Below are 55,309 nucleotides of genomic sequence, written 5' to 3' on the forward strand. Positions count from 1 at the left end.
GAAGCCCTCGCCGCGGTCGCCGAGCGGCGTGCCCGCCCGCGCGGCCGCCCAGGAGACGAAGTAGGCGCACCAGGGGCCGGGCGGCGGATCGCCGGCGACGGCGGCCCGGTAGCCGGCGATCTGGGGCCCGTCGTTCGAGCCCGGCGGCTGCTCGGCGACGCCGACCTGGGTCAGCGCGTCGGCCACGATCGGCGGCGGGCCGCCGGCCGCGGCGGAGGCCTGCTGGAGCGCGGCGGCGAAGGGACCGCCGGCGCCCGCGGTCGTGGTCGTGGTCGTGGTCGGGGCGGCGGCGGTGACCGGCGACGCGGCGGGCGCGGTCGGCGGCAGCGGCCGCAGCAGGGCGTGGAGCTCGCCGACGCGGGCGAGGGCGGTGACCAGGCTCACCTCCCGGTGATCGACGGCAAGCGGCCGCGCTTGAGCGCCCCGGACGACGAAACGCCCCGGCGGTGGGGAGCCGGGGCGTCGCGTCTCGGGGGGAGGTGCTTCGGGGGGGGACTAGCGCAGCAGCGAGAGCACGCCCTGCGAGGCCTGGTTGGCCTGCGCCAGGATCGCGGTGCCCGCCTGCGACAGGATCTGGGTCTTGGTGAAGGTGACCATCTCCTCGGCCATGTCCACGTCGCGGATCCGGCTCTCCGACGCGGTCAGGTTCTCCTGGTAGACCGACAGGTGGTTGAGGGTGTGGTCGAGCCGGTTCTGGACCGCGCCGAAGTCGGCCCGGGCCTGCGAGACGTTGGTGATCGCGGTGTCGATCTGGGCCATCGTCACGCCGGCCAGCGACGTGATCCCGGCGACCGCGCCGAGCTCGGTGGCCAGGTCGATCGCGTCGACCGTCGTGGTCTCCGTGTCGTTGGCGCCGACCTGGAAGGTGATCGTGTTGGTGTTGTCCAGCAGCTTGGTGCCGTTGAACTCCGCCCGCGTGCCGATCGCCGTCAGCTCGGTGGTGAGCTGTGCGACCTCGGTGTCGATCGCCGTCTTGTTGTCGGCGTTGAGGGTGCCGTTGTTGTACTGGACGGCCAGGGTCCGGATGCGCTGGAGCATCGAGTGGACCTCGGTCAGCTGGCCCTCCGCCGTCTGGACCAGCGAGATGCCGTCCTGGGCGTTGCGCCGGGCCTGGTCGAGGCCGCCGATCTGGCCGCGCAGCTTCTCGCTGATCGCCAGGCCGGCCGCGTCGTCGGCGGCGCGGTTGATCCGCAGGCCGGACGACAGCCGCTCCATCGACTTGGCCATCTTGGCCGAGGTCGCCGAGAGGTTGCGGTGGGCGTTGAACGCCTCAACGTTGGTGTTGATCCGCAGGGACATGCTCGATCTCCTTGATCGACGGTGGTGGATGTTCCCCGGGCGACGTCCGTGTCGCCCGCTCCGGTGATCGGCGGCGCCGCGGCGGACTTGAGGCCGCCGCTCAGCCCTCGTCCGGCGCCTGCTCCAGCCGCTCGCGGCGGAGCGCGTCGACCTCGGCCCGGACCACCGCCCGGCCGACCTGGACCGCCGCGGCCCAGCAGACCAGCCAGCCGATCGCGGCCGCCGCCAGCGCCCGCACGCCGACCTCGAACGGCGGCGCCCCGGCCCGTGCCGAGACCAGCGCCACGAGCAGGAAGGCGGCCAGCGCGCCCCAGGCCGTCGCCCGCCGGACCCGCGCCGCGACCCGCGGGTGGTCGGCGACGCAGACGGTCCGTCCGTCGGGCCGCTCCCCCACCCGCCGCGGGCGCCGCGGGCCGCCGCCGACGACCGGGCCGGACGGGCGCCGGTGGGACGCGTCGGGCGTGGCGCGGGCGCTCACGGCAGCAGCAGGCGCGCCAGCCGCGCCGGGTCGGCGAGGGCGATGCCCGCGGGTCGCGAGAGGTAGCCGAAGGGCAGGTCGTGCTCGATCGCCAGCCCGATCGCAGCGCCGGGCCGGCCGTCGGGAGCGACCTCGGTCAGCAGCAGCGCGTCGGGCACCAGCACCTCGAGCGCGTCGACCACCCGCGCGCCGACGGCCGACTCGGCCCGCGCCGGCAGCGCCAGGTGGACCTCGTCGACCTCGGCCTGCTCGAGCGCGATCCGGAGGCCGTCGAGGGCGTCGGGGTCGTCGAGCGCCGGGCCGGTCGCGTCGACCAGGCAGATCGCCGGCCGCTGGGCGGCGACGGCGGTGGCGACCGCGGTGCCGTCGCGGGCGACGACCAGCGGGGTCGCGCCGGCCAGCGCGGTCGCCAGGCCGACGCCGCCGTCGGCCGGCCGCAGCGCGACGGCCAGCGCGTCGGGGCCGGCGGCGCCGTGGGCGCGGGCCAGCTGGGCGACGGCGGTGCCCCCGCCGCTATCGGCGCTGCCGACGACGGCGACGGTGACGACGTCGCGGCGGGGCGCCATCCGCGCCAGCCGCGCGGCCAGCAGCGCCCGCACCGGACGGTCGAGGCGGCCGCCGGGATCGAGCGGCCGCCCCTGGACCTGGGCCTCGGCGACGACGTCGCGGGCCAGCGGGGCGGGCAGCCCGCGGGCGACCAGGGCGTACTCGACGACGTCGGCGTCGACCGTCGGCCGGGCGGTGGCGCGCTCGGGCGCGGGCCGGCGGACCGGGGCGCGGCGGGCGACGGCCGGGCGCCGCGGCTGGTCGAGCGGGGCGGCGTCGGCGGGCGGGGCCGCTTCCGCCGCGACCGCGACCGCCGTCGCCTCCTCCCCCGCCGTCGCCTCCTCCCCCGCCGTCGCCGCCTCCCCCGCCGTCGCCGCCTCCCCCGCCGTTGCCGCGACCGCGTCGCGGGTCTCCGGCGGCGCCAGCGGGCGGGCCCCGCGGGCCGCGGCCAGGTGGGCCAGGAAGGCCAGGCCGTCCTCGGCCGCCAGCCCCCGCGAGCCGCCCGCCTCCGCGGCGGCGGCCGCCACCGGCGGCTCGTCGTAGACGTCGACGGTGGTCCCGGGCGGCGCCGCCTCGACCTCGACGAACCGCTGCTGGAAGAAGCCGCCGACGCCGCCGGCCAGCCCCTCGCGGCGGCGGAGGACGACGGCGTCGTCGCCCAGCTCGCGGCGGATCCGCGGCAGCAGCTCCTCCAGCGACCGCCCGCGGTAGCGGCGGGCGCCGGGGGCCAGCGGCGGGCCGGCGGGTGCGGGCGCGGGCTCGGCCGCCGCCGACGGTGACGGCAGCGGCGACAGGGAGGGCAGGGACAGGCGCTCGGTCACGGGTCGATCACTCCGACGGTCTCGACGTGGATGCCCGGTCCGATCTCGTTGTACGAGCAGACCGGGAGCTGCGGAAGGGCCTGCGCGACCAGCCGCCGCAGGTGGCGGCGGACGCGGGTCGAGCAGAGCAGGACGGGGTGGACGCCGCGGTTGGCGGCCTGGTCGCTCTCGGCCCGCAGCGCCCCGACCAGGGCCTGGGCGCGGGCGGGATCCATCGCCAGGTACTCGCCGTCCGGGGTCTGGACGATCGCGCCGGCGACCTCCTGCTCGACCGTCGGGTCGAGCGCCAGCGCCGGCAGCCGCCGCTCCAGGTCCAGGTGCGGGGCGGTGATCTGGCGGGCGAGGGCCTGGCGGGCGTGCTCGGCCAGCACCTCGGGGTCGCGGGTGACGCGGGCGCGGTCGCCGATCGCCTCGAGGATCGCCCCGAGGTCGCGGATCGAGACGCCCTCGGCCAGCAGCTGCTGGAGCACGCGCTGGATCTCGCCGAGGGTCAGGGCCTCGCCCACCACCTCGTCGACGACGGCGGCGTTGGTCTCCTTCAGGCCGTCGAGCAGCTCGCGGACGTCCTGACGGGTCAGCAGCTCGCCGGCGTGGGCCCGTAGCTGCTCGGTCAGGTGGGTGACGACGACCGACTCGCCGTCGACCACCGTGTAGCCGAGCGCCTCGGCCTCGCCGCGGGCGTCCTCGACGATCCAGGTCGCCGGCAGGCCGAAGGCCGGCTCGGTGGTCGGCACGCCGCCCAGCTCGCCGACCGCGTCGCCCGGATCCATCGCCAGGTGGTGGCCGCCCAGCAGCCGCCCGCGCGCGACCTCGGCCCCGCGCACGCGGATCACGTACTCGTGCGCCTCCAGGCCCGGCTCGTCGTGGACCCGGACCGGCGGGATCACCAGCCCCAGCTCGCCCGCCAGCTGCCGCCGCACGTGCGAGATCCGCGACAGCAGCGAGCCCTGGGCGCGGCGGTCGACCATCGCCACCAGCCCGTAGCCGATCGCCAGCTCGAGCGGGTCGGGCGGCGCGGTCCGGACGCCGGCCTCGGGCGCCGGCAGCGCGGCCGCCGCGGCCTGCTCGTCGGCGGCGGCGCCGGCCCGCTGCTCCTCCTGGGCCCGCCGGCGCAGCACCAGGCCGACGGCCAGCAGCCCGCCGCCGACCAGCAGGAACGGCAGCTTCGGCATCCCCGGCACCAGCGCCAGCACCAGGATCAGCGCCCCGGCCACCAGCGGCGCCTTGCGCTGGCGGAGGATCTGGTGGGCGATGTCGCTGCCGAGGTCGCCGTCCGAGGCCGCGCGGGTGACGATGATGCCGGTCGCGACCGAGATCAGCAGCGCCGGCACCTGGGCGGCCAGGCCGTCGCCGATCGTCAGCAGCGAGAAGCGGTGGGCGGCGTCGCCGAACGACATCCCCATCGAGAGGACGCCGATCGCGAGCCCGCCCAGCAGGTTGATCAGCGTGATCAGGACGGCGGCGATCGCGTCGCCCTTGACGAACTTCGAGGCCCCGTCCATCGCGCCGTAGAAGTCGGCCTCGCGGGCGATGTCGGCCCGCCGCTCGCGCGCCTGGTCCTCGCTGATCTGGCCCGAGTTGAGGTCGGCGTCGATCGCCATCTGCTTGCCCGGCATCGCGTCGAGCGTGAAGCGGGCGGCGACCTCGGCCACGCGGCCGGCGCCGTTGGTGACGACCACGAACTGGATCACGACCAGGATCAGGAAGACGACCAGCCCGACCACCAGGTTGCCGCCGACGACGAAGTCGCCGAAGGCGTGGACCACCTGGCCGGCGTCGCCCCCGGAGAGGATCAGCCGCGTCACCGAGACGTTGATCGCCAGCCGGAAGATCGTGGCCAGCAGCAGCAGGCTGGGGAAGATCGAGAGGTCGAGCGCCCGCCCCAGGTACATCGTCGCGACCACGACCGCGATCGCCAGCGCGATGTCGACCGTGATCGCCAGGTCGAGCAGGATCGGCGGCAGCGGCACGATCAGCATCGCCACCACGACCACGATCCCGACTGCGGCCAGCAGGTCGCTGTGGCGCAGCAGCCGCTCCAGCGATCCCCGATCGCGGCTCACGCGACCCGCCTCCGGCCGACCCGGTAGACGAACGCCAGCACCTCGGCGACCGCCTGGTACAGCTGCTCGGGAATCGCCTGGCCGACCTCGACCTGGCGGTGCAGGGCTCGGGCCAGCGGCGGCTCCTCGACGACCGCGACCCCGTGCTCGCGGGCCCGCTCGCGGATCCGCAGGGCGACCAGGTCGAGGCCCTTGGCGACGACGGTCGGCGCCGACGACCCGGCCACGTAGCGGAGCGCGACGGCGACGTGGGTCGGGTTGGCGATCACCACGTCGGCGGTCGCGACGTCGGCCATCATCCGCCGCCGGGCGGCGTCGGTCTGGCGCTGGCGGAGGGCCATCCGGACCTCCGGCGGCAGGTCCTGCTGGCGCTGCTCCATCCGCACCTCCTGGCGCGTCATCCGGATCTGCTTCTCGTGCCGGCGCCGCTGCCAGACCAGGTCGAGCGCCCCGATCACCAGGTAGGCGGCCGCGGCCCGCAGGGCGATGTCGAGCGCGCCGTCGCCGATCGCCGCCGCCAGCACCTGCGGGCCGACGCCGGTCAGCTCGGCGATCTCGTCGATCCGCGGCACCAGCACCAGCGCCGTCACCACCCCGATCACGAGCATCTTGGCGAACGCCTTCAGCGTCTCGACCAGCGCGTTCTTGCCGAACAGGTTCTTGGCGCCCTGGAGCGGATCGAGCTTGCGGAAGTCCGGCTTCAGCGCCTTCGGCGTCAGCTTCACGTTGACCTGGGCGAGGTTGATCACCACCGCCGCGACCGCCACCGCGGCGGCGACCGGCGCCACCACCCGCACCAGCACCGCGCCGGCGGCCGTGGCCAGGCCCGGCAGCGCCTCGGGCGCGGTCGCGCCGTCGGCGTGGCCGATCAGCGCGAACGAGGCCCGCATCGCGTCCTGGAGCGCCCCGAAGGCGCCCGGCCCGGCGACCGACAGCGCCAGCAGCCCGGCCAGCAGCACCACCGCCCCGGTCAGGTCGGTCGAGCGTGCCACCTGGCCCTTGCCGCGGGTCTCCTCGCGCTTGCGCGGGGTGGCCTTCTCGGTCCGCTCCTCGCCGCTGGCCATCAGCTCGCCACCCGCAGGGTCTGGAGCGCGGCGGCGACGCTCTCGGTCAGGCGGTCGCCGAACCAGCCGGCGGCGAACGGCAGCGTCGCGATCGTCAGCAGCAGCCCGACGACGACCTTGGCCGGGAAGCCGACCGCGAAGACGTTCATCTGCGGGACGACCCGCGAGACCATCCCGAAGGCGGCGTCGGTCAGGACCAGCGCCAGCAGCACCGGGGCGCCGACCTCGAGCGCCGCGACCAGGATCTGGGAGAAGGCGCGGAAGCTGCCGGCGACCATCGTCCGCAGGTCGGGGAAGACGTCGAGCGGCACCAGGTCGTAGGTCCGCGCCAGCCCCTGGACGATGTACTGGTCGCCCCCGATCGCGACCAGGATCGCCACCCCGAGCAGCGTGTAGAGCTGGCTGACGACCGCCCCCTGGGTCCCGGTCAGGGGGTCGACGAGGGCCCCGAACGCGAACCCGATCTGGAGGTCGATCAGCGTCCCCGCCGCCTGCAGCCCGGCCAGCAGCGCGGCCAGCGCGAGCGCGAACGCCAGCCCCACCAGCAGCTCCTTGACCAGCAGCTCGGTGAAGGGCAGCGGCGCCGTCGGCACGCGGCCGCCGGCGAGCGCGACCGGGGCGATCCCGACCGCCAGCCCGACCGCCACGATCCCCCGCACCCGCCGCGGGATCATGCTCGACGAGAACAGCGGCGCCAGCAGGAACAGCGGGCTGATCCGCGCGATCACCAGCAGGATCGCCGCCGGCTGCAGCCCGGTCAGCGCCTCGACCGCCTGCTGCGCGGTCACTCGCCGGCCCCCACGATGATCGGGATCGAGCCGTACAGCTCGGTCGCCCAGCCGACCAGCTGGTCGAGCATCCAAGGGCCGGCGATCAGCAGCACCACCCCGGCCACGATCAGCTTCGGGATGAACTGCAGGCTCTGCTCCTGGATCTGGGTGACGGCCTGGAAGATCGAGATCAGGACCCCGACCACCAACCCGGCTCCGAGCAGCGGCGCCCCGAGCTTGAAGGCCAGCTCCATCGCGTCGGTGGTGATCGAGACCGCCGTGTCCTGGTTCACGTCGCGGCTCCGCTCAGGCGAACGACTGGACCAGCGAGCGGGTGATCAGCGCCCACCCGTCGACCAGCACGAAGAGCAGGATCTTGAAGGGCAGCGAGATGAAGACCGGCGGCAGCATGATCATGCCGAGGCTCATCAGGGTCGCCGAGACGACCAGATCGATGACCAGGAACGGCAGGAAGATCAGGAAGCCGATCTGGAACGCCGTCTTCAGCTCGCTGATCACGAAGGCGGGGATCAGGACCCGGGTCGGGATGTCGGCGCGGGTCCGCGGGCGGCGGACCTTGCCCAGCCGCACGAACAGCCGCAGGTCGCTGGTGCGCGTCTGGCGGAACATGAACTCGCGCAGCGGCCCCTGCCCGCGGTCGATCGCCTCGACGGTCGAGATCTTGCCCGCGATCGCCGGCGCGACGGCGTCCTTGCGGACCTCGTCGAAGGTCGGGCCCATCACGAACAGGGTCAGGAAGAGCGCGATCCCGACCAGCACCTGGTTCGGCGGCGTCGACTGGGTGCCGAGCCCGGCCCGCACGAACCCGAGCACGATCAGGATCCGGGTGAAGCTGGTGACGCAGAAGAGCAGCGCCGGGACCAGCGACAGCGATCCGACGAGCAGCAGCAGCTGGACCGCGTTGCCGCTGTCGGTCATCGCCGCACCGTCCGTGCGCGCAGGCGGTCGAGCAGCTCGTCGAGCGGCGCGCGGCGGCGGACCGCTGGCGGCGGCCCCGCTCCGTCGTCGTCCTCGTCCTCGGGCAGCAGGCCGCGGCGGCGGGCCTCGTCGGCGTCGTAGCGGGCGACGGTCGTCGCGCCACCCGAGCCGGTGGCCAGCAGCAGGTACTCGTCGCCGGCCCGCACCAGGTGCAGCGCGCCGCCGGGGGCCAGCGGCAGCGAGGCGACCGACGTCAGCCCCTGGCCGAGCGGCTGCTCGCGTGAGCGCTTGACCTGGCGCAGGATCCACGAGATCCCGTAGATCACCGCCACCACGACCAGCAGGCCGACGATCGTGCGCGCCAGCCCACCGCCGGAGCCGACGTGGCCGGTGGCCGCGTCGGCGCCGTCGCCGAGGTCGATCGGGGTCCGCTCGCCGCGGTCGTCGGCGGCCCGCGCCAGCGCCGCCGTCAGCAGCGGGGCGCTGGCCGCGGCCAGCGTGGCGCGGCCGAGCGCGCGGCGCGCCCGCGGCGGGCGGCGGGCACGGCGGTGCGGCGGGTGGCGGGGACGGCGGGGCATCGGGATCGCGGGCGCGGCGGCGGCGCCGACGTCCGCGTTGATCGGCCCGCCGAACGGGAACTTGAGGCCGTTTCGCAATGGCCGGCGATCAGGCGCGGGAGGGCGACGACCAGCGGTCGGCGGCGGCCGCCCGCGGCCCCGGTGACGACGGCAGCCGCAGCGCCCGCTCGCGGGCCGGCGGCGCGCTCGCGACGACCGCCGCGGCCGGCGGTGCGGACGCCGCGGCGACCGGACGCGCCCGCTCCCAGTCGATCGCGCCGGCGGGATCGATCCGCGGCCGCAGCCGCGCCTCGACCGCCGGCCAGGCGCCGCAGGCGACCCACTCCCGCAGCCGCCGCCAGCAGGTGACGCCCGACCCGCAGCCCAGCTCCTGCGGCAGGTCGCCCCAGCCGCTGCCGGTCGCGAGGACGTGCAGGACCCCCTCCAGCACTGCCCGGTCGTCGTGGCGGCGCCGGCGGCCGGGGTGGTGCCGACGGCGAGCCGGCGCCGGCAGCAGCGCGGCGACCTCGGCCCAGGTCCGGTCGTCGATCGGGATCGCCGGCGGCACGGCCTCAGCGGGCGGCGAGGGTGAAGCGGTCGACCAGCTGCTCCAGCTCGGTCGCCGTCGAGGCCAGCTCCTGGGCCGAGGCGGCGATCTCCTGGGTCGAGGCGCTGGTCTGCTCGGTCGAGGCCGCGACCTGCTCGGCCGACGCCGAGGATGCCTCGGCGACGGCGCCGATCTCCCCCACCTGGTCGCCGGCGTCGCTGGTGCGGGCGGCGAACTCGACCGCCGAGGCGGCGATCCGGTCGATCCCGTCGGTCATCTCGCGGACCGCGTCGCCGATCCGCAGGAAGGCCGCGCGGGCCTCGGCGACGGTCTCGACGCCCTCGCCGGTGCGGCTGGCGCCGGCCTCGACGACGGCCACGACGCCCTGGGTGTCGGCCTGGATCTGGGCCACCAGCCGGGCGATGTCCTCGGCCGCCTCCTGGCTGCCCTCGGCGAGCTTGCGGACCTCGTCGGCGACGACCGCGAAGCCGCGGCCCTGCTCGCCGGCGCGGGCGGCCTCGATCGCGGCGTTCAGCGCCAGCAGGTTGGTCTGGCCGGCGATCCCGGTGATCGTCTCGACGATCGAGCCGATCTCCTCCGACTTCGCCGAGAGGCCGGCGATCGCGTCGGTGATCCGGGCGCTCGACGCGGCGACCTCCTCGATCGCGGCGGTCGCCCGCTCGGCCGATCCGACGCCCTCCTCGGCGACCCCGCGGGCGCGGCCGGCGGCGTCGCCGGCCTCGCGCGCCTCCTCCGCCATCGCGGCGGCGCTCTCGGCGGCGGCGCTGACCGTGCCGCGGAAGCCGTCGACCATCTGCGACTGGCGCTCGGCGCCCTGGGCGACGTCGCCGACGGCACCGGCGATCTCCGCCACCGCGCGGCCGGCCTCCTCCGAGGTCGCCGCCATCTGCTGCGAGGCGGACGAGACCGAGCCGGCGCTGCTGGAGACCCGGCCGATCATCGCCGCCAGCTCCTCGCGGGCCTGGCCGTAGGCGGCGATCCCGGCCTGGGCGCTGGCCAGCATCTCGTTGAAGGTCGCGGCGACCCGGCCCAGCTCGTCGTCGCCGTGGACCGGGACCGGGGTCGTGACGGCCGTGGTCTCCTGGGTGAGGTCGGCGCGGGCCAGCGCCTCGAGCCCGTTGCGGAGCCCGATCATGCAGTGGTCGGCGAGGCTCCGCATCCGCACCGCCAGCTCGGCGATCGGCCGGGTGACGCTGCGCGTGACCCAGACCGCGGCCGCGACGGCGACCGCGGCGGCGACCAGCGCCAGCACGACCAGCAGCCCGATCGTGCCGCCGGCGCTGTCGGCCGCGGCGTCGGCGCCGGCCGTCCGCAGCTCGTCGCGGGCCCGGGCCAGCTCGATCACGGCGATCCCCGCCACCACCGCCAGCGCCACCACCACGAGGGCGAAGGCGCCACCGAGGCGGACGGCGAGGGGCAGGTTGCGGACGCGGGTCATGCGGGCCTCCGAGGGGGCGGATCCGGGCCGACGGCCCGGGCGGTCGCTCCTACGATCGGCCGCGGGGCGGGCGAGTTGAGCGACGGGCCCGCACGTCCGCGGCCGGCCTCAGGCGAGCGCCTTCTCGACCGCCCCCAGCACCTGCTCGGGGCTGAAGGGCTTGATCACGAAGTCGCGGGCCCCGATCCGGACCGACTCCAGCACCCGCGCCTCCTGGCCGAGCGCCGAGCACATCACCACCCGCGCGCCGGGGTCGATGGCGATGATCTCGCGGAGGGCGTCGAGCCCGTCCTTCTCCGGCATCGTGATGTCGAGCGTCACCAGCTCGGGCCGCAGTTCCTGGTAGGCGGCGACGGCGGCACTGCCGTCGGCCGCCTCGCCGGCCACCTCGTGGCCGCCGCTGGTCAGGACGTCGCCGATCATCTTGCGCATGAAGGCGGCGTCGTCGACGACGAGCACTCGCGCCATCAGGTCTCCGTTCCTCGGGGGTCGTTGATGCCGTGCACGCTCTCGATCCGGATCGCCCACTCGCTGCCGTCGACGACCACCAGCCGGCCGCGGCCGATCCGGGCGCCGCCGGCGTAGAGGTCGACCGGGTCCTCGGCCAGCCGGTCGAGCGGGATCACGCCGCCGTCGGGGACGGCGACCATCCGCCCGGCGGGCATCCGCGTCCGGCCCAGCTCGACCCAGACGTCGACCGCGACGTCGAGCAGCGCGGCCGGGCCGACGCCGTGGCGCTGCTCCACGCCGGGCGCGGCGTCGGCCGCCGGCAGCTCGGCGCCGCGCTCATCGAGCGCGCGGGTCATCCGGACGACGAAGGCGCTCGGCACCAGCTGCACCAGCCGCGCCGGCTCGCCGAGCACCGAGACCGGGACCGCCGTCGCGTGCGGGGCCAGCTCGTAGAGGCCGTCGGCGTCGAGCGCCGCAGCCAGGTCGCGGGTCCGCGGCGGCGAGATCTCGACCGCCGTCGCCAGCACCGCCGCGGTCGCCGCGGCGGCGGCGGCCATCATCTGGTTCATCGCCTCGCCGACCGCCGACCGCTCGAGCTCGTCGAGCGGGCGGTCGGGGACCGCGGCCGCGGCCGCCGCGGGGCCGCCGATCATCGCCTGGGCCAGCCGCCAGGCGCCGGCCGGGGTCATCACGAAGACGTTGCCGCCGGTGACCCCGTCGACGTACTGGACGTCGGTCGCGACCGCCGGGAAGGCGGCCCCGGTCAGCGGGTGGGCGTCGGGCTCCAGCACCGTCGGCCCGCCGACCACGACGTCGTCGGGGGCGAACGCGCGGAGGGCGTTGGCCGCGGCCTCGGCGGTGGTCGCCGCCAGCTCGCGGAGGACGGTCGCGGTGGCGCTCACCGCGGGCCCTCCCAGCGGCCGTCGACCTGGACCGCGCGGCGGGCGGCCAGCCGCCCCGGATCGGCCCGGAAGACCGGGGTGTCGTCGGCGTAGACGAGCACCCCGTCGGCGACCGGCGCGTCGAGCCGCAGCAGGTCGCCGGGCCGCAGCGCCCCGACCCGGCCGAGGTCGAGCCGGATCCGGGCGACCTCGGCCCGGACCTCGACGTCGACCGCCCGCACCGCCGCGTCGGCGTCGCGGGCGTCGTCGGGGTCGTGGCCGGCCCCGTGGTCGCCGCCGGCGAGCGCATCGGCGACGCCGGCGACGGCCAGGTACGGCACCAGCAGCACCAGCGTGCTGGAGCGACGCGCCATCCGGGCCTCGATCGTCAGCGCCAGCGTCGGCTCGCTGACCGGCGCCAGGTGCGAGGTCTCGGTCGTCGGCTCGACCTCGGCCAGCGCCAGGTCGAGCCCGCAGAGGTCCTCCCAGACCGGCGCCAGCTGGGCCACGGCCAGCTCGAACACCAGCCGGCAGAGCGCCCAGTCGATCTCGCCCAGCCGCCGGCCGCCGGCCGCGGCCCGGTCGCCGCCGCCGAGCAGCCGCTCGACCGCGGCCAGCACGAACGGCCGCTCGGCCGCCAGCAGCGCCCGTCGCCCGCCGGTCACCAGCGTGCCGCCGATCGCGTCGCGCGGGAGCGCCCCGTGGGCGCCCGACCAGCCGACCTGGTCGACGTCGATCACCTCCAGCTCGACCGGGGTCCGCAGCTCGGCCGAGAGCCGCGTGGCCCCCGAGCGGCAGAACGCGTCCAGCGCCCGCTGGAGCCGCCGCACCTGGTCGCTGCCGAAGGTCGTCGGGCGGCTGAAGTCGACCCGCCGCGCGCGCCGGCCGCGGCGCCCCGCGGGGCCGTCGTCGCCGACCAGCGCGCCGCTGCGGGCGGCCGCGACCAGGGCGCTGATCGCCTCCTGGGAGAGCACCTCGCTCACGCCCGCGCTCCCGCCGCCGCCCACAGCACCCGCTCCGGCTCGCCCGCGCCGCGGACCGTCACCGGACCGCCGGCCCGGACCCGCAGCGTGCGCCCGCGCCTGCCGCCGACGTCCTCCGCCCGCAGCGGGATCGCCGCCGCGGCCAGCGCGGTCCGGATCGCCGCCACGTTGCGGCCACCGACGTCGAGCCGCGCGCCGCCCGGCCGCAGCGCGAACATCGACGCGCCGCCGACGATCACCGCCTGCAGCGCCCGTCGCCGGCCGCCGGCCTCGGCGACCGCCGCCGCCAGCGCCGGCACCGCCGAGTCGGCGAACTTGCTGGCCGCGCCGGCGTGGCCGGCCGCCGCCGGCAGCACCACGTGGGCGAGCCCGGCGACGGCCCGCCCGGCGTCGAGCAGCACGAGCCCGACGCAGCTGCCGAGCCCGATGCTGCAGAGCACCTCGCCGGGATCGCGGGCCGTCCGCGCCTCGCCCATCCGCACCATCGTCTCCGTCACGCCCCGAGCCCGATCCGGGCCAGCAGCCGGGCGACGTCGGCGCTGCCGCAGAGCAGCACGAAGGCCAGCTCGCACTGCTCGCCGGCGACGGTCAGCTGCGAGTCGAGCACGATCGCCGCGTCGTAGTCGGCCGGGCCGGTGGCGAGCGCCGAGGCGACCAGCGCCGCGCGCATGTCGACCAGGGTCGTCGGCGGGGCCGGCTCGACGTCGCCGCCGGCCAGCGCGGCGATCGCCCGCAGGTAGGTGCTGCCGAGCACGTTGCCGACCTCGCCGATCGCCGAGTCGGCCAGCGCGCGGTCGTCGGCCGGCACCCCGAGCAGGCCGGCGATCCGGTCGGCGTCGGCGGGACCGAAGAGCAGCAGCACGGCGGCGTCGAGCGCCCCGCGGACCGGCAGCACGACCGCGGTCACCTGCTCCTCCCCCGGCCCGAGCGCGTCGACCGCGTCGGCCAGGGCCAGCGCGCGGACCTCGGGGATCGAGATGTCGACCGGCCGGCCGAGCATCGCGGCGAGCGCGGTCGCGGCCTGGCCGGAGCCGATGTTGGCCAGCTCGCCGAGGGCGTCGAGCTGCAGCGCGGTGTAGGTCGGCGGGTGCATCGGGCTCCGTCAGGCGAGGGCGGCGGCGGCCGCCGGATGGGCGTCGGTGGTGAGCGCGTCGGCGTCGACGATCAGCGCGATCTCGCCGCTGGCCAGCACCGCCCCGCCGGCGACGGCCACCCCCTGGGCGGCGGTCGCGGGCAGCGGCCGGGTGACCAGCTCGTGCTGGCCGGCGAGCGCGCCGACGGTCAGCGCGGCGCGGCCGGCGCGACCGTGGACGACGACCGCGAACGGCGCCTCGTCGGCGTCGGGGACGGCGAAGGCGGCGGCCCCGTCGACCAGCGGCAGGGTCGCGTCGCGCTCGACCAGCACCGGCCGGCCGGCGACCGAGCGGACGCTCTCGTCGGCCAGCCGCACGATCCGCTCGACCCGGTCGAGCGGCAGCGCGAACGGGCAACCGCCGATCGTCACCAGCAGCGCGGCGGTGATCGCCAGCGTCAGCGGCAGCCGGATCGCGACCGTCGTCCCGGCGCCGGCGGCGGGGTCGATCGCGACGTCGCCGCCGAGCTCGCCGATCGCGGTCCGGACGGCGTCCATCCCGACCCCGCGACCGGAGATGTCGCTGGTCGCCGCGGCGGTCGAGAAGCCGGGCGCGAACAGCAGCTCGGCGGCGGCCCGGCGGTCGACCCGGTCGCGCTGGTCGGGGGCTAGCAGGCCGCGCTCGACCGCCCGCGCGGCGACCGCGGCGACGTCGATCCCACGGCCGTCGTCGGCGACCTCGATCAGCACCTGGCCGCCCCGGTGGCGGGCGGCGATCGTCAGCCGGCCGGTCTCCGGCTTGCCGGCGGCGCGGCGGGCCGCGGGCGGCTCCAGGCCGTGGTCGAGGGCGTTGCGGACCAGGTGCACGAGCGGGTCGCCGAGCGCGTCGACGACGGTCCGGTCGAGCTCGGTCTCCTGGCCGACCAGCCGCAGGTCGACCCGCTTGCCGAGCCGGCCGGCGAGGTCGCGGACCAGCCGCGGGAAGCGCAGGAAGACCGTCTCCACCGGCACCATCCGGACCTGCATCACCAGCTGCTGGAGGGCGTGCGAGGAGCGCTGGAGGTCCTGCAGCGCGGTCCGCAGCTCGGGCTGCTCGCTGCCGGCCACCAGCGCCTCGACGTGGGTCCGGTGGACGACCAGCTCGCCCATCCGGTGCATCAGCTGGTCGAGCCGCTCGGCGTCGACCCGGACGGTCGCCGCCCGCCGCGGCGCGGTCGCGGTCGGGGTCGGGGTCGGGGTCGGCGGGGCGTCGGCGGCGGGCGCCGGCGCGGGGAGCGGGGCGGCGACCGGCTCGGCGACCGCGGCGACCACGTCGCCGACCGCCCCGACCGTCCGGTCGACCAGCTCGGGGTCGAGCGGGTCGGCGGCCAGCCAGACCTCGACCGTGCCGCCCGCGAAACCGTCGACCGCGTCGGCGGCCGGGGTCGAGCCGAGCACGTCGCCGAGCTCGGCGCAGGCGGCGAGGACCATGAACGCGCGCACGCTCGGCATCGCCGTCGCCGGGTCGAGCGTCGCCCGCAGCCGCCAGAGCGGACGGCCGGCGGCCGCGGCCACGACCGCGGGCGGCGGGCCGTCCTCGGGCACGGTCGCCGGGGCCGTGGCGGCCGCGGTCGGGGCCGGCCCGCCGGCCACCGCCGCCCGCAGGCCGGCGACCAGCGGCGCCGGGTCGAGCCGCTCGACGCCGTCGGCCTCGATCCCGTCGACCGCCCGCTCGAGCGCGTCGAGCGCGGCCAGCAGCGCGTCGACCAGCGGCGCCGGCGCGGTCCGCTCGCCGTCGCGCAGCGGCTCCAGCACGCTCTCCGCCTCGTGGGTCAGGGCGGCGATCGCGGCGAAGCCCATCGTCGCGCTCATCCCCTTCAGCGAGTGGGCGGCGCGGAAGATCTCCTCCAGCGTCGCGCGGTCGCGGGGGTCGGCCTCCAGCCGCACGATCGCCAGGTTCAGCGCCTGCAGGTGCTCGCGGGCCTCGGCGAGGAAGAGCGGGAGGTACTCGGCGGCGTCCATCTCAGCGGCGGCGGTAGAGGAACGGGGCGACCGGCTCGACCCCGGCGGCGGCCGGATCGGCCAGCCGCTCGGTGGCCCCGACCAGCAGGTGGCCACCGGGACGGAGCGCCGTCGCCAGCCGCGCGTGGAGCGCGTCGCGGACCGGGCCGGTGAAGTAGATGACGGTGTTGCGGCAGAGGACCAGGTCGAAGGCGGCCCGCGGCACGGCCATCCGCAGCAGGTCGCCCTGGTCGAAGCGGGCGCCGGCCCGCAGGGCCGGGCCGGCCCGCCAGCCGCCGTCGGCCGTGGGCTCGAAGTGGCGGGCGAGCGCCGCCCGCGGAGCGCTGCGGGCGGCGGTGGCCGGGTAGGCGCCGTGGCGGGCCTGCTCCAGCACCCGCCGGTCGACGTCGGTCCCGCGGACCTCGACCCCCACGTCCGGCGCGGCGTCGCGGCAGACGGCGAGCGCGGTGTAGGCCTCGGCGCCGTTCGAGCAGCCGGCGCTCCAGATCCGGATCCGCCCCGCGCGGGCCAGCTCCGGGACCACGTCGCGGCCGAGCGCCGCCCACTGCTCCGGGTTCCGCCACAGCTCGGAGACGTTGATCGTGATCCGGTCGAGGAAGCCGTCCAGCTCGGCCCCGTCGCGGCGCAGCAGCCGTAGGTAGCCGTCCAGGTCGTCGGCGCCGCGGCGGCGGGCGTGACCGCGGATCCGCCGCTCCATCTGCGCCCGCTTGTACTGGGTCAGGTCGATCCCGCAGAGCCGCGCGACCGCCCGGCAGAAGGCCAGGTAGTCGTCGGGGCGGGCCTCGACGGTGCTCATCGCGCCACCGCCGGCGTCCGCAGGGCGGTGGCGACGGTCGCGGCCAACTCGTCGATCGGCAGCTCGGCGTCGGCCAGCCCCGCCTCGGCGACGGCCCGCGGCATCCCGTGGACGGTGCAGGTGGCGGCGGCCTCGACCAGCACCCGGCCGCCGTGGCGGCGGACCGCGCGGGCGCCGTCGCTGCCGTCGCGGCCCATCCCGGTCAGGACCACCAGCAGCACCCGCTCGCCGTGGCGGCGCGCGACGTCGGCGATCGTCAGGTCGGCCCGTGGCCGCAGCCCGCCGACCGGCGGCTCGTCGTCCAGCCGCAGGGCGTCGCCGTCGAGCCGCAGGTGACGGCCGCCGGGCGCGACCAGCACGGTCGCCGGGTCGAGCCGGTCGCCGTCGGCCGCCTCGCGGACCCGGACGCGGGCGCCGCGGTCCAGCCGCTCGGCCAGCGAGCGGGTGAAGCCGGCCGGCATGTGCTGGACCACCAGCGCGCCGCCGCCGACCCGCGGCGGCAGCGCCGGCACCAGCGTCGCCAGCGCCCGCGGGCCGCCGGTCGAGCAGGCGACGACCAGCACCGGGTCGCGGTCGCCGGCCGTCGTCGGCAGCGACCGGCGGACGGCGGGGACGGTCACCGGCAGCGCCGCCGGGCCGGGACGGTCGTCGCCGGCCGCGGCGGCCCGCACCGTCGCGGCCAGCTCGCGCGCGAAGGCGGCCAGGCCGCCGGCCTCGGGCTTCGGCACCAGGTCGAAGGCGCCCCCGGTCAGCGCGTCGACCGCGCGAGCGCCGTCGGCCGGCGAGAAGGCGGAGACGACCACCACCGGCGTGCCGCCGCCGTCGCCGCCGGCGATCCGCCGCAGCACGTCGAGCCCGCCGAGCCCCGGCATCGCCAGGTCGAGGGTCAGCACGTCGGGCCGCAGCTCGCGGCAGAGGGCCAGCGCCTCGTGGCCGTCGCGGGCGCGGCCGACGACGTCGAAGCCGGCGTCGGCCAGCGCGCGGCCGACCAGCGCCCGCATGAAGCTGGAGTCGTCGGCCAGGACCACCCGCAGCGGCCGGTGCGCGGCCACCGCGCTCAGGCCCCGCCGCCGACGGTCGCGACGACCGCGTCCGCGACCGCGGCCACCGGCTCGTCGGCCGCCTCGGGCTCGGCGAAGAGCGCGACCGCGTCGAGCAGCACCACCAGCCGGTCGTCGATCCGGGCGATCCCGGAGACCGCCGCGCTGCCGGCCGGCGGCGGGTCGATCCGGTCGCCGCCGACGGTCAGCACCTCGGTCACGTCGTCGACCACCACGCCGGCGGCGCCGCGGCCGCCGTCGACCATCACGATCTTCGTCGGCGTGGTCGCGACCGGCGCCAGCCCCAACCGCCGGACCAGGTCGTGGACGGGGACGATCTTGCCCCGCAGCGCGATCACGCCGCGGACCCAGCCGCCGCCGGCCGCGACCGAGCGCGGCGGCGTGTAGCGGATGATCTCCTGGACCTGCGCGATCGGCAGGCCGTACTCCTCGGCCCCGAGGGTGAAGACGACGAGCTGCTGCGCGTCCTGGGCGTCGACCATGGCGCCCTCAGTGATCGGCCGCGGGGGCGTCCGCTTGAGGGTCCGGCGGCGCCGGTTGGGCGGCCGGCGCGAGGTCCGCGAACGGCGGCTCGGCCGGCTCCTCGACGGCCTCCGGGGCGGCGGCCTGGCGCTGGGCCGGGTCGACCACCATCGCGGTGATCCGGAGCCCGAACTCCTCGTCGATCACGACCACCTCGCCGCGCGCGATCGGCTTGCCGCCGGCCAGCAGATCGACCGGCTCGCCGGCCTGGCGGCGCAGCTCGACGATCGAGCCCGGGCCGAGCGTCAGCGCCTGTCCGAGCGTCATCCGGGTGCGGCCGATCTCGACCGACAGCTCGACCGGCACGTCGTGCAGCCGCGCCAGGTCGGCGGGATCGCCGGGCGCCGCCGGCGCGTCGGGGGCGGCCAGCTCGTCGCCGGGGGTCCAGTCGGTGGTCTCCACGGCGCGCTCCTACTGGACGGTCAGGTCGGGGAAGAGGACGGCCGAGAGCGCCACGTCGGTGCGCTTGCGGAGCGCCCGCGCGAGCGCCGCCTTGGCCTTCGCACGGCCGGCGGCGGTGGTCAGCGCGTCGCCGTCCTGGCCGCCCAGCTCGTCGATCACGACGTCGCGCACGACCGCCTCCTCGGGCAGCGCGCCGTAGCCCTCGACCGCCTCGCCCTCCCCCGCCTTCGGCGCCTCGTCGAGCACCAGCGCGACCGACAGCTTCGCGTAGCGGCCGTCGCGGAGGTTGATCAGGAAGTCCTTCGGCAGCACGTAGACGGTGCCGTCGACCTTGCGCGGGCCGGCGTCGCCGCCGTCGGCGAGCAGCAGCTTGTAGGCGGCCCCCGCGGCGAGGGCGAGGACGGCGATGAGGGCGAGGAGCTTCTTGTCGAACGTCACGGGATCCGGCTCGTCGGGCGCTCGAGGCGCAGGAGGGCGATCTCGACCCGGCGGTTGGCGCGGCGGCCGACCGTGGTCGCGTTGGAGGAACGGGGGCGCTCGGCGCCGTAGCCGGTGGCCGAGAAGCGGGCCGGGTCGAGCGCGGCGCCGGCGGCCAGGACGCGGACGACGCTCGACGCCCGGGCTCCGGACAGCTCCCAGTTGCTGGGGTAGCGGTCGGTGCCGATCGGGACGCTGTCGGTGTGGCCGTCGACGGCGATCGGGTGGCGGCGGTCGAGCTGCAGCAGCCGGCCGACGTCGGCCAGCAGCGCGCGGCCGGCGGGCCGCAGCGCGGCGTCGCCGGAGCGGAAGAGGACGTCGTCGGTCAGGACCCGGATCACCAGCCCGCGGCGGTCGACCGCGGTCCGGACCCGGGCGCCGAGGCCGCGGCGGGCGATCCAGGCGTCGATCCGGCGCTTGAGGGCCCGCAGCTCCTGCTCCTCGCGGCGGGCGGCGGCCGCGGCCCGGCGGGCCGGCGGCAGCCGCTCGGCCGGCACCACCTCGGGCGCCAGCGGGGCGATCGCGGCGACCGCCTCGACCGGGGCCCGCTCGGCCTCGCCCGCGGCGCTCGGCTCGGGCCTGATCGACCCGGCCCCGGTCAGCAGCTTGCCGGAGAACGCCTCCCGCAGCGAGCGCGAGACCTCGTCGAACTTGCGCTGGTCGACGACGGAGACGGCGAACATCACGATGAAGAGCGCCATCAGCAGCGTGATCATGTCGGCGTAGGTCAGGAGCCAGCGCTCGCTGCCCCCGCCGCCGTGACCGCCGCCGGCCCGGGCCCGGGCCCGCCGGCGGCTCATGCGGCGCGCCGGCGACGCTCGTCGGAGAGCGAGACCGGCGGCTCGTCGCCGTCGTCGCCGGCCCCGTCGCGGAGGCCGGGCGGGACGTACGCCTCCAGCCGCTCGGCCAGGATCCGCGGGTTCTCGCCGGCCTGGATCGCCAGCACGCCCTCCATCGTCATCTCCTGCAGCTCCTGCTCGTCGAGCGAGAGCGCCTGCAGGCGGTTGCCGACCGGCAGCAGCAGGACGTTGGCCAGCCCGACCCCGAGCAGGGTGGCGACGAAGGCGCTGGCGATCGCCGTCCCCAGCATCCCCGGGCTGTCGAGGTAGCCGAGCGCGTGCATCAGGCCGAGGACGGCGCCCATGATCCCGATCGTCGGGGCGAAGCCGCCGGCCTTCTCGAAGGCGCCGGCGCCGACCTCGTGGCGGCCGGCCATCGCGTCGGTCTCGGCCTCGAGCACCGCCCGCAGCGTCGCCGGCTCGGTGCCGTCGACGACCAGCTGCATGCCCTTGCGGCAGTAGCGGTCCTCGATCCGGCCGACCTCCTCCTCCAGCGAGAGCAGGCCCTCGCGGCGAGCGCGCTCGGCGTAGCCGACCAGCTCGGCGGCGCGGCCGGCGCGGTCGCTGGCGGTGGCGCGGACGGCCCGCCGCAGCAGCGCCGGCATCGCCCGCACCGGCTCCAGGCCGACGGCGGCGATCGTCGCCCCGAGCGTGCCGCCGAGGACGATCACGATCGCGGGCACGTTGATCAGCGTGCCGAGCGAGGTGCCCTCGACGGTCGCGCCGCCGAGGATCGCCACGACCGCGATCGCGATCCCGATGCCGGTGGAGGCCTTCATCGCTCCCGGTGATCGGCCGCCGGCCGCGGTTCTTCAGTCCGGCCGCCGGCGAGGGCCCGCGGCCGCGGGGCGCCGTGGAGCGCGGCGGCCAGCAGCCCGCTGCGCCAGCGGGCGACCGCGTCGCGCACCTGCTCGGGCGACTCGACGACCGGCAGGTGGGCGCCGGTCGTGAGGGTGATCGTGGTGTCGGGGCGTGCCTCGACCACCTGGATCAGGTCCGGGTTGAGGAGGAACGGCTCGGGCTCGCGGGCGAGCCGGTGAAGGCGGATCACGGGCGGGCGCCGGCGGCGGACGCGCTCAGCGCTTCATGTTGACGACGTCCTGGAGCATCTCGTCGGCGACGGTGATCACCCGCGAGTTGGCCTGGAAGCCGCGCTGGGCGGAGATCATCGTCGTGAACTCGCTGGCCAAGTCGACGTTGCTCATCTCCAGCGCGCCGGCCATCAGCGGGCCGTTGCCGGTGGTGCCGGGGGTGCCGGCGATCGGGGCGCCGGAGTTGGCGGTCGCGACCCAGCGGCTGCTGCCGCCGCGCTCCAGGCCGGCCTGGTTGGCGAAGCGGCTGATGGTCAGGTAGCCGGCGGTCTGGCGGGTGCCGTCGAGCGGACCGCCGGAGTGGTCGACGTAGGAGACGGCACCGTCGGCGCCGATCGCGACGTCGGAGGCGCCGGCCGGCAGGGTCAGATAGCTGGGCGCGGCGGCGCTGTCGGGACCGCCGCCGGCGGCGGGCGGGTAGGCCATCACGTAGAGGCCGTCCTGGGTGACGAGGTGGCCCTGCTCGGTGACGGTGAGGGCGCCGGCGCGGGTGTACTCCCAGGTGCCGGCGGCGGGAGCCGGGCCGCCGGGGGTGCCGCGGGCGACGGTGAACCAGCCCTCCCCCTGGATCGCGACGTCGAGCGGGTTGCCGGTCATCTGCGGCGAGCTGCCGCCGGTGAGGTTGTCGATCGAGCCGACCTTGACGCCGAGACCGACCTGGGTGGCGTTGGTGCCGCCGGTGTCGGCGGTGCCGCCCGACGCGCCGCGGACCTGCTGCGAGAGCGAGTCGGCGAAGGTCGTGCGCGCGGCCTTGTAGCCGACGGTGTTGACGTTCGCCAGGTTGTTGGCGGTCACGTCGAGCATCGTCTGATGCGCCTTCAGCCCGCTGATCGAGCTGTACATCCCGCGGATCATCGGATCCCTCCCTCGGGGTCGGAGTCGGTGGTGGTGGCGGTGGGCGTCGTGGCGGGCGGATCGCCGACCGCGGTGACGGCGCCGGGCGAGACGCCCGCGACGCCGCCGATGGTCAGGCGCGGCGCGCCGTCCTCGAAGGTCACGCGCTCGACGACGCCGCTGCGGACGCTGCCGTCGGCGGCGGTGTAGGTGGCGGTGCGGCCGACCAGCGCGAGCGCCTGCGACGAGGCCTGGGCGTTCAGCTGCAGCGCGGCCAGGTCGGCGACGTTGCTGATCTGCTCGAGGGTCGAGAACTGAGCGGTCTGGGCCAGGAAGGCGGAGTCGTCGACCGGGTTCATCGGGTCCTGGCGACGGAGCTGGGTGACCATCAGCTTCAGGAACGCGTCCTTGCCGAGGCCGTCGCCCTTGGGCTTGGTCGCCGCGTTGGTGGTGGCGGTGGTCGTGGCGCCGACGGTGCTGGCGGCGGGTGGGATCGAGGTCATGCGGCGGGGCTCCTCAGGCGAGGACGTCGACGCGGGCGCCGCCGGGCAGCGGCAGCGTCAGGCGCGGTCGGGGGTCGAAGTCGGGGTCGGTGGTCGTGGTCGGGGTGGCGTGGGCCGTGGGGCCGGCGGGGCGGGCGTGGTCGCGGTCGCGGCCGGACGCGCGGTTGCGGGGACCGGAGTCGGGGCCGCTGCCGCCGGGCGCGGCGGCGCCGACGTCGAGCCGGGCGACGTGCAGTCCCTGGGCCTCGAGCTGGCGACGCAGCTCGCCGCTGGCCTGCTGGAGCGCGCGGGCGGCGTCGGGGCTGTCGGCCAGCACGGTCGCCTCCAGGCCCTGGGCGCCGTGCCGCAGCCGCACCTCGACCCCGCCGAGCGCGGCCGGCCGCAGGTGCAGCTGGGCGAGCGTCGCCCGGCGGCCGGCGAGAAGCTGGAGGGCGACGGCGACGGTCGGCACGACGGGGCCGGTGGGGCCGGTCGGGCCGGCGGAGGTGGTGGGGCCGGTCGGACCGGCGGACGCGGTGGTCGTCGCGCTGGTCGCGAGCGGGGGCGACGGGGTGGCGGTCGTGGCGGGGTCGGCGGTGGCCCCCGCGGCGGTCGGCGGGCCGGCAGGCGAGGTCGGGGTCGTCGGGTCGCCGGTCGCGGGGCCGGAGTCGACGGCCGCGCCGGGGAACGGCGAGGCGAGGCCGGAGGCGGACGCGGTCGCGGACGTCGACGAGCCGGCCGCCAGGGTCGAAGCGCCCGCGGTCGCCGGGGCGCCGGCCGATGGTGCGGTGCCCGCGGTCGACGAGCCGGACCCCGACGAAGTGGTGCCGGAGCCCGAAGCGGCGGCGCCCGAGGACGCGGGCCCAGCGGCCGACGAGGCACCCGCCGCCGACGCGGCAGCGGTGGCCGAGGGGGCGGCCGACGACGCGGTCGTCCCGGCCGAGGCGCCGGCCGACGACGCCGTGCCCCCGGCCGACGAGGCCGTCCCGGGGGCCGACGAGGCGGCGCCCGTCGGCGAGGCGGCCATCCCGGCCGCGACGTCGTTCGCAGCGGCACGGGCGACGGCCCCGGCGGCCGGTCCGCCGGCCGGCGGAAGCGTGGCGTCGACCGCCGTCGCTCGTCCGGGCTCGCCGCCGGCGGGCCCGATCGCCGTCGAAGCCGTCCCCGTCGAGCCGGGCACCGTCGGCACGCTCGCGGGACCAGCAGCGGTCGCCCCCGCGGGCCATGCGCCGCCCGATCCCGCCAACGCGGTCCCGGCCGCGCCCGCGGACGGGGCCGGCGTGACCGGGCCGCCGGCGCCGGTCGTCGCGCCCGCCCCGGAGGAGTTCGTGGCGGTCCCGGGGGCCGCTCCGCCGGACGCCGCCGTCGGCGCGGTGGCTCCCGCGCCACCGGGCAGGCGGTCGCCGGCCTCCGAGCCGGCGACCGATGCCGCAAGGTCCGCTCCCGACCCGTGCGCCGTCAACGCGCCGACCGGAGCGGCAGGCGGCGCGCCGCTCCCCGGGTCCGGCCCGTCGCCGCCCGCCTCGCCCTCGCCCCCCAGACGCCGCGAGGCCCCGGAAGCTCGCGAGAGATCGCGCCGCCCCTCCCCATCCCCCCGGTCCAGCGCCCCCGAACGCCCCGCCCGCTCCTCCAGCACCCCGTCGATCCACGCCCCCAGCCCCCCGCCGCCGTCGCCGCGCGCGGGCGACGGGGCGTCGGCCGGTCGCGGGCGTGGCGCGGGCGGGGTCGCGGGCACCCGCAGGGCGCTCACGCGGGGCTCCCGCCGCGGCCGAGGATCGCCTGGACGTAGTGCTGGGTCTCGGCGTAGGGCGGCACGCCGCCGTAGCGCGCGACCGCCCCCGGTCCGGCGTTGTAGGCGGCCAGGGCTTTGACGTAGTCGCCGCCGAAGCGGTCGAGCTGCTGGCGCAGGTAGCGCGCTCCACCGTCGAGCGACTGGGCCGGATCGAGGGGATCCCGCACCCCCAGGCTCGCCGCCGTCGCGGGCATCAGCTGGCACAGGCCCTGCGCTCCCGCGGCACTGCCGGCCCGGGGGTCGAAGCCGGACTCCTGCCGCACCAGGTTCGTGAAGACCTGCGGGTCGATCCCGTGGCGGGTCGCCGCCTCGCGGATCATCGCCGCGTAGGGGCCGCCGTCCGCTCCCGACCCCGACCCCGACGCCGCCGTCACCCCTGCCCCGGGCGCCGTCGCCTGGGCGTTGGCCAGCTCGGCGGCGAAGCTCCCGGCCGCCGTCGCCGCTCCCGGTCCCGCCGTCGCCGGCGGCGCCACGACCCCCGTCGCCTGCTGGAGCAGCGCCTGCAGCTCGGCCACCCGGCCGGCGATCGCGGCGACGCTCACGCCGCCGCCCGTCGCCGGTGCAGGGTCAGCGCCTGCTCGTCGGCCTGCCGCTGCTCGTCGCGCGCGGCCGCCTCCTGGTGCTCCGCCGCCCGCCGGTCGTGCAGCCGGTCGAGCAGTTGACGGTCGCGGCTGGCCGCCGCCAGCAGCCCCCGGCGGGCGTCGGTCGCCGTCCGCCGGCGGTCCAGCTCCAGCCGCGCCGCGTCGCGGCCGGCGGCCGTCCGCTCGCTCCACCGTGCCCGCGCCCGCAGGTCGTCGCCGCTCAGCGGCCCCGTCCACGCCCGCGCCTGGTCGCGCAGCGCGCCCGCCGCCCGCCGCTCGGCGTCGGCCACGGTCCGTCGCGCCTGCTGCTCGTCCCGCAGCGCGGCGGCGAGCGCCCGCTGGGCCTCGTCCTCCCGACTGGCGCGCAGGCGCCGGACCGGTTCGAGGCGGAAGCGGAAGCCGGACGTCACGCCCCGCGTGATCGGCCGCCGGCGACCGCGATCCAGCGCCGCTGGACGGCTGTACGACCGCGATCTCACGCCGCCGCCCCGACCGCGTCCGCACCATCCGACTCGCCCGCCACCAGCGCTCCCGCCCGCGCCGCCAGGTCGCGGACCGCCGCGTCAGCCTCCTCGGCCGTCGAGCGCTCCTCGGCCGGTTGCCGCAGCAGCCGCTCGATCGGCTCGCGCATCGCGATCGCCGCATCGGTTCGGGGATCGCTGCCCGGCTCGTAGGCGCCGATCGCGATCAGGTCCTCGCGCTCGCGGTGGTCGGCCAGCAGCGTCCGCAGCGCGCCCGCCGCCGCCCGCTGCTCGGGCCCCGTCAGCTCGCCGACCAGCCGCGAGACGCTCTGCAGCACGTCGACCGCCGGGTAGTGGTCGCGGTGGGCCAGCGCCCGGCTCAGCACCACGTGGCCGTCGAGGATCGAGCGGACCGCGTCGGCGATCGGCTCGTTGAGGTCGTCGCCGTCGACCAGCACCGTGTAGAGGCCGGTGATCGAGCCGGTCGCCGCGGTCCCGGCCCGCTCCAGCAGCCGCGGCAGCTGGGCGAAGACGCTCGGGGTGTAGCCGCGGGTGGCCGGCGGCTCGCCGATCGCCAGCCCGACCTCGCGCTGGGCCATCGCGAAGCGCGTCACCGAATCCATCATCAGCAGCACGTCGGCGCCGCCGTCGCGGAACTGCTCGGCGATCGCGGTCGCGGTGTAGGCCGCCCGGATCCGGACCAGCGCCGGCTGGTCGCTGGTCGCCACGACCACCACCGACCGCGCCAGCGCGTCGCCGAGGTCGCGCTCGACGAACTCCCGCACCTCGCGGCCGCGCTCGCCGACCAGCGCGATCACGTTGACCTCGGCCGTCGTCGCGCGGGCGATCATCCCCAGCAGCGACGACTTGCCGACCCCGGAGCCGGCGAAGATCCCCAGCCGCTGGCCGCGACCGCAGGGCACGAAGGCGTCGAGCGCCCGCACCCCGAGCCCGATCCGCTGGTCGATCCGCGGCCGCGAGAGCGGATCGGGCGGCGGCGCCTCGGTCGGCCGCCGCGGGCCGTCCGGCGGCGGCCCGCCGTCGAGCGGCGCCCCGAGCCCGTCGAGCACCCGCCCCAGCAGCGCCTCGCCGGTCGCGACCCGGAACCGCTCGCCGGTCGCCGTCACCGCCGTCCCCGGGGCCACCCCGGTCAGCTCGCCGAGCGGCATCAGCAGCGTGCGGCCGTCGCGGAAGCCGACCACCTCGGCCGGCACCGGCGGCCGCGCGCGACCGGTCTGGAGCGTGCACAGCTCGCCGACCTCGGCCCGCAGCCCGGTCGCCTCGACCACCAGCCCGATCACGTCGCGGACGCGGCCGCGGTAGCGGGTCAGGTCGGCGTCGCGCAGCGCCCGCGCCGGACCGGCCAAGCGCCCGCCGACCACCGCCTCCGGCCCCGGGCTCACGCCGCGCCCCGCTGCTCGCGGACGACCGCCGCCGCCCGCGCCAGCCGCTCCTCCAGCCGCGCGTCGACCTCGCCCTCGGCCGTCCGCAGCAGCGCGCCGCCGCGGCCGACCCGGCGCTCGGCCTGCACGTCGAGGTGCTCGATCCCGCCCAGCTCGGCGGCCAGCGACGCGACCGCGCCCCGCACCAGCTCGAGGTCGTCGGGGTGGACCAGGACGGTCACCCGCCGCCGGTCGACCAGCCCCCGCAGCGCCCCGCGGACGACGTCCAGCACCCGCCCGGGCGCCGCGTCGACCGCCGCCGCCACCACCTTCTCGGCCAGCAGCAGCGCCAGCTCGATCGCGTCCCGCTCCAGCGCCTCGGCCAGCGTCCGGCCCTGGTCCTGGACCGTCCGCAGGGCCTCGGCCAGCGCCTCGGCCGCCGGGGCCAGCGCGGCGCGGGCGGCGGCCCGGCCCTCGGCGTGGCCGGCCACCCAGCCGGCCTCGTGGGCGGCGGCGCGGATCCGCTCGGCCTCGTCGTGGGCGGCGGCCAGCTGGTCGGAGAGCTCGCGGGCGGTCGGCGCGGGCGGCGGCGGGGCGAGCGCCGGGAAGGCGAACTCGGTCGGGTCGGTGGTCGCCATCTCAGACCACGTCGTCGGCGTCGCCGCGGCCGATCACCAGCGCGCCCGCGTCCTCCAGCCGCCGCACGACGGCGACGATCCGGCCCTGGGACTCCTCGACCACCCGCTTCAGCTGCGGCGGCTGGAACTCCATCTCCTCGCGCAGCAGCTGGGCGCCGCGCTGCGAGAGGTTGGCCAGGATCCGCTCGTGGACCGCGTCGTCGACCCCGCGCAGGGCCAGCGCCAGGTCGCGCTGCTCGACCTCACGCAGGACCAGCTGGATCGAGCGGTCGTCGAGCCCGGCCAGGTCCTCGAAGACGAACAGCAGCCGCCGGACCTCGTCGGCCAGCGCGGCGTCGGTCTCGGCCAGCCGCTCGAGCACGTTGCGCTCGGTCGGGCGGTCGCTGTGGTTGAGGATCTCGGCCAGCGACTGGACGCCGCCGGCCGCGGTCGGGTCCTGCGATCCGACGCTCGCCAGCTTGCCGCGGACGACGCTCTCGATCCGCCGCACGACCGCCGGGCTGGTCTCGCTCATCGTCGCCACCCGCCAGGCGATGTCGGCCTGCTCGTGCGGCTCCAGCGCGGCCAGCACCTGGGCGGCCAGGCGGGTGTGGAGGTTGGCGATCACCAGCGCCTGGGTCTGCGGCGACTCGGCGCGCAGGAACGCCACCACCTGATCGGGCGGCGTCCGGCGCAGGAACTCGAACGGCCGCATCTCGATCACCGACGCCAGCCGGCCGATGATCTCCTCCGCCCGCTCGGCGCCCAGCGACCGCTCCAGCACGTCGCGGGCGTAGTCGACCCCGCCCTCGGCGTAGGACTGGAGCGCGACCGCCAGCGCCGCCGCCTCGTCGAAGACGCCGTCGACGTGCTCCGGCGGCACCTGGCCGAGCTTGGCCATCTCCAGCGACAGCGCCTCGATCTCGTCCTCGCGCAGGTGCTTGAAGACGTCGGCGGCGCGCTCCGCTCCGAGCGACACGAGCAGGATCGCGGCCTTCCGCCGGCCGGGGATCGCCAGCGGCGGCGGCGGGGGCGGCGGCGCCGGCTCGGCCAGCTCGTCGTCGAAGGCCCAGGGATCGTCCTCGACGACCCGCTGCTGGTGGACGACCTCGCTCACGTCACTCCTCCGCCAGCCAGTGCCGGACCTGCTGCGCCACCCGCGCCGGCTCGCGCTCGGCCAGCTCCTCGATCTGGCGGCGGGCGCCCGAGGCGACCAGCGCCGGCGGCTCCTCGAACGCCGTCGCCTCGGCGACCGGGGTCACGACGGTCGGCTCGGGCACGAAGTCGCGCAGCGGCCGCGGCCCGTCCAGCTCCTGCAGCCAGCCCGGCGCGGCCAGCGCCTCGCGCTCGCGGCGACGCAGGTGGCGGGCGACGAGGACCAGGAAGGCGATCGTGCCGAGCGCCAGCACCAGCCACTTGACCCACGAGAGGATCCCGCCGGGCAGGGTCGCCCCGGCCGGCGGCGCGGGCGGCTTGGCGAACGGCAGCCGCGAGACGACCAGCTGGTCGCCGCGGGCGCGGTCGATCCCGGCGGCGGCCGCGACCGCATCGCGGATCGCCGGCACCTGGGCAGCCGGCACCGCGTCGCTGACCAGCACCGAGACGCTCTGCTTGCGGACGCCGCCGGCGGCCAGCTTGCGGCGGGTGACGGTCTTGTCGACGCCGAACTCGCGCTCGCCCGAGCGGTGGCGGTAGCGCGAGTCGCCGCCGCCGGCGTTGCCGGTCGCCGCGTAGCCGGGCACGTTGGCCGCCGCCCCGCTGGCGCCACCGGCGGTCGCCCCGCCCTCCATCTGCTCGTCGTCGGTCTTCTCCTTCAGCGGCACCCGCCGGCGGCCGTAGCGCAGCTGCTCCTGGGTCGCCTCGTCGGCGTCGACGTCGGCGCTGACCCGCACCCGCGCCTTGTCGGGGCCGACGGTCTGGGCCAGGACGCTGGTCAGGCTCGACTCCATCTGCCGCTGGTAGCGCTGGGCGGCGAGCTGCTTGGCGGTCGCCGCACCCCCGCTCCCGCCGCCGCCGTCCTCGCCGCCGGCGGTCGGCCACAGCAGCCGTCCGCCGCCGTCGGTGATCGCGACGTCGGCCGGCTTCAGCGCCTTGACGCTCGAGGCCACCAGCCGCGCGATCCCGCGGACCGCCGCCGGGTCGGGGTCGCTGGTGCCGGAGAGCAGCACCGCCGCGGTCGGCTTCGGCGCGTCCTCGCTCAGCAGCCGGTCGTTGGCGTCGGGCAGCACCAGCTGGACGGTCGCCCCGCCGACCCCGTCGATCTGCTCGATCGTGCGGCCCAGCTCGCCCTCCAGCGCCCGCTGGTAGGTGACCTGCTGCTGCATCTGGCTGGAGCCGAGCTTCTGGCTGTCGAACAGCTCGAAGCCCTGCTGGGTGCCGCCCGTGACGCCGCCGTTCTCGGCCACGGCGATCCGGGCCTGGGCGACGTCGCGCTTGTCGACGGCCAGCGCGGTGCCGTTGTTGCGGATCTCGTAGCGGACCCCGCGCTCGTCGAGGGCGGCGGTCAGCTTGCCGGTCTGGGCCGGGTCGAGCGCGGTCACCAGCGTCGCCCAGCTGGGGCGGGAGGCCAGCGAGAGCAGCAGCAGCGCCACCACCACGACGCCGAGCACGGCGCCGCCGACGGCCAGCCGGCCGCGGGTCGACAGGTTCGCGAGCAGCTTCGGGAGCGGCACGGGCGGGTCAGACCTGGGTCCGCAGGAGCTCGTTCAGCGCCTCGACCCCGCGGGTCCGCAGGGTCGACGCCAGCTGCATCGAGAGCTTCGCCCGCTCGGCCGCCATCACCACCGACTCGACGTCGGTCGCGGTGCCGGTGGCCAGCGCCATCGCGCCCTCCGAGGCCTCGGCCTGGGTCCGTTCCAGCCCGCCGATCGCGCGCGAGAGCAGGTCGCCGAAGCCGCGGCCGTCGGGGGCCGGGGCGGCCGGGGCGGCGATCGCCGCCTGGGGCCCGAGCACCATGCTCGGGTCGATCGGGGCGATCGTCATCGCAGCAGCTCGAGGGTGCGGGTGAACATCTGCTTGGCGCTCTGGATCGCGGTCACGTTGGCCTCGTAGCCGCGCGAGGCGGCGATCAGGTCGACCATCTCGGCGACCGGATCGACGTTCGGCATCGCCACGTAGCCGTTGGCGTCGGCGTCCGGGTGGCCGGGGTCGTGGACCAGCCGCGGCGCGCCGGGATGGGCGACGATCCCCGCCACCTCGACCCCGGCGGGCGCGGCACCGCGCTCGATCGCGCGGTCGAGGACCGCGCCGAAGCCGCCGCCGGCCGCCTCGCGCAGGACGACGGTCTTGCGCTGGTAGGGCCCGCCGGCCGCGGTCCGGGTGGTCTGGGCGTTGGCCAGGTTCTCGGCCGTGACGTCGAGCCGCAGCCGCTCCGCGGTCAGCGCCGAGGCGCTGACGTCGATCGCGCCGAAGAGCCCCATCAGGCCGCCCCCGCCCCCATCGCGTGAACCAGGACCTCGATCCGGACCCGGGCGACCGAGACCAGCGCCTGCTGCTCGAGCGCGTTCTTGGCCAGCTCGGCCGACTCGCGGTCGACGTCGACCCCGCCGCCGTCGGCGCGGACGACGCCGGTCTCGGTGGCGGTCGCGAAGGCCGGCGGCCGGCCGCGCTCGACCGCCGTCCGCAGGGCGGCGTGGAAGTCGACGTCGCGGCGCTGGTAGCCGGGCGTGTTGACGTTGGCCAGGTTGCCGGCCAGCGCCTGCTGGCGCAGGGCCGCTCCCTGGATGGCGCCTTCCAGCGCCTGCTGCGTCGGGTCGATGAGGCTCACGGCAAGGGTCGTCGAGGGCGATGGTCCGTCCGTGGACCTGCCGAGCCCCGTCCCTGGGACGTCCCGGTTGATCGGCCGCGGCCGCGGTTCCTTGAGGGCGATCGGCGCGGCCGCTCAGGCGCTGCGGTCGAGCCGCCGCCCGGCGCCCGCGCCGGCCCCGTAGCCGCGGGCGGTGCGGCGGCCGCGGGCGGCGTGGTCGAGCGCCAGGCCGAGCGCGGTGCGGGCCTCGTCGAGCAGCGTCGCCGCGGCCGCATGGGCCTCGGCCGCCCGGCGCAGCGCGTCGGCCGCGTCGGCCGGTGGGACGGCCGGCAGCGTCGCCGCCAGCGCGGTCCGGCGGGCGAGCAGCGCGGCGGCGGTCTCCAGGTCGCCGGCGGCCGCGGCGTCGCGCTCGGCCTCGGCCAGCTCCGCCAGCCGCTCGTAGGCGGCGGGGCCGGTCACCGGTCGACCTGGGCGAAGGCCGCGCGCAGCTCGCCGAGCTGGCGGACGATCGGGGCCAGCCGGGCGCCGTCGCGGGTCCGGCGGACGGCGTCGAGCTCGCGCCGCCAGAAGAGGTAGATCGCCGCCAGCCGGTCGGCGACCTCGCCGCCGCGCTCGCGGTCGAGGGTCACCAGCAGCTCGGAGACGATCGCCTCGGCGCGCTGCATGCGGGCGTTCGCCTGGGCCAGGTCGCCGGCGTCGAGGGCGGCGCCAGCCTGGCGCAGGAAGCGGGCGGCGCCGTCGTAGAGCATCACCACCAGCTCGACCGGCGAGGCGGTCAGGACGGCGTTCTGGCGATAGGCCTGGGGAGCGGCGTAGGTCACGTCGGGAACGCCCCCGCTCCTACGCCGACCGCGACCCGAGCTGGGCGATCTGCCCGCTCAGCCACGTGCCCTGGTCCTGGTACTTGGAGATCGTCGCCTCGAGTCGCGCGAACTGGGCCTTGAGGCTCGCCTCGCGGGCGGCCAGCCGGCTGTCGAGATCGTCCATCCGCCGGCCGAGGTCGCTGATCTGGGCGCTGGTGCGCGAGATCCGGTCGCCGAGCACGCCGCTGGTCGAGGCGTAGGCGGTGATCACCCGGTCGAGCTCGCGCAGGACCGAGCCGCTGCCGCCGAGCAGCTCGCGGGCCTCGGCCGGGTCGGCGGTCAGCGCCGACCGCAGCACGGCCGGGTCGAGCTGGAGCTTGCCGAGGACCGCGTCGCGGGAGAAGGTCGCCGTCCCCGACGGGGCGCCGGTGGTCAGGCCGAGCGCCGTCAGCGGCAGCGTCGCGCCGCCGGCCCCGTAGAGCGCGTCGCGCAGCTGGCCGACCGCGGCGATCAGGGTGGCGTCGCCGCCGAGCTGGCCGCGGCTGTTCTTGTCGACGGCGGTCAGCGCACGGAGCGTGTCGCCAGCGGCGTTGTAGGCGCTGACGAACGCCTCGACCGCCTTCTGGACCCCGTCGCCGTCGACGCCGGGGACCGAGACGGTGACGGTGGTCGCGGCGGCGGTGACCCCGCGCAGCCGCAGCTCGACGCCGGGGATCGCGTCGTCGAGGACGTTGGTGGCCGAGGTCCGCTCGACGCCGTCGATCCGGACGACCGCGTCGCGGCCGGCGGTCAGCGCCTCGTCGGAGAGGACGCCGGCGGCGCTGGCGGTGGCGGAGATCGCGCCCGCGGCGCCGGTCGCGCGGTTGGCCAGGTGCAGCCGCTCGACGCCGGCGACGGTCGTCACCGACGCCACCACGTGGAGTCCGGCGTCGCCGTTGATCCGGGTCGCCAGGTCGCGGGCCGAGGTGCCGGCGGCGACCTCGATCTGGTCGTTCCAGCCGCCGCCGGAGACGGTCAGCGTGGTGGCGGCCGCGGGGGCCGCGTAGGCGTAGGAGGCGCCGGCCGCGCGGGCCAGGCCGACGACCTCGAGCGTGAAGCCGCCCGCCGCCGCGCCGCCGCTGATCGTCGCCGTCGCCGCGGCCGGATCGGTCACCTCGACGGTCTGCTTGGCGCCGAAGAGGCCGGGATCGGTCAGCGCCTTGGTCCGCTCCTGCAGCGTTCGCAGGACGTCGACGGCCTTCTGGAGCGCGTCGCGGTTGGCCTTCTCGGCCGTCTGGCTGGCCAGCAGCCGGGTCCGCGGCTGCCGCTCCAGCGCCATCAGGTTCGCGATCAGCGCGGCCGAGTCGAGACCCGACGCGAGACCGCCGAGGCTCAGCCCCATGCCGTACCACCCCGCTCGTCGGCGGCCGGGTCGGCCGCGGGCCGCTCGGCCAGCGCCTCCGGGTCGAGCGCCTCGCCGGGCGGGATCCGGCGCACGACCTGGCCCTCGCCGTCGACCAGCTCGATCCGCACGCGGTGGGCGTCGCGGACGTCGTAGCGCAGCTCCAGCCCCTGCTCGGCCAGCGCGTCGGCCGCGGCGGCCGCGGCCTCGACCTCGGCCAGGACGTCGGGCGGCGGGACGGCGCCGACCAGCTCGTCGTCGGCGGCGGCCCGCGGGACGGCCGCCGGCGCCGGCCGCGCGGCGCCCTCGGCGGCCGGGCCCGTCAGCGGACGGGCCGCCGCGGCGGGCGTCGCCGGGGCGATGGAACCGATCGTTCGTGCGTCACTGGTCATGGCGGGTGCTCCGGGCCCCGGCGGGGCGGTCGTTGCTGGTCCCATGATCGGCAGCGGTCCCCGGAACTTGACCCCCGGCCGGCGAACCGTCGCCGTCGGGGCCGCCGATCGCCCGGTGGACGGTGGACGCATCCCCAGCGGGACGGGGTTTCCGTCCGCTCGTCCGTTCGTCCACCGCGACCCGCGCGGCGACCGCGTCGGCCCAGGCCGCGACGGCCGCCGCCGCCCGCCGCAGCGGCTCGTCGGGGTCGCGCTCAGGCACGGGCCTCGACCGTCCGCGGCAGCGCCTGGACGGTCACCCGCGCGGGCCGGCCGGCGGCCTGCTCCAGCGCCCGCCGCAGCTCGTCGCCGGCGGCCCGCAGGTCGGGGGCGACGGCGCTCGCCGCGGTCACGGCGGCGGCGATCCGCTCCGGCGTCAGGTCGAGCCGGACGACCACCAGGCCGAGCGCCGGCGAGTGGTGGCGGACGACCACGCCGCGGCGGTCGGCAGTCGGCCGATCGCCGGCGCGGCGGCGACGGGCGGCGGCCGGCGGATCGCCGCGGCGGGCGGCCTCGCCGGCGGACGGGGCCAGCGGCGGCGGCAGCTCGATCCGCTCCAGCCGCAGCCGGCCGTCCTCGACCCCGGCCACCCGCAGCCGCAGCGGCCCCGGCTCCAGCTCGTCCGGCAGCCGCGCCACCAGCGTCCGTCCGCCGAGCGCCAGCAGGCCCTGCTGGCCGTGGCGCTCCAGCAGCCGCGCGCCGAGCACCGCGCCGACCGGCGGGACCGCGGTCCCGCCGACCCCGAGGCCACGCGCGACCGCCAGGTCGACGAGCAGGGTGGCGGGCACGGTCACCTTCCCGTGATCGGCCGGCCGTCCGCGGCCTGGAGCGGTCAAGTCCCGCCCGCCGCGGCCGATCACCGGGCCGATGGACCGTGGCCTCTACGTCGCCGCCGCCGGCATGATCGCCGGCCAGGTGCGCCAGGATCAGCTCGCCGGGGACCTCGCCAACGCGGCCACCCCCGGCTACAAGCGCGACCGCACGACCCAGGCGTCGTTCGGCGACGTGCTGCTCTCGAACACCCGCAGCGGCCAGGCGGTCGGCCCGGTCGGCTACGGCCCCTACGCCGACGCCGTCACCACCGACCTGCGGCCGCAGGCGCTGCGCGAGACCGGCGAGCCGCTCGACTTCGCGATCGCCGGCGAGGGCTTCTTCGCCGTCCGCACCCCGGACGGCGTCCGCTACACCCGCAACGGCCAGTTCCAGTCCTCCGCCCGCGGCACGCTGGTCGACGCCTTCGGCCATGACGTTCTCGGGCCCGGCGGCGCGCCGGTGCGGGTCGACGGCGAGGGCCGCGCCGACCCGCGGGCGATCGCCGTCGTCGCACTCGCCGGTCCCCGCAAGGCCGGCGAGGGGCTCTGGACCGGCCGCCCCGCCGGCGCCGCCGACGGCCGCGTGCAGCAGGGCGCGCTCGAGGGATCGGGCGTCGATCCGGCGCGGGCGATGGTCGAGATGATCGCCGCCCTGCGGGCCTACGAGGCCGGCCAGAAGTCGATCACCACGATCGACGAGACGCTCGGCCGGGCCGCGACCCAGGTCGGCAACGCCGGCGGCGGCTGAGCCCGGGTCAAGTCGCGGCCGCCGCGGCCGATCACCCGGGCCAGGCGCCCGCGCCCGACGACCCCCGGAAGGACCACCCGTGCTCCAAGGCCTCTACTCCGCCGCCGCCGGCATGACGGCCCAGCAGACGCGCATGGACGCCGTCTCCGGCGACGTCGCCAACGCCAACACCCCCGGCTACCGGCGCGAGCGGGTGGCCTTCCGCGACCTGCTGCCGGTCCGCGACGGCGTCCCCGGAGTCGAGGTCAGCTCCGGGGCCGCGGTCCGCGGGATCGGCCGCAGCAGCCTCGCCGGCGCGCTGCGCGAGACCGGCCGCGCGCTCGACGTGGCGATCACCGGCTCCGGCTTCCTGCAGGTCGAGCGGCCCGGCGGCGGCACCGCCCTGGTCCGCAGCGGGGCGCTGGCCGTCGATGGCCGCGGACGGCTGACGACCGCCACCGGCGAGCTGCTGGCCGGCGTCCGTCCCGTCCCCGCGGGTGCCTCCGCCGAGCGGCTGCGGATCGATCCCGACGGCACCGTCAGCACCGACGACGGTCGCCGCCTGGGCCGGCTGCGGCTGGTCGACGTCGCCGCGCCCGGCCAGCTGCAGCCGATCGGCGACGGCCTGGCCGTCGCGACCGCCGGATCCGGGCCGCTGCGGAGCGCGACCGGCGCCCGGCTGGTGCAGGGCAGCCTCGAGACCTCGAACGTCGACCTCGGCGACGCGATGGTCGACCTGATCGAGTCGCAGCGGGCCTTCTCGATGGCCAGCCGCGCCGTCCAGATGCAGGACCAGATGCTGGAGATCGCCAACGGGGTCAAGCGGTGAGCGTCCCCGCGATCGGCGGCCTGCCGCCGGTCGACCCGCGGACGCTGCCGGCCGCGGTCCGCAACGGCAGCGCCGACGACCGTCGCGCCTACGCCGCCGCGGTCGGCTTCGAGCGGACGCTGCTGGAGCAGCTGGCCACGAGCATGGTCGCGACCGCCGACCCCGCCGCCGAGGAGGGCGACGCCACCACCCGCAGCGCCCGCGACCTGCTGCCGGGCGCGCTCGCCGACGCCCTCACCGCCGCCGGCGGGATCGGCCTGGCCCGCGAGCTGCAGGCCACGATCGCCCCCACCGCCGCGCCGGCGTCGTCCCCGCCCCCGCGTCCCTCGGGCGGCGCGACGTGACCGTGCCCGGGATCGCCGGCACCGTCCTCGGCCGCGAGCTGCTGGTCCACCTCGACGAGCAGCACCGCTCGGCCGAGCGGCTGCGGGCCGCCGTCGCCGGCCAATCGGCGGCGCTGCGCGCCCGCGACGTCGACGCGCTGCTGGCCCGCACCGCCGAGCTCGACGCCGAGGTCGTCTTCCGCGCCACGCTCGAGGAGCGGCGCGCGCGGCTGCTGGCCCGCGGCGCCGCGCTGCTCGGCGCCGAGCCGCAGGCCGTGACCCTGGAGCGGCTGGCGACGCTGGCCACGCCCGAGGAGGCCGACGCCGCCCGCGAGCGCAGCGCCGCGCTGGCCGCGGTCCTCGACGAGGTCCGCCGCGAGCACGGCTGCAACCAGGCGCTCGTCCGCCAGGAGCTGGCCTTCCTCGACCACCTGCTGCACCTCGGCGGGGCCGCGCCCGAGGCGACCTACGCCCCGCCCCGCGCCCGTCCCGGCGCCGCTCCCGCCCACGCCGCCCTCGACCTCCGCGCCTGAATGCCCGTCTCCTCCTTCCACGGCCTCGAGACCGCGCTCCGCGGGCTGCTCGCCCAGCAGCGCGCGATCGAGGTCACCGGCCACAACATCGCCAACGAGACCACGCCCGGCTACAGCCGCCAGCGGGCCGACCTGCTCGCGACCCCGGCGCTGAGCGTGCCGTCGAGCTCGCCGCGGACGCTGACCGTGCAGCTCGGCAGCGGCGTCGTGGTCGGCGGGATCGAGCGGCTGCGCGACCGCTTCACCGACGTCCAGTACCGGGCCCAGGCCTCGCGGCTGGGCGACGTCAGCACCCGCTCGGCGCTGCTGGAGCAGGCCGAGCTGGCCTTCGCCGAGCCGGGCGAGCGCGGGATCGCCGCCCAGCTGAACCGCTTCTGGAGCGCCTGGGGCGACGTCGCCAACGACCCCCGATCGGAGCCGGCGCGGCGGGTGCTGGTCGAGCAGGCGCGGACGCTGGCCGACGCCTTCGGCACGCTCGACGCCCAGCTCGCCACGCTCCAGGCCCACGCCGCCGAGGAGTACGCCTCGCTGACCGCCGCCGGCGGCCCGATCGACGGCGCCGCGCGCGAGATCGCCAGCCTCAACCAGGCGATCGGCGCGGCCGTCGCCCGCGGCGACAGCCCCAACGACCTGCTCGACCGCCGCGACCTGCTGCTCGACCAGCTGGCGCAGCTGGGCCAGGTGCGGGTCGAGCCGGCGCTCGACGGCGGCGGCCAGCCGATCGCCGGCCAGATCGACGTCCACCTGGGCAGCGACGCGACCCCGATCGTCTCCGGCGAGCACGCCCGCAGCCCGTGGGCGCTGGCCTTCGCCGCCTCCGGGCCCGGCCTCGGCCGGCTCGGCGCGCTCGCCGACCTGGCCGGCGCCGGCGGCGCCCTCGACGGCTACCGGGCCGACCTCCACGCCGCCGCCACCGCGCTGGCGACGGCGGTCAACGGGCTCCACCAGGCGGCCGGCGGACCGCCGTTCCTGGTCGTCGGCGGCGCCCCGCCGGCGCCCGGTGTGGCCGCCCGGCCGCTCGAGGTCGCCGCCGCCGTCGACCCCCGCCAGGGCGGCGCGCTGGCGGCGATCGTGACCGCGACCGCCGGCGACGGCAACGACGTCGCGACGGCGATCGCGGCGCTCCGCGGCGGGGCGTCGGACCAGCGCTACGGCGCGCTCGTCGGCCGGCTCGGGACCGAGGTCGCCGACGTCCGCCGCCGCGAGGCGACCGTCCAGAGCCTGGCCGACGCGCTGCTCGACCGCCGCGACATGACCTCGGCCGTCTCGCTCGACGAGGAGATGGCCAACCTCGTCCGCTTCCAGCGCGGCTACCAGGCCGCCGCCCGCAGCCTGACCACCGTCGACGAGCTGCTCGACCAGATCATCAACCGCACGGGTCGCGTCGGCCTGTGAGCGACCGGGAGCGACCGCGATGAGCGCACGGATCACCAACGGGATGCTGCACCGCAGCGTCCTCGGCGACCTCAACGGCTCGGCCGCGCGGCTCGGCCGCACCTACCAGCAGATGTCGTCCGGGCAGCGGATCACCCGCCCCTCCGACGACCCCTACGGCACCGCCCGCGCGCTGACGCTGCGCCAGGACCTGTCGGAGATCGGCCAGCACCTGCGCAACGTCCAGGACGGCCAGGGCTGGACCCAGGCCAGCGACGCCGCGCTCGGCGAGATCGCCGACTCGGTGCGGCGGGCGCGGACGCTGGTCGTCGGCGCCGGCAACGACGTCGGCGGCCAGGCCGCGCGGACCGCGGCGGCGGCCGAGATCGACCAGCTGATCGACGCGATCAAGGGCGCGGCCAACAGCAGCTACGGCGGCAACCGGCTGTTCGCCGGCGCGGCCACCGGCACCGCCCCCTACGCGGTCGGCGCGAGCGACGCCTACGCCGGCGACCACGGCACGATCACCCGCACGATCGGACCCGCGGTCGACCTGCCGATCAACGCCGACCTCGGCGGCCGCGTGCTCGGCGAGGGCGGCGGCGACGGGCTGCTGCTGTCGGCGCTGCGCGACGTCGCCGCCCACCTCCGCGGCGGCACCGTCGCCGACGCCGACGCGCTGCGCGGCCACGACCTCCGCCAGCTCGACCTCCACCTGGCCTCCCTGACCCAGGTCCGGACCGAGGTCGGCGCGGCCGGCAACCGGCTCGACGGCGCCCAGGCGCGGCTGGAGCAGCTGCGCGAGAGCGCCGACGACCAGCGCTCGCGGGTCGAGGAGGCGGACGCCGCGTCTACGATGATCGACTACGCGACCCAGCAGGCGGCCTACCAGGCGGCGCTCCGTGCCGGGTCGAGCATCGTCCAGCTGTCGCTGATCGACTTCCTCCGCTGAGCCCATGCCGATCGCCGTCCACAGCACCCGCCTCGGCGACGTCGAGGTGCCCGAGGCCGACGTGCTCGACTTCCCCGACGGCCTGCCCGGGCTCGACGGCCGCCGCTGGGCGCTGCTGCGGCGGACCGCCGACGACGCCTTCTGCTGGCTGCAGTCGCTCGACGACCCCGACGTGGCGCTGCCGCTGACGCGGCCCGAGCGGTTCTTCCCCGGCTACGCGCTCGAGGTCGAGGAGGGCGAGCTGCCCCGCGAGCTCGGCGATCCGGCCGCCGCCGAGGCCTGGGTGACGGTCCGCGCCGGTGAGCGGCTGGCCGACTTCGTCGCCAACCTGCGGGCCCCGATCGTGGTCGCCGACGGCCGCGGCTGGCAGCTGATCAACCGCCACCCCGACGCCGCGCTGCGGGCGCCGCTGGTCGCGCCCGGTGGGGACGTCGCGTGCTGATCATCAGCCGCCGCGTCGGGGAGAAGGTCCTGATCGGCGACGACGTGGTGGTCAGCGTCGTCGAGGTCAACGGCCAGACGGTCCGGATCGGGATCGACGCCCCGCGCAGCCTGCCGGTCTACCGTGAGGAGCTGTGGGCCGCGATCCGCGACGAGAACCGCGCCGCGGCCGCGACGATCCCGGACGAGCTGCCGCCGCTGCCGGGGTGAGCGCCGCCGGGGACGGTCCCGCGTAGCATCCGCGCCGATGCCCGCCCCGTCCGGAGAGCAGCTGGCCGCGCGCCTGCGCGACGGCGACCTGGAGGCGGCGCCCGCCGTCCTCAACCTGGTCGAGACGCGGACGCCGGACGCCCAGGCGGAGACCGCGCGGCTGCTGGAGGCGCTCTCCCCCGCCGGGCTCGGGCACGAGCCGCCCGGGCACGTGATCGGGGTGACGGGGCCGCCCGGGGCCGGCAAGTCGACGCTGCTCAGCGAGCTGGTCCGCAGCTACCGGCGACGGGAGCGGTCGGTGGCGGTGCTGGCGGTCGACCCGTCGAGCCGCCGGACCGGCGGATCGCTGCTCGGCGACCGGGCGCGGATCCACGTCGACCCGAACGACGCGGCGGTCTTCATCCGCTCGACCGCGGCCGGCGACCGGCTGGGCGGGCTGGCGTGGGCGACGCGGGCGGCGGCGCAGGCGCTGTCGGCCGCCTTCGACGTGGTGATCGTCGAGACGGTCGGGGTCGGCCAGTCGGAGACCGACGTCGCCGACGTGGCGGACACGGTGATGGTGATCGTGCAGCCGGGCTCCGGCGACGCGCTCCAGTTCATCAAGAGCGGGATCATGGAGATCCCCGACGTGCTGGTGATCACGAAGGCCGACCTGGGCCGGATCGCCGACCGGGCGAAGGCCGACGTGCGGTCGGCGCTGCGCTCGATCGGCGACCGCACGACGAAGGTGGTCGCGGTCAGCTCGCTGGCGCCGGCGACCGGCTTCGACCAGCTGATCGAGGTCCTCGACGGGCACCGCGAGCGGATCGACGTGGCGGCGACCCGCCGCGAGGCGCGGCGGCGGACGGCGATCGACGACTTCCGGGCCGAGCACGGCGAGCGCGGGCTGCGGGCGATCGGCGGTCGCCAGGCCGCGCTGCGCGCGCTGGCCGAGACGCGCGATGATCTGGCGGTGCCGAACCTGGTGCAGCAGCTCGAGCGCGCCGCCGGCCTCGACCGCGATCCCCACGAGGTGCCCCGATGAGCTCCGCCGCCAAGCGCCCCGCCGGCGATCCCGCCCCGCCCGCGAACGAGGTCCGCCGGCTGGACGACCGCGACGCGCGGCTGCCGGAGAGCCGGCCGTTCGCGCAGAACCTGGCGATCGTGGTCGGCGCCTTCGCCGCCGTGACGCTGATCGCCGAGCTGGCCGGGGCGGCGAACCTGGGCACCGCGCTGAGCTTCGGGCAGATCGGCTTCGCGATCGCGCTCGTCTACGTGCTGGTCCGGCGCTGAGCGGCGCGGCCCGCGGCCGCGAATCGATACGGTGGCGCGCGTGATCGGTCGTCGCGCGCTCCCCCTCCTGCTCTCCACCGCCGCCCTGCTCGGGGCCGCCACCCCGGCGGTCGCCTCCGATGCCGGCATCCGCAGCACGGTCAAGACCAACGAGAAGCGGCTGAACACGGCCCAGGCCAAGGTCCTGACCTCGCTCTCGAAGCTGTCGAACCCGAAGGCCGGCACCAAGGGCGTCAAGACGGCGATCAAGGACATCCACAGCCTGCGCACGCAGATCGCCGACTACAGCCGCAAGCTCAAGAACCAGGACGCGGACACCCCGACGGCGAGCGTGCCGCAGGACTCGCTGCTCGACGGTCTCCGCGACCTGCGGGTGGGCTACACCTCGGTCGAGACCGCCCTCAAGCGCCTGACGGTGCCGAAGAAGAAGTTCCCGAAGACCAAGGCCGCGGCGGCCAAGCTCTACAAGGCCCTCCAGGCCGACGTCACCAAGGGCCTGAAGCGGATCGCCAGCGGCAGCGCGAAGATCCAGGTCGCCAGCGACGCCCTGCTCGGCCGCACCCCGCCGCCGGCGCCCGCGCCCGAGCCCGCCCCCGAGCCGGCGCCCGCGCCGACCCCGGATCCGGCCCCCGCCCCGACGCCCGAGCCGGCGCCGGAGCCCGCGCCGGCCGGCTGAGCCGCCTAGCGGCGTCCGGGCCTGACCCGGACCGCCGCCCCCGCCGGCGCCGGCCGCGACCGCTCGAGGATCGTCGCCACCGCCACCAGCATCGCCCCGAGCACGGCCAGCAGGATCGGCCAGCCGGGGCGGGCGTGCTGGAGCACACCGCTGCTGACGTCGGCGCCGTAGAGCAGATCGACCGGGCCCGGCGCCAACAGGTCGTGACCGGTGGTCTCGACCGTCCCCGCCGCAACCATTAGCGCCCCCGCAGCCGTGGCCACCGTCGCGGCGAAGGCCGCCCACGGCGACGCCCGACGGGCGGTCGAGGCTGCCAGCAGCGTCGCGGCCAGCAACGCCAGTCCGCCGGCGGCTGCGATCCCCGTACGAGCGGCCTCGATGGTCGGCTCGTCCGACGCCATCAGGACGCGGATGCCGAGCAGCGCCGCAGCCGCCACCAGGAGCGCAGAGGCAGCCGCGACCTGCAGCCGTGGCACCGCCCGCCCCGGACCGACCAACGCGGCGAGGCCCAGCCCGACTGCGAACGACGTCGTGACCAGCGGCTGGATCGTGATCAGCCCAGTCCCGATCCCGTCCGCGGCCGTCAGCGGTAGCCCGACGATCAGCGCCATCAGCCCGTAGGAGACCCCAACAGCGCCGGCCGCTGCGGCCAACCCGTCGACCACGCCCGACCGTGCGCGCCGCACGAGCGTGGCGACGATCGGCGCCAGCAGCACCAGTGGCCCGACCGCGACCAACAGCTCGCCGAGCGTGGAGGCCGGTTCGGCCTGCGTCGTCCCGTCCTGCCCAAGGTCACCGAGCGCCGGGTCGAAGACGGCGGTCCACGGCCAGGCCACGACGAGGGCGGCCAGCAGCGCCATGGTCGCCACCTGCGCCGGTCCGCCCGGCGCGCGCAGGGCGACCAGCGCGACCACGACCAGGAGCAGCGTCTGCAGCGCGACCCGCGGACCCGCGTCCTCGACGAGCGGGCGCAGCCAGAGGGCGACGAGCACGGCCGCGACCACCAGCGGCGCCAATGCCCACGCGCCCGCCGGCCGCACGCCGCCCGGGAGCCGCCGTCGGACACCCGCCGGTGGCCACCGCAGCGCGACCGCAACGCCCACCAGCAGCAGGGCCGGCAGCAGCTCGACCAGCAGGACCCCGGCAGAGCGATCGTCCGGGAAGGTCGGCACGGTCGCGACGAACAGCAGCGTCACCACGGCGACCAGCGGGACCGCGGCGCCACTCCGCCACCGCGCCACCAGCAGCACCGCCGCGCTGACGCTGGCAACCGTGCCTGCCCCGGCCACCAGCAGCGCCGGGGCCGTGCCGTAGCCCCCGCCGGGCACCAGGTCGTGGAGCGATCCGACGATGCCGCTCACGTCGCCCACGCCCAGCAGGAGGAGCAGCACGAGCGCCGCGACCGCCAGCACGTCGGCGACGGCAGACCACGCGCTCGATCGACCCGGGGCCGAACCCGCCGTTCCTCCGCCCCCGCGCAGCGTGGCTAGCACGGCGGCGACGGTGAGCACGACCGCCACGACGACGGTCGCGATCAGCGAGGCGTCGCGACCCTCCCCGAAATCCGTGCCGTCGCGCGGGCCGCCGCCGATCCACCCGATCGCGACCGCCACGACCAGCCCCAGCAGCGTCCCGATCGCGATCGTGTGGGCTTTCGGCAACGTGTGGTCCTTACGTCCGCCGAGCCACCGCCGATCGACGCCCAACCATACGAGCAGGCCCAGCAGCGCGAGCGGCGGCACGATCGCGAGCAGACCGTCCAGGGCCACGGTCTCGCTCGGCCCGCCGTCGGGACGCAGCTCTGCGATCACGGTCGCGGCCAGCAGCGTCAGGCCGGCGGCGCCGGCCGTCGCTGCGACCATGGCGATCAGCGGCGCCCCCATCCGCTTGGCCACCGACCGTTGGCGCACCGCCCAGGCCCCGAAGCCGATCACCGCCAGGACCACACCCAACGCGGCCCGTCCGCCTGCCGGCAGCAGCACCGCGGCCAACGTCACCGCGGCCCCCAGCGGCACCGCGGCCGCCGCCCCCAGCAGCGCCGCCGGTCGCGGTGGACGGACGTCGACGAGCCCGGGTCGTGGTCGGGCGCGGGCGGTCCGGGGGGCCGGCATCGTCCGGCAGGCTATCCGTCCCCGTAGGCTCGGCCGATGGCCCTCGGCTGCTTCCTCTCCGCCGGTCGCTCGTTCGCGCGCTCGGTCGACCGCCTGCGGCTGGCCGAGGATCTCGGCTACGACGCCGCCTACGTCGAGCACGTCGCCGGCGCCGAGTCGCTGACGCTGCTGGCCGCCTGGTCGCAGCGGAGCGAGCGGATCGCGCTCGGGACCGCCGTGGTGCCGATCCACAGCCGCACGCCGGCGACGATGGCCCAGACCGCCGCCACGCTGCACGCGGTCTCCGGCGGCCGGGCGCGGCTCGGGCTCGGCACCAGCACGGGGCCGATCGTCGAGCGCTGGCACGGGCAGGAGCCGGGCGACCCGCGGGCCGAGCTGCCCGAGTACCTGCGGATCGTGCGGGCGATCCTCGACGGCGAGCAGGCCCCGGCGGGCGAGCGCTGGCGGACGAGCTTCCGGCTCCGCGGGCTGCCCGCCGCCCCCGACCTGCCGCTCTACGCCGGCGTCCTCCACCCCGACGCGATCGAGGCCGCCGCCGCGGTCGCCGACGGGGTCCTTCTGTGGCTGGCCCCGCCCGGCTACGTCCGCGACGTCGTCGTGCCCGCCGTCCGGGCCGGGCGCGCGGCCGCCGGCAAGCCGGTCGAGGGGTTCGCGATCGTCGCCGCCGTCGGCGGGGCCACCGGCGGCGAGCCCGACGGCGTCCGCGACGCCGCCCGCGAGGGCCTGCGCGGCTACCTCCAGCTGGGCAGCTACGCCGACCTGCTCGACCGCGCCGGCCTGGCCGAGGAGCGCGCCGCCGCCACCGATCCCGACGCCGATCCCACCCGTCGCGACGCCGCCGCCGACCGGCTGCTCGACGCGCTGGCCGGGATCGGCGACCCCGACGCCGTCGCCGCCGCGGTCGCCCGGATGCGCGACGCGGGCGCCACCGAGCCGGCGATCGTCCCGCTCCCCGGCGGCGACCGCGAGGCGACCCTGCGCGCCGCCGTTCGCAACTAGACACGCAATCCCGATCAGGTTTTCCGGACGATCGCGTACCATCGGTCCATGGCCGGGGTCTTCAGCTTTCCCAATCCCGTCAACGAGAAGGCGGCACGGGTGGTGGCCGGGGTGGTCGCCCTCGCCAGCATCCTCGCGCTCGCGACCGGCTGGCAGTGGCTGCTGATCCCGATCGCCTACGGCTTCATCGCCCGCGCGCTGACCGGCCCGACCCTCAGCCCGCTCGGGCGGCTGGCGATGAACGTGATCGCCCCGCGGCTGGGCGAGCCGAAGCGGGTGCCCGGCCCGCCGAAGCGGTTCGCGCAGTCGATCGGCGCCGTCGTCACCACCGTCGCCGCGATCGGCGGCCTGGCCCTCGGCTGGACCGCGTTCGCCAACGTCCTGCTGGGGCTGATGGTGGTCTTCGCGACGCTCGAGTCGGTCTTCGCGATCTGCGTCGGCTGCACGATCTTCGCCGGGCTGATGCGGCTCGGCGTGATCCCCGAGGACACCTGCGAGGCGTGCAACGACATCTGGTCGCGCTACGCCCGCCCCGACGCCGCCTGATCGGGCGCGGCGGAGCGCCGCCCTGGCGCGTTCAGACTCCGCTCATCCGCCATCGGTACCCTCTCGCGCGTGCTGACGCATCTGCTGGCCGATCTCGCGACGCCGCTCGCCCTCATGCCGGATTGGCTGAGCCCGCGCCACATCTTCAACGAGTACGGCCTGATCGCGATCCTGATCATCGTCTTCGCGGAGACGGGGCTGCTGATCGGCTTCTTCCTCCCCGGCGACACGCTGCTCTTCAGCGCCGGCATCCTGGCCAAGTTGAGCCCGAACGGCGATCCGCTGTGGCTGATGCTGGTGGCGATCCCGTTGGCGGCGATCGCCGGCAACCTGGTCGGCTACGAGATCGGGCACCGGGCCGGACCGGCGCTGTTCACCCGCGAGAACTCACGGCTGTTCCGCAAGGAGCACCTGACCCGCTCGCACGCGTTCTTCGAGAAGTACGGCCCGCTGACGATCTTCCTGGCCCGCTTCGTGCCGATCGTCCGCACCTTCGCCGCGGTCGTCGCCGGCGCCGTCAGCATGGACCGCCGGGTCTTCGTGATCTGGTCGATCCTCGGCGCGGTCGCCTGGTGCACCGGCCTGGTCCTGATCGGCTACCTGGCCGCCTCGGTCCTGCCCGAGTCGACCGCCACCTGGATCGAGGGCCACATCGACCTGCTGATCATCGGCGTCGTCGTGCTGACGATCGCCTCGGTGGTCTTCGAGACGATCCACCGCGGCCGCAAGCACCCGCCGCAGGCCCTCGCCGAGCCGGCCGCCGCCGACCGCGAGGACTGACGCTCGGCGGGGCGGGGCGGGGCGGGGCGGGGCGGGCGCCCCCTCCCTACTCCCCGCGGTTCGCCTGCGCCCGCCGCGCCTCGCGCTCCAGCCGCCGCTGGCGGGCCTTGCGGCGCTCGATCCGGCGCCGCTCGGCGGCGCTGACCGGGCCGGCCGGGGTGGTGACCGCCCCGTTCGCCGGCGCGTCCGGGTCGAGCGCCGGCGGGACGATCGCGCCGCTGCCCCGGCTGCCGGGCGGCAGCGGGGTGGTGGTCGTCGCCGTGGTGCCGCTGCCGGTCGTCCCCGCGCCGGCGGTCTCGCGACCGGGCGCGCCGAGCGCGGTGATCCGCCACTCGCCGGTCTCCTTGCGCAGCTGGATCACGTCGCGCGAGGCCGGCTGGCCGGCCGCGCCGGTATGGACCGCCGCACTCGCGCGATCGTCGACCACGACCACGCTGTCGACCGTCAGCCGCGGCTGGCGGACGCTGCCCAGGCCCTGGCGCAGCGCCTCCTCGCACGGCAGCCCGACCGACTCCAGGCTCTGCTTCAGGCGGCTGGCCAGCAGGCCCTGGCAGATCGCCCCGTAGTCCTTGGCCGCGACCGCCGCCCCGAACCGCTCGACGGCGGCCCGGGCCCGGTCGCGCTCGTCGGTCGTCCACGAGCGGATCGCCAGCACGACCATCGCGGCGGCGAGCAGGGCAAGCAGTCCGGTGACGACGCGGCGACGCACCGGCGCAGCGTAGCGACCGGGCCGTCGCCGGGGGACGGGCCCGGGTCACAACGGCGGCGCCGGCGACGCGGACCGGGCTGCGCGGCCGCCGGCGCGTACGATTGCGGCATGTCGGAGAGCACCGCCCACCCGCCGCTGCCGTGGATGCGCTGCTACCGCTGCTGGTCGACCGCGCTCGAGCTGCACGTCCACTACGACGGCATCCACCGGATCGACGCCGCCACCGGCACCCCCGTCCACGCGGTCGAGGAGCACCAGGAGGCGGTCGTGCAGTGCCTCGACTGCATGCACGACCAGCCGCACATGCTCTTCCGCGACGGCCGCCTGGTGGCCGACGACGAGCGCTGGGAGCGGCTGGTGATGGGCACGCCGTGGGTCGCGTCGTGCACCGTCACCGTGCCCGCCGACGAGGTCGAGACCTGCTCCGGCCCCGAGTCGGGCGACGCGCTCAGCTTCGCCGCCCTCGGCGACCCGGGCACGCAGGAGTTCTTCAGCCACGTCCGCTTCCACACCCACGACGACGACCGGATCGTCGTCCACCTGCTGGTCGAGCTCTACGCCCGCTCGCAGGAGGAGGCCTCGGCCGTGCTCGAGTCCTCGGCCCAGGGCCCGCTGGTGATCACCTCGCTGGCCGAGGAGTCGCGGCCACCGGCCGTCTCCTCCGGCGGCGGCGCCCACTGACCGCCGTGGCCCGCCCCGAGGGCGCCCTGCGGGTGCGCCCGATGACCGCCGCCGACCACCCCACGGTGCTGGCCCTCAACGCCGACTCGGTCGCCGTGCTGAGCCCGCTCGACGGCGACCGGCTGGCCTGGATCGCCGGCCTCGCGAGCGCCCCGCTGGTGGTCGTCGACGGCCCGGCCGACGACGCGCCGGTGGTCGCCTTCGCGCTCGCCCTGCCCGACGGCAGCGCCTACGACAGCGACCACTACCGCTGGTTCGCGCAGCGCTACGACCGCTTCCTCTACCTGGACCGGATCGCGGTCGCCGCCGACGCCCGCCGTCGTGGCGTCGGCACGCTGCTCTACGACGAGGCCGAGCGGATCGCCCGCCCCCGCGGCCGGATGCTCTGCGAGGTCGACAGCGACCCGCCGAACCCGGTCTCGCTCGCGTTCCACCGCGACCGCGGCTACGTCGAGCTGGAGCGACGGGTCGGCGCCAGCGGCAAGGGCGTGGCGATGCTGGCCAAGGAGCTGGGCGACGGCGGCTGATCAGGCGCCGTCGGGCCGCGCCTCGGCGATCGCCTCGATCTGCCGCACCGCCAGCACCGGCGCCGCGACCGCGCTGCCCGCCGCCGAGCCGCGGACCTCGGGCGTCAGCTCGCGCAGGTAGGAGCGCAGCCGGCCGACCGTCGCCGCGCGGTCGTCGAGGAACGCCTCGACCGCCGCCACCGGCTCGGCCTGCGGGTCGTCGCGCAGCGCGCTGCGGGCGATCGTGGCCCGTGCCTCGAAGAGGTCGTCGCGCAGCGCCTGGGTCGCCCACCGCACCATCCGGTTGGGCAGCGGCAGCCCGTCGATCGTCTGCTGCAGCGGCTCCAGCCCCAGCAGCCGCTCGGTGCAGAGGGTCGCCACCGCCACGTCGAGCACCGGCCGCTCGATCTCGCGCGCGCCGTCGATCACGTGCGGGGAGAGCAGCAGCGCGCGGCCGGCGGCGATCGCCCCCGCCAGCTGCTCCGGCACGCCCGCCTCGACCGCCTGCTCGACCCGCTCGCGGCGGCGATCGCTCGGGACCAGCGCGTCGAGCTGCTCGCGGATCGCCCGGGTGCCGTCGCGGTGGGCGGCGATCGTCGCCTCCAGGTCGGCCGCCGGGTGGGCGACGTGCCAGCGGCTGGTGGCCCGGATCAGCGCCACCACCTCGGCCCGCAGCCCCCAGGCGACGTCCGGCTCGACCCCCTCCAGCTCGTCGAGGGCGTCCCACAGCCCGCGGGCGTCGGTCGCCGCCACCGCCACCCGGTAGGCCCGCACGACCCGCGAGGGCGGGATCGCGAACTCCGCCGCGCGGCGGGCGACGAAGGTCGGCCCCATCGTGTTGACGACCTCGTTGGCGGCCAGCGTCGCGACCAGCTCGCGCCGCAGCGGGTGCTCGCCGAGCAGCTCGCCGCAGCGCTCGCCGAAGACCCGCGGGAAGTAGCCGCGGAGGTCGTCGAGCAGCGCCGGCTCGTCGGGATAGGGCGAGTCGAGCAGCGCCTTGGTGGTGCTGATCTTGGCCGCCGCCACCAGCACCGACAGCTCGGGCCGGGTCAGCCCGTGGCCGGCGGCGCGGCGGTCGCTCAGCTCGTCGGCCGTCGGCAGCCCGAGCGTCGCCCGGTCGAGCTGGCCCTCCTCCTCGAGCGCGCTCATCAGCTCCTCGGCCGCCTGGGTCCGGTCGCCGGCCCGCCGCTGCTCCTGGGTCAGCACCCGCGCCTGGGCGAAGCTGTTGGCCAGCACGTGCTCGACCACCTCGTCGGTGACGTCGGCCAGCAGCCGGTTGCGCTCCTCGGCGCTCAGCAGCTCGCGGCGGACGGCGCTGTCGAGCAGGATCTTCAGGTTGACCTCGTGGTCGGAGGAGTCGACGCCGGCCGAGTTGTCGATGAAGTCGGCGTTGATCGCCCCGCCGGCGGTGGCGAACTCGATCCGCGCGGCCTGGGTGAAGCCGAGGTTCCCGCCCTCCCCCACGACCCGCGCGCGGAGGTCGCGGGCGTCGACCCGGATGCTGTCCGAGGCCCGGTCCTCGGCGTCGGCGTCGCGCTCGTACGAGGCCTTGACGACGGTGCCGATGCCGCCGTTCCAGAGCAGGTCGACCGGGGCCCGCAGGACCGCCCGGATCAGCTCGCTCGGCGGCAGCTCCTCGTCCTCGATCGCTAGCGCGGCCCGCATCTGCTCGCTGATCGGCACCCGCTTCGCCGTCCGCGGGAAGACGCCGCCGCCGGCGCTGATCAGCTCGCGGTCGTAGTCGTCCCAGCTGGAGCGGCCGAGCTCGAACAGCCGCTGGCGCTCGCGCCACGAGGCCTCGGCGTCCTGCGGGTCGGGGTCGACGAAGACGTGGCGGTGGTCGTAGGCCGCGATCAGCCGCAGCGAGCGCGACAGCAGCATCCCGTTGCCGAAGACGTCGCCCGACATGTCGCCGATCCCGACGGCGGTGATCGGGTCGCGCTCGGGGTCGACGCCGACCTCCAGGAAGTGCCGCTTGACCGACTCCCAGGCGCCGCGGGCGGTGATCCCGAGGACCTTGTGGTCGTACCCGGCCGAGCCGCCCGAGGCGAACGCGTCGCCGAGCCAGAAGCCGCGGCCGACGGCGATCTCGTTGGCGGTGTCGGAGAAGGTCGCCGTGCCCTTGTCGGCGGCCACCACCAGGTACTGGTCGTCGCCGTCGAGCACCCGCACGCCGTCGGGATGGACGACCTGGCCGTCGTGGAGATCGTCGGTGACGTCGAGCAGCGCGCTGATGAAGTCGACGTAGCCGCGGCGGACGGCGTCGCGCCGCTCGCCCGGGTCGGTCGCCGCCGCGGCCCGCCCGCGGAGCAGGAACCCGCCCTTCGCCCCGGCCGGCACGATCACCGCGTTCTTGACCATCTGGGCCCGCATCAGGCCCAGGACCTCGGTCCGGTAGTCCATCCGGTCGGACCACCGCAGGCCGCCGCGGGCGATCATCCCGCCGCGCAGGTGGATCCCCTCGACGTCGAGCCCGTGGACGTAGATCTCCCACAGCGGCGTCGGGTGCGGGATCGCCGGCACCTCGGCGCTCTTGAGCTTGAAGGCCAGCGCGCCGCGGCCGGGCCGGTAGGCGTTGGTGCGGTAGGTCGCCTCGATCATCTGCAGCTGGTTGCGCAGGATCCGGTCGTGGTCGAGCGAGGGCACGTCGTCGAGGTCGTGGAGGATCTCCTCCTTCAGCGCCTGCTCGGCCGCCTCGTCGCGCGGCGCGGCTGGGTCGTCGGCGCCGAAGCGCAGCTCGAACAGCCGCACCAGCTTCTCGGTGATCGCCGCGTGCTGGACGATCACGTCGTTCTGGTAGCCCTCGGTGAAGCGCGAGCCGATCCGCTGGCGGTAGCGGCGGTAGGCCCGCAGCACCTCCAGCCGCTCGTGGCCCATCGGGGTCACCACCACCAGCCGGTTGAGCGAGTCGGACTCGGTCTCCTGGCGCCAGGCCGCGGTGATCGCCGCCGCCACCCGGTCGCCGCAGTCGTCGAGGTCGAGCGGCCGGCCGTCGGGCCCGAGCACGCCGAAGTCCTGGATCCACAGCTCCTCGCCGGAGCGCAGCGGCGTCGGCCGCTCCTCGACCACGTGCAGGCCCAGGTGCTCGAGGATCGGCATCGCCCGCGACAGCTCGACCTTCGCCCCGTGGACGACGAACGCGACCCGCGTCATCCCCTCGGAGGCGGTCACCGCACGGCCGTCGGCCCGCTCCTCGGCCGGCTCGTGCTTCAGCGCCACCAGCAGATCGCGGCCGCTGGTGGTCAGCTCCTCCAGCGCCTCGACGTCGTGGACCGCCGCCACCGGGTCGACGCCGGCCTTGTACTGGCCCGGCAGCCGGCCCGCCCAGCGCGCGGCCAGCACCCGCCCCCGCTCCTCGCCGCCGCGGGCGACCAGCGCCTCGCGCAGGCGGTCGTCCCAGCTGCGCGCCAGCCGCGCCGCGGCCTGCTCCAGCGCCTCGGCGCGGACGTCGTCGAGCCCCTCGGGGTCGTAGAGCTGCAGGTGCAGGTAGGCGTGGTCGCCCTCGCGCAGGACCTCGTGGGTCGCGACCCGGTCGGTGCCGAACTCGCGCTGGGCCAGCTCGCGCAGCGCGTCGCGGACCGAGGCGTCGTAGGAACTGCGCGGGATCGCCACCACGACCGTCGCGGTCCGTCCGTCGGCCGCCACCCGCGCCCGCAGCGCGACCCGCCCGGGACCGAGGTCGACGAAGCCCATCAGCGTCCGCCGCAGGTCGGCCGCCGGCAGCGCGAACAGCTCGTCCTTGGGGAAGCTGTCGAAGAGCGCGACGATCGCCTTCCAGTCGTGCGACCCGGGCAGCACCTGCTCGTCGCGGAGGATCCGGTGGAGCGTGCCGCGCAGCAGCGGGGTCTCGCTGGCCGGGGCGGCGTAGGCCCGCGACGCGACCAGCAGCACCAGCCGCCGCAGCAGCGGGCGGCCGTCCTCGCCGACGCCGCGGACGGCGACGTCCTCCATCCGCGCCCGGCGGTGGACCGGCGAGAGCGCGACGGTGTGGCCGATGCTGATCAGGTCGCCGGACCGCAGCCGCTCGAGGGTGCCGTCGGCCGGCGGCTCGATCGGGTCGCGGCCGCCGTGGCGCGGCTGGTCGGGCGCCAGCAGCCCGAGCGCGCTGCCGGGCACGACGTCGCCGCGCTCGAGGTCGTGGTCGGCGGCGCCGAGCAGCACGGCGTTGTCCTCGACCAGCCAGTCGAGGAAGGCGGCGACCTCGTCGGGGTCCTCGTCCGGCGCTTCGTCCGGCGACTCGGGGGCCTCGCCGCCGTTGCCGACTCGGTCGAAGGCAACGCCGTCGCCCTCGGCGGCGACCGCGGCCGAGATCTCCGCGAGCCGCGCGCGCAGCGGCTCGAAGTCGTCGACCACCCGCCGCGCGTCGGAGAGCGCGCCGCGGACGGCGTCCTCCAGCCGCGCGACCTCCTCGGGCGTCAGCCGCCGGTCGAGCTCGATGTGGATCAGCGACTCCGGCCGGGCGTCGTCGTCCTCGCCGATCGTCGTGATCCGGACCACCCGCTGGCGCGCGTCGCGGACGACGCCGACGACCGGGTGCCGGACCACCCGCGGCTCGAGCCCGTGGGCCCGCACCTGCTCGGTGATCGTGTCGACCAGGAACGGCTGGTCGGGGGCGTTCGTCTCGAGCACGCTGCCGGTGGTCTCGTAGCCGTGCTCGCGCGCGTTGGGGGTGAAGGCGCGGACGGCGGCGGCCGCCCCGCCGCGGCCGTCGGCCAGCGCCAGCAGTCCGCGGACCGCGGCCGCCTCGGCCTCGGGGTCGAGCACGTCGCCGCCGGCCGCCTCCCGCCGCAGGTACTCGCGCGCGAGAGCGGAGAGCGCGTCGCGGCGTCCGTCCGTCCCCTCGGCCACCTGCTCGAGGACCGCTTCGACCGTCGAATCGTGCTGCACGCCCGCCTCCGTCCACTCGATCGCCACGCGGGCCGACACTAGCGCGCCGGTCGCACGCCGGGTCACCGTTCGGTGACCGGTCCGACCGTTCCCACGACGGCCGCGGCCGCTGGTATTTTGTACGCCACCGTATGAATCTTGTTCCTTCGGGGAGGAGCACCGCATGACCGCACCACCGGTACGGATCACCCACGTCGGCGGACCGACCGCGCTGATCGAGATCGGCGGCTGGCGGCTGCTGACCGATCCGACCTTCGACCCGCCGGGCAAGCGCTACTTCTTCGGCTGGGGCACGGTCTCCCGGAAGCTCGCCGGGCCGGCGCTCTCGGTCGCCGACCTCGGCCGGATCGACGCCGTCCTGCTCAGCCACGACCACCACGGCGACAACCTCGACCCCGCCGGCCGGGCGATGCTGCCGAGCGTCGGGCGCACGATCACCACCGTCCCCGGGGCCAAGCGGCTGGCGGGGCTGGAGACGACCGGCCTGGCCGACTGGCAGACCACGCGGCTGGAGGCCGAGGGCCGGCCGACGATCGAGATCACCGCCACCCCCTGCCGCCACGGACCGCCCGGCATGAAGCCGATCGTCGGCGAGGTGATCGGGTTCGCGCTGCGCTGGGAGGGCCAGCAGCACGGGGTGCTGTGGATCTCCGGCGACACCGTCCTCTACGACGGGGTCCGCCAGGTGGCCGACCGCTTCGACGTCGGCACGGCAATCCTCCACCTCGGCGGGGTCAAGTTCCCGGTCACCGGACCGCTGCGCTTCACGATGACCGCCGAGGAGGGCGTCGAGCTGGCCGGGCTGCTGGCGCCGGAGACGATCCTCCCGATCCACTACGAGGGCTGGAAGCACTTCCGCCAGAACCGCGACCGCGCCGAGCCGGTCTTCGCCGCCGCCCCGCCGGCCGTCCGCGACCACGTCCGCTGGCTGACGATCGGCGAACCGGCGACGATCGTGGTGTGAGCCGCCCCGGTCGCCCGACACGGACCACCCCCGACGCCTGGATCGAGGCCGCCCTCGACACGATCGAGGCCGTCGGGGTCGCCGGGCTGGCGGTCGAGCCGGTCGCCCGCCGGCTCGGCGTCAGCAAGGGCGGCTTCTACCACCACTTCGCCGACCGGCGGGCGCTGCTGCGGGCGGCGCTGGAGCGCTGGGAGCAGCGGTTCGTGGTCGATCAGTCGGCCCGCTTCGACGCCGTCGCCGACCCCCGCGAGCGGCTGCAGGGGCTGCTGCGGCTGGCGGTCGTCGAGCTGCAGCCGACGGTGATCACCAAGCTGATGGCCGCCGACGACGACCCCGACGTGGCGGCGGTGCTGGAGCGCGCCACCGCCCGCCGGCTAGCGCTGCTGGAGCGCGCCTTCGCCGACCTCGGGTTGGCGCCGGCCCGCGCCCGCTCGCGCGCGCGGCTGGCCTACAGCGCCTACCTGGGGATGGCCCAGCTGGCCCGCCGCGGCGCGGCCGACCTCGACCTGGACGCCTACCTGGAGGAGCTGGAGGCGGCGCTGCTGCCCTCGATCTGACCCGGATGGTCGTCAGTCGCCGACCGCGTACTGCACGATCGACCCGTCCACCAGCCACTCGACCGGGGCCTTGTCGTCCGTGTAGACCGGGCCGCCGCGGGGCGCCTCGACCAGCCGCCCGGCGGCGCGGGCGGCGATCGGCCGCAGCTCGCCGGGCAGGGTCGGGATCGCGGCCCGCAGGCGGGGGGCCGAGGCCGGCAGCCGGGTCGCCACCAGCAGCGTGTTGGTGTCGGTCATCCGGTAGCTGAGGACGGTCGGGAAGGTCGTCCGCAGGGTCGCCGAGAGCGCCTTCTCCAGCGCGTCGCTGTCCTCGGGGTGGCCGACGTTGACGATCACCGAGCCGCGCGCCGTCAGCCGGTCGCCGGCGAGCGCGAAGAACTCCCTGGTCGTCAGGTAGAAGGGGATGTACGGCTGGCGGTAGGCGTCGATCCCGATCACGTCGTAGCGCTTCGCGGCGTCGCGTCCGCGGTCGGCGGCCCCGCGCAGGAACGGCCGCGCGTCCTCGGTGATCACGTTCATCCGCGGCCCGCGCGGCATCCCCAGCCACTTGCGGCCCAGCTCGGAGACCTTGCCGTCGATCTCGACCCCGTCGACGGTCGTCCGCGGGAAGTAGTGGAGCAGCGCCCGGCCGACCGTGCCGCCGGCGTTGCCGAGCATCGCCACCCGCGCCGGCGGGGCGTCGGCGACCGCGAACGGCAGCACCAGGTAGGCGTCCCAGTAGTTGCCGGTCAGGACGGTGTCGGCCCGCCAGACCGAGTGGATCGCCTGGCCCTCGTTCAGCTCCAGCCGCCGC

General features: G+C 76.9%; 65 protein-coding genes (2 of these 65 only partly in view). 18 read left to right on the forward strand and 47 right to left on the reverse strand.

The genetic code is table 11. From position 1 onward, the window contains the following. The 43 genes from SH587_RS05740 to SH587_RS05950 form a co-directional block, all read right to left on the reverse strand. Positions 1-384 carry the 5' portion of a CHAP domain-containing protein gene (locus tag SH587_RS05740; RefSeq protein WP_320669620.1) on the reverse strand. It extends 234 nt beyond the left edge of the window, so only the first 384 of its 618 coding nucleotides appear in the window; the start codon lies at positions 382-384; its stop codon lies off the left edge, out of view. A gap of 111 nt (positions 385-495) precedes the next feature. Further along, positions 496-1,299, reverse strand: coding sequence for a flagellin N-terminal helical domain-containing protein (locus SH587_RS05745; protein ID WP_320669621.1), 804 nt, complete (start codon positions 1,297-1,299; stop codon positions 496-498). A gap of 100 nt (positions 1,300-1,399) precedes the next feature. Next, positions 1,400-1,777 (reverse strand): hypothetical protein, encoded by a 378-nt coding sequence (locus tag SH587_RS05750; protein WP_320669622.1) that lies wholly within the window; start codon positions 1,775-1,777, stop codon positions 1,400-1,402. Further along, positions 1,774-3,144 (reverse strand): hypothetical protein, encoded by a 1,371-nt coding sequence (locus SH587_RS05755; protein WP_320669623.1) that lies wholly within the window; start codon positions 3,142-3,144, stop codon positions 1,774-1,776. Before SH587_RS05755 ends, SH587_RS05750 begins: the two co-directional genes overlap by 4 nt. Continuing rightward, positions 3,141-5,207, reverse strand: a complete 2,067-nt coding sequence (gene flhA / locus SH587_RS05760) for a flagellar biosynthesis protein FlhA (RefSeq protein WP_320669624.1) — start codon at positions 5,205-5,207, stop codon at positions 3,141-3,143. Before flhA ends, SH587_RS05755 begins: the two co-directional genes overlap by 4 nt. After that, entirely contained in the window at positions 5,204-6,271 is a 1,068-nt protein-coding gene (flhB, locus tag SH587_RS05765) for a flagellar biosynthesis protein FlhB (RefSeq protein WP_320669625.1), read from the reverse strand. The genes flhA and flhB overlap by 4 nt, the downstream gene beginning before the upstream one ends. Next, positions 6,271-7,059, reverse strand: a complete 789-nt coding sequence (gene fliR / locus SH587_RS05770; RefSeq protein WP_320669626.1) for a flagellar biosynthetic protein FliR — start codon at positions 7,057-7,059, stop codon at positions 6,271-6,273. Before fliR ends, flhB begins: the two co-directional genes overlap by 1 nt. Next, complete coding sequence (gene fliQ, locus SH587_RS05775; protein ID WP_320669627.1) at positions 7,056-7,334, reverse strand: flagellar biosynthesis protein FliQ; 279 nt, start codon at positions 7,332-7,334, stop codon at positions 7,056-7,058. Before fliQ ends, fliR begins: the two co-directional genes overlap by 4 nt. A 13-nt stretch (positions 7,335-7,347) precedes the next feature. Further along, the gene (gene fliP / locus SH587_RS05780; RefSeq protein WP_320669628.1) at positions 7,348-7,980 is read right to left on the reverse strand and encodes a flagellar type III secretion system pore protein FliP; all 633 of its coding nucleotides are present in this window, start codon (positions 7,978-7,980) and stop codon (positions 7,348-7,350) included. Further along, positions 7,977-8,558, reverse strand: a complete 582-nt coding sequence (locus SH587_RS05785; RefSeq protein WP_320669629.1) for a FliO/MopB family protein — start codon at positions 8,556-8,558, stop codon at positions 7,977-7,979. Before SH587_RS05785 ends, fliP begins: the two co-directional genes overlap by 4 nt. An 88-nt stretch (positions 8,559-8,646) precedes the next feature. Continuing rightward, positions 8,647-9,105, reverse strand: a complete 459-nt coding sequence (locus SH587_RS24615) for a transposase (RefSeq protein WP_375341735.1) — start codon at positions 9,103-9,105, stop codon at positions 8,647-8,649. 4 nt (positions 9,106-9,109) lie between these two features. After that, on the reverse strand, positions 9,110-10,543 hold the full coding sequence (locus SH587_RS05795) for a methyl-accepting chemotaxis protein (protein WP_320669630.1): 1,434 nt from the start codon (positions 10,541-10,543) through the stop codon (positions 9,110-9,112). Between the two features lie 108 nt (positions 10,544-10,651). Further along, positions 10,652-11,011 (reverse strand): response regulator, encoded by a 360-nt coding sequence (locus SH587_RS05800; RefSeq protein WP_375341736.1) that lies wholly within the window; start codon positions 11,009-11,011, stop codon positions 10,652-10,654. After that, positions 11,011-11,895 (reverse strand): FliM/FliN family flagellar motor switch protein, encoded by an 885-nt coding sequence (locus SH587_RS05805; RefSeq protein WP_320669631.1) that lies wholly within the window; start codon positions 11,893-11,895, stop codon positions 11,011-11,013. Before SH587_RS05805 ends, SH587_RS05800 begins: the two co-directional genes overlap by 1 nt. Continuing rightward, complete coding sequence (locus SH587_RS05810) at positions 11,892-12,857, reverse strand: FliM/FliN family flagellar motor switch protein (RefSeq protein ID WP_320669632.1); 966 nt, start codon at positions 12,855-12,857, stop codon at positions 11,892-11,894. The genes SH587_RS05805 and SH587_RS05810 overlap by 4 nt, the downstream gene beginning before the upstream one ends. Beyond that, positions 12,854-13,354, reverse strand: a complete 501-nt coding sequence (locus SH587_RS05815) for a hypothetical protein (protein WP_320669633.1) — start codon at positions 13,352-13,354, stop codon at positions 12,854-12,856. Before SH587_RS05815 ends, SH587_RS05810 begins: the two co-directional genes overlap by 4 nt. Next, positions 13,351-13,950, reverse strand: a complete 600-nt coding sequence (locus tag SH587_RS05820) for a chemotaxis protein CheC (RefSeq protein ID WP_320669634.1) — start codon at positions 13,948-13,950, stop codon at positions 13,351-13,353. Before SH587_RS05820 ends, SH587_RS05815 begins: the two co-directional genes overlap by 4 nt. A gap of 9 nt (positions 13,951-13,959) precedes the next feature. Then, a complete protein-coding gene (locus tag SH587_RS05825) occupies positions 13,960-15,930 on the reverse strand; it encodes a chemotaxis protein CheA (protein WP_320669635.1) in 1,971 nt (656 codons plus the stop codon). A gap of 1 nt (position 15,931) precedes the next feature. Beyond that, positions 15,932-16,726: a CheR family methyltransferase gene (locus SH587_RS05830; RefSeq protein WP_320669636.1), complete on the reverse strand. Its 795-nt coding sequence runs from the start codon at positions 16,724-16,726 to the stop codon at positions 15,932-15,934. Further along, positions 16,723-17,778 carry a chemotaxis-specific protein-glutamate methyltransferase CheB gene (gene cheB / locus SH587_RS05835; protein ID WP_320669637.1) on the reverse strand — a complete coding sequence of 352 codons (1,056 nt, stop codon included), beginning with the start codon at positions 17,776-17,778 and terminating at the stop codon, positions 16,723-16,725. The genes SH587_RS05830 and cheB overlap by 4 nt, the downstream gene beginning before the upstream one ends. A 5-nt stretch (positions 17,779-17,783) precedes the next feature. Continuing rightward, entirely contained in the window at positions 17,784-18,269 is a 486-nt protein-coding gene (locus tag SH587_RS05840; protein ID WP_320669638.1) for a chemotaxis protein CheW, read from the reverse strand. Between the two features lie 7 nt (positions 18,270-18,276). Beyond that, a complete protein-coding gene (gene fliN, locus SH587_RS05845) occupies positions 18,277-18,711 on the reverse strand; it encodes a flagellar motor switch protein FliN (RefSeq protein WP_320669639.1) in 435 nt (144 codons plus the stop codon). Between the two features lie 9 nt (positions 18,712-18,720). Next, positions 18,721-19,149, reverse strand: coding sequence for a flagellar basal body-associated FliL family protein (locus SH587_RS05850; protein ID WP_320669640.1), 429 nt, complete (start codon positions 19,147-19,149; stop codon positions 18,721-18,723). Then, complete coding sequence (locus SH587_RS05855) at positions 19,146-19,988, reverse strand: flagellar motor protein MotB (protein ID WP_320669641.1); 843 nt, start codon at positions 19,986-19,988, stop codon at positions 19,146-19,148. The genes SH587_RS05850 and SH587_RS05855 overlap by 4 nt, the downstream gene beginning before the upstream one ends. Next, positions 19,985-20,806: a flagellar motor protein gene (locus SH587_RS05860; RefSeq protein ID WP_320669642.1), complete on the reverse strand. Its 822-nt coding sequence runs from the start codon at positions 20,804-20,806 to the stop codon at positions 19,985-19,987. Before SH587_RS05860 ends, SH587_RS05855 begins: the two co-directional genes overlap by 4 nt. After that, entirely contained in the window at positions 20,803-21,078 is a 276-nt protein-coding gene (locus SH587_RS05865) for a flagellar FlbD family protein (protein WP_320669643.1), read from the reverse strand. The genes SH587_RS05860 and SH587_RS05865 overlap by 4 nt, the downstream gene beginning before the upstream one ends. Before the next feature lie 25 nt (positions 21,079-21,103). Beyond that, positions 21,104-21,973, reverse strand: a complete 870-nt coding sequence (locus SH587_RS05870) for a flagellar hook-basal body complex protein (RefSeq protein ID WP_320669644.1) — start codon at positions 21,971-21,973, stop codon at positions 21,104-21,106. Further along, positions 21,970-22,455, reverse strand: a complete 486-nt coding sequence (locus SH587_RS05875) for a flagellar hook capping FlgD N-terminal domain-containing protein (RefSeq protein WP_320669645.1) — start codon at positions 22,453-22,455, stop codon at positions 21,970-21,972. Before SH587_RS05875 ends, SH587_RS05870 begins: the two co-directional genes overlap by 4 nt. A 13-nt stretch (positions 22,456-22,468) precedes the next feature. After that, the gene (locus SH587_RS05880; protein ID WP_320669646.1) at positions 22,469-22,906 is read right to left on the reverse strand and encodes a flagellar hook-length control protein FliK; all 438 of its coding nucleotides are present in this window, start codon (positions 22,904-22,906) and stop codon (positions 22,469-22,471) included. Between the two features lie 1,274 nt (positions 22,907-24,180). Next, positions 24,181-24,768: a lytic transglycosylase domain-containing protein gene (locus SH587_RS05885; RefSeq protein ID WP_320669647.1), complete on the reverse strand. Its 588-nt coding sequence runs from the start codon at positions 24,766-24,768 to the stop codon at positions 24,181-24,183. Next, the gene (fliJ, locus tag SH587_RS05890) at positions 24,765-25,217 is read right to left on the reverse strand and encodes a flagellar export protein FliJ (protein WP_320669648.1); all 453 of its coding nucleotides are present in this window, start codon (positions 25,215-25,217) and stop codon (positions 24,765-24,767) included. Before fliJ ends, SH587_RS05885 begins: the two co-directional genes overlap by 4 nt. Positions 25,218-25,282: 65 nt before the next feature. Then, positions 25,283-26,671 (reverse strand): FliI/YscN family ATPase, encoded by a 1,389-nt coding sequence (locus SH587_RS05895; RefSeq protein ID WP_320669649.1) that lies wholly within the window; start codon positions 26,669-26,671, stop codon positions 25,283-25,285. Further along, positions 26,668-27,288, reverse strand: coding sequence for a FliH/SctL family protein (locus tag SH587_RS05900; RefSeq protein WP_320669650.1), 621 nt, complete (start codon positions 27,286-27,288; stop codon positions 26,668-26,670). Before SH587_RS05900 ends, SH587_RS05895 begins: the two co-directional genes overlap by 4 nt. Before the next feature lies 1 nt (position 27,289). Beyond that, positions 27,290-28,384: a flagellar motor switch protein FliG gene (fliG, locus tag SH587_RS05905; RefSeq protein ID WP_320669651.1), complete on the reverse strand. Its 1,095-nt coding sequence runs from the start codon at positions 28,382-28,384 to the stop codon at positions 27,290-27,292. A gap of 1 nt (position 28,385) precedes the next feature. Then, the gene (fliF, locus tag SH587_RS05910) at positions 28,386-29,939 is read right to left on the reverse strand and encodes a flagellar basal-body MS-ring/collar protein FliF (protein WP_320669652.1); all 1,554 of its coding nucleotides are present in this window, start codon (positions 29,937-29,939) and stop codon (positions 28,386-28,388) included. 7 nt (positions 29,940-29,946) lie between these two features. After that, positions 29,947-30,249, reverse strand: coding sequence for a flagellar hook-basal body complex protein FliE (fliE, locus tag SH587_RS05915; RefSeq protein ID WP_320669653.1), 303 nt, complete (start codon positions 30,247-30,249; stop codon positions 29,947-29,949). Further along, entirely contained in the window at positions 30,246-30,686 is a 441-nt protein-coding gene (gene flgC, locus SH587_RS05920) for a flagellar basal body rod protein FlgC (RefSeq protein ID WP_320669654.1), read from the reverse strand. The genes fliE and flgC overlap by 4 nt, the downstream gene beginning before the upstream one ends. After that, complete coding sequence (locus SH587_RS05925; RefSeq protein ID WP_320669655.1) at positions 30,686-31,033, reverse strand: flagellar basal body rod protein FlgB; 348 nt, start codon at positions 31,031-31,033, stop codon at positions 30,686-30,688. The genes flgC and SH587_RS05925 overlap by 1 nt, the downstream gene beginning before the upstream one ends. Before the next feature lie 114 nt (positions 31,034-31,147). Continuing rightward, positions 31,148-31,471: a flagellar protein FliT gene (gene fliT / locus SH587_RS05930; protein WP_320669656.1), complete on the reverse strand. Its 324-nt coding sequence runs from the start codon at positions 31,469-31,471 to the stop codon at positions 31,148-31,150. Beyond that, positions 31,468-31,833 (reverse strand): flagellar export chaperone FliS, encoded by a 366-nt coding sequence (gene fliS, locus SH587_RS05935; RefSeq protein WP_320669657.1) that lies wholly within the window; start codon positions 31,831-31,833, stop codon positions 31,468-31,470. The genes fliT and fliS overlap by 4 nt, the downstream gene beginning before the upstream one ends. A gap of 19 nt (positions 31,834-31,852) precedes the next feature. Further along, positions 31,853-33,196 (reverse strand): flagellar filament capping protein FliD, encoded by a 1,344-nt coding sequence (fliD, locus tag SH587_RS05940; RefSeq protein ID WP_320669658.1) that lies wholly within the window; start codon positions 33,194-33,196, stop codon positions 31,853-31,855. Beyond that, positions 33,187-33,588, reverse strand: coding sequence for a hypothetical protein (locus tag SH587_RS05945; protein WP_320669659.1), 402 nt, complete (start codon positions 33,586-33,588; stop codon positions 33,187-33,189). Before SH587_RS05945 ends, fliD begins: the two co-directional genes overlap by 10 nt. 254 nt (positions 33,589-33,842) lie before the next feature. After that, positions 33,843-34,415, reverse strand: coding sequence for a hypothetical protein (locus SH587_RS05950; protein WP_320669660.1), 573 nt, complete (start codon positions 34,413-34,415; stop codon positions 33,843-33,845). A 79-nt stretch (positions 34,416-34,494) separates the two neighbouring features. Here SH587_RS05950 and SH587_RS05955 point away from each other — a divergent pair, with 79 nt between their 5' ends. The 11 genes from SH587_RS05955 (at position 34,495) to SH587_RS06005 (ending at position 41,776) form a co-directional block, all read left to right on the forward strand. Then, positions 34,495-35,187: a flagellar hook-basal body protein gene (locus SH587_RS05955; RefSeq protein ID WP_320669661.1), complete on the forward strand. Its 693-nt coding sequence runs from the start codon at positions 34,495-34,497 to the stop codon at positions 35,185-35,187. Positions 35,188-35,266: 79 nt separating this feature from the next. Continuing rightward, positions 35,267-35,995, forward strand: a complete 729-nt coding sequence (locus SH587_RS05960; RefSeq protein ID WP_320669662.1) for a flagellar hook-basal body protein — start codon at positions 35,267-35,269, stop codon at positions 35,993-35,995. Beyond that, positions 35,992-36,339 (forward strand): hypothetical protein, encoded by a 348-nt coding sequence (locus SH587_RS05965; RefSeq protein ID WP_320669663.1) that lies wholly within the window; start codon positions 35,992-35,994, stop codon positions 36,337-36,339. The genes SH587_RS05960 and SH587_RS05965 overlap by 4 nt, the downstream gene beginning before the upstream one ends. Then, on the forward strand, positions 36,336-36,851 hold the full coding sequence (flgN, locus tag SH587_RS05970) for a flagellar export chaperone FlgN (protein WP_320669664.1): 516 nt from the start codon (positions 36,336-36,338) through the stop codon (positions 36,849-36,851). Before SH587_RS05965 ends, flgN begins: the two co-directional genes overlap by 4 nt. Next, positions 36,852-38,246: a flagellar hook-associated protein FlgK gene (gene flgK / locus SH587_RS05975; protein WP_320669665.1), complete on the forward strand. Its 1,395-nt coding sequence runs from the start codon at positions 36,852-36,854 to the stop codon at positions 38,244-38,246. A 19-nt stretch (positions 38,247-38,265) separates the two neighbouring features. Next, the gene (flgL, locus tag SH587_RS05980; protein WP_320669666.1) at positions 38,266-39,177 is read left to right on the forward strand and encodes a flagellar hook-associated protein FlgL; all 912 of its coding nucleotides are present in this window, start codon (positions 38,266-38,268) and stop codon (positions 39,175-39,177) included. Between the two features lie 4 nt (positions 39,178-39,181). Beyond that, complete coding sequence (fliW, locus tag SH587_RS05985) at positions 39,182-39,619, forward strand: flagellar assembly protein FliW (protein WP_320669667.1); 438 nt, start codon at positions 39,182-39,184, stop codon at positions 39,617-39,619. Beyond that, on the forward strand, positions 39,613-39,828 hold the full coding sequence (gene csrA / locus SH587_RS05990) for a carbon storage regulator CsrA (protein WP_320669668.1): 216 nt from the start codon (positions 39,613-39,615) through the stop codon (positions 39,826-39,828). Before fliW ends, csrA begins: the two co-directional genes overlap by 7 nt. A gap of 37 nt (positions 39,829-39,865) precedes the next feature. Further along, positions 39,866-40,852, forward strand: coding sequence for an ArgK/MeaB family GTPase (locus SH587_RS05995; protein WP_320669669.1), 987 nt, complete (start codon positions 39,866-39,868; stop codon positions 40,850-40,852). Next, positions 40,849-41,100, forward strand: a complete 252-nt coding sequence (locus tag SH587_RS06000; RefSeq protein ID WP_320669670.1) for a hypothetical protein — start codon at positions 40,849-40,851, stop codon at positions 41,098-41,100. The genes SH587_RS05995 and SH587_RS06000 overlap by 4 nt, the downstream gene beginning before the upstream one ends. Positions 41,101-41,140: 40 nt before the next feature. After that, entirely contained in the window at positions 41,141-41,776 is a 636-nt protein-coding gene (locus tag SH587_RS06005) for a hypothetical protein (RefSeq protein WP_320669671.1), read from the forward strand. Between the two features lie 5 nt (positions 41,777-41,781). On the opposite strand, the gene SH587_RS06010 is transcribed toward SH587_RS06005, so the two are convergent. Continuing rightward, a complete protein-coding gene (locus tag SH587_RS06010) occupies positions 41,782-43,887 on the reverse strand; it encodes a hypothetical protein (RefSeq protein WP_320669672.1) in 2,106 nt (701 codons plus the stop codon). A gap of 36 nt (positions 43,888-43,923) precedes the next feature. Between SH587_RS06010 and SH587_RS06015 the strand changes: the two genes are divergently transcribed. From SH587_RS06015 to SH587_RS06025, 3 genes are all read left to right on the forward strand, one after another. Further along, positions 43,924-44,886, forward strand: coding sequence for an LLM class flavin-dependent oxidoreductase (locus tag SH587_RS06015; RefSeq protein ID WP_320669673.1), 963 nt, complete (start codon positions 43,924-43,926; stop codon positions 44,884-44,886). Between the two features lie 48 nt (positions 44,887-44,934). Beyond that, complete coding sequence (locus tag SH587_RS06020; RefSeq protein WP_320669674.1) at positions 44,935-45,432, forward strand: DUF4395 domain-containing protein; 498 nt, start codon at positions 44,935-44,937, stop codon at positions 45,430-45,432. A 114-nt stretch (positions 45,433-45,546) separates the two neighbouring features. Beyond that, positions 45,547-46,212 carry a DedA family protein gene (locus SH587_RS06025; RefSeq protein WP_445974774.1) on the forward strand — a complete coding sequence of 222 codons (666 nt, stop codon included), beginning with the start codon at positions 45,547-45,549 and terminating at the stop codon, positions 46,210-46,212. 46 nt (positions 46,213-46,258) lie between these two features. Here the strand turns inward: SH587_RS06025 and SH587_RS06030 are convergent, their stop codons facing one another. Then, positions 46,259-46,921, reverse strand: coding sequence for a hypothetical protein (locus SH587_RS06030; protein WP_320669676.1), 663 nt, complete (start codon positions 46,919-46,921; stop codon positions 46,259-46,261). A gap of 108 nt (positions 46,922-47,029) precedes the next feature. Between SH587_RS06030 and SH587_RS06035 the strand changes: the two genes are divergently transcribed. Continuing rightward, complete coding sequence (locus SH587_RS06035) at positions 47,030-47,602, forward strand: hypothetical protein (protein WP_320669677.1); 573 nt, start codon at positions 47,030-47,032, stop codon at positions 47,600-47,602. Between the two features lie 5 nt (positions 47,603-47,607). Then, a complete protein-coding gene (locus SH587_RS06040; RefSeq protein WP_320669678.1) occupies positions 47,608-48,129 on the forward strand; it encodes a GNAT family N-acetyltransferase in 522 nt (173 codons plus the stop codon). Here the strand turns inward: SH587_RS06040 and SH587_RS06045 are convergent, their stop codons facing one another. Continuing rightward, positions 48,130-52,995: an NAD-glutamate dehydrogenase domain-containing protein gene (locus tag SH587_RS06045; RefSeq protein WP_320669679.1), complete on the reverse strand. Its 4,866-nt coding sequence runs from the start codon at positions 52,993-52,995 to the stop codon at positions 48,130-48,132. A 163-nt stretch (positions 52,996-53,158) separates the two neighbouring features. On the opposite strand from SH587_RS06045, the gene SH587_RS06050 reads away from it, so the two are divergent. Together SH587_RS06050 and SH587_RS06055 are read left to right on the forward strand one after the other, a co-directional pair. Further along, a complete protein-coding gene (locus tag SH587_RS06050) occupies positions 53,159-53,959 on the forward strand; it encodes an MBL fold metallo-hydrolase (RefSeq protein ID WP_320669680.1) in 801 nt (266 codons plus the stop codon). Continuing rightward, positions 53,956-54,516 (forward strand): TetR/AcrR family transcriptional regulator, encoded by a 561-nt coding sequence (locus SH587_RS06055; RefSeq protein WP_320669681.1) that lies wholly within the window; start codon positions 53,956-53,958, stop codon positions 54,514-54,516. Before SH587_RS06050 ends, SH587_RS06055 begins: the two co-directional genes overlap by 4 nt. A 12-nt stretch (positions 54,517-54,528) precedes the next feature. Here SH587_RS06055 and SH587_RS06060 read toward each other — a convergent pair whose 3' ends face one another. Continuing rightward, positions 54,529-55,309: the 3' portion of a spermidine synthase gene (locus SH587_RS06060; RefSeq protein WP_320669682.1), read on the reverse strand. The gene runs 767 nt beyond the window's last position; only the last 781 of its 1,548 coding nucleotides appear in the window; the start codon falls outside the window, past its right edge; it ends in the stop codon at positions 54,529-54,531.

Origin of the sequence: Patulibacter defluvii, from assembly GCF_034096925.1 — a bacterium.
In the GTDB taxonomy this organism is placed as follows: domain Bacteria; phylum Actinomycetota; class Thermoleophilia; order Solirubrobacterales; family Solirubrobacteraceae; genus Patulibacter; species Patulibacter defluvii.

Coding starts and splice junctions, on each gene's coding strand:
- SH587_RS05795 (WP_320669630.1), bottom strand. CDS start 10,543: ATGACCCGCGTCCGCAACCTGCCCCTCGCCGTCCGCCTCGGTGGCGCC.
- SH587_RS05745 (WP_320669621.1), bottom strand. CDS start 1,299: ATGTCCCTGCGGATCAACACCAACGTTGAGGCGTTCAACGCCCACCGC.
- SH587_RS06020 (WP_320669674.1), top strand. CDS start 44,935: ATGGCCGGGGTCTTCAGCTTTCCCAATCCCGTCAACGAGAAGGCGGCA.
- SH587_RS05785 (WP_320669629.1), bottom strand. CDS start 8,558: ATGCCCCGCCGTCCCCGCCACCCGCCGCACCGCCGTGCCCGCCGCCCG.
- fliW (WP_320669667.1), top strand. CDS start 39,182: ATGCCGATCGCCGTCCACAGCACCCGCCTCGGCGACGTCGAGGTGCCC.
- SH587_RS06000 (WP_320669670.1), top strand. CDS start 40,849: ATGAGCTCCGCCGCCAAGCGCCCCGCCGGCGATCCCGCCCCGCCCGCG.
- SH587_RS05995 (WP_320669669.1), top strand. CDS start 39,866: ATGCCCGCCCCGTCCGGAGAGCAGCTGGCCGCGCGCCTGCGCGACGGC.
- SH587_RS06035 (WP_320669677.1), top strand. CDS start 47,030: ATGTCGGAGAGCACCGCCCACCCGCCGCTGCCGTGGATGCGCTGCTAC.
- fliE (WP_320669653.1), bottom strand. CDS start 30,249: ATGACGATCGCCCCGATCGACCCGAGCATGGTGCTCGGGCCCCAGGCG.
- flgL (WP_320669666.1), top strand. CDS start 38,266: ATGAGCGCACGGATCACCAACGGGATGCTGCACCGCAGCGTCCTCGGC.
- SH587_RS05900 (WP_320669650.1), bottom strand. CDS start 27,288: ATGGCGACCACCGACCCGACCGAGTTCGCCTTCCCGGCGCTCGCCCCG.
- SH587_RS05820 (WP_320669634.1), bottom strand. CDS start 13,950: ATGCACCCGCCGACCTACACCGCGCTGCAGCTCGACGCCCTCGGCGAG.
- flhB (WP_320669625.1), bottom strand. CDS start 6,271: ATGGCCAGCGGCGAGGAGCGGACCGAGAAGGCCACCCCGCGCAAGCGC.
- SH587_RS06015 (WP_320669673.1), top strand. CDS start 43,924: ATGGCCCTCGGCTGCTTCCTCTCCGCCGGTCGCTCGTTCGCGCGCTCG.
- SH587_RS05870 (WP_320669644.1), bottom strand. CDS start 21,973: ATGATCCGCGGGATGTACAGCTCGATCAGCGGGCTGAAGGCGCATCAG.
- SH587_RS05800 (WP_375341736.1), bottom strand. CDS start 11,011: ATGGCGCGAGTGCTCGTCGTCGACGACGCCGCCTTCATGCGCAAGATG.
- SH587_RS05945 (WP_320669659.1), bottom strand. CDS start 33,588: ATGACCAGTGACGCACGAACGATCGGTTCCATCGCCCCGGCGACGCCC.
- fliD (WP_320669658.1), bottom strand. CDS start 33,196: ATGGGGCTGAGCCTCGGCGGTCTCGCGTCGGGTCTCGACTCGGCCGCG.
- SH587_RS05825 (WP_320669635.1), bottom strand. CDS start 15,930: ATGGACGCCGCCGAGTACCTCCCGCTCTTCCTCGCCGAGGCCCGCGAG.
- fliP (WP_320669628.1), bottom strand. CDS start 7,980: ATGACCGACAGCGGCAACGCGGTCCAGCTGCTGCTGCTCGTCGGATCG.
- SH587_RS05830 (WP_320669636.1), bottom strand. CDS start 16,726: ATGAGCACCGTCGAGGCCCGCCCCGACGACTACCTGGCCTTCTGCCGG.
- SH587_RS06050 (WP_320669680.1), top strand. CDS start 53,159: ATGACCGCACCACCGGTACGGATCACCCACGTCGGCGGACCGACCGCG.
- SH587_RS05860 (WP_320669642.1), bottom strand. CDS start 20,806: ATGAAGGCCTCCACCGGCATCGGGATCGCGATCGCGGTCGTGGCGATC.
- SH587_RS05955 (WP_320669661.1), top strand. CDS start 34,495: ATGGACCGTGGCCTCTACGTCGCCGCCGCCGGCATGATCGCCGGCCAG.
- flgK (WP_320669665.1), top strand. CDS start 36,852: ATGCCCGTCTCCTCCTTCCACGGCCTCGAGACCGCGCTCCGCGGGCTG.
- SH587_RS05840 (WP_320669638.1), bottom strand. CDS start 18,269: ATGGTCGACGCCCAGGACGCGCAGCAGCTCGTCGTCTTCACCCTCGGG.
- SH587_RS05855 (WP_320669641.1), bottom strand. CDS start 19,988: ATGAGCCGCCGGCGGGCCCGGGCCCGGGCCGGCGGCGGTCACGGCGGC.
- flgC (WP_320669654.1), bottom strand. CDS start 30,686: ATGGGGCTCTTCGGCGCGATCGACGTCAGCGCCTCGGCGCTGACCGCG.
- SH587_RS06010 (WP_320669672.1), bottom strand. CDS start 43,887: ATGCCGGCCCCCCGGACCGCCCGCGCCCGACCACGACCCGGGCTCGTC.
- SH587_RS05875 (WP_320669645.1), bottom strand. CDS start 22,455: ATGACCTCGATCCCACCCGCCGCCAGCACCGTCGGCGCCACGACCACC.
- SH587_RS06025 (WP_445974774.1), top strand. CDS start 45,547: ATGCCGGATTGGCTGAGCCCGCGCCACATCTTCAACGAGTACGGCCTG.